General features: G+C 40.3%; 59 protein-coding genes (1 of these 59 running past the window's edge). 25 read left to right on the top strand and 34 right to left on the bottom strand.

Annotated elements, in window-relative coordinates; all coding sequences use genetic code 11:
* The 6 genes in view from nspC to speD are tightly spaced (at most 19 nt apart) and all read right to left on the bottom strand, a layout consistent with a single transcriptional unit that may run on beyond the window.
* Nucleotides 1–368, bottom strand: partial view of a carboxynorspermidine decarboxylase gene (nspC, locus tag CSV79_RS06215; protein ID WP_199171877.1) — the beginning only. The gene continues 769 nt to the left of window position 1, outside the view; 368 of the gene's 1,137 nt are visible here — the first part of the coding sequence; its start codon is at nt 366–368; the stop codon falls past the left edge of the window.
* Between the two features lie 10 nt (nt 369–378).
* Nucleotides 379–1,578, bottom strand: a complete 1,200-nt coding sequence (locus tag CSV79_RS06210) for a saccharopine dehydrogenase family protein (RefSeq protein WP_099688177.1) — start codon at nt 1,576–1,578, stop codon at nt 379–381.
* A gap of 19 nt (nt 1,579–1,597) precedes the next feature.
* Nucleotides 1,598–2,455 carry an agmatinase gene (gene speB, locus CSV79_RS06205; protein ID WP_199171876.1) on the bottom strand — a complete coding sequence of 286 codons (858 nt, stop codon included), beginning with the start codon at nt 2,453–2,455 and terminating at the stop codon, nt 1,598–1,600.
* Nucleotides 2,445–3,296: a polyamine aminopropyltransferase gene (gene speE / locus CSV79_RS06200; RefSeq protein ID WP_099688176.1), complete on the bottom strand. Its 852-nt coding sequence runs from the start codon at nt 3,294–3,296 to the stop codon at nt 2,445–2,447. Before speE ends, speB begins: the two co-directional genes overlap by 11 nt.
* Nucleotides 3,293–4,780 carry an aminotransferase class I/II-fold pyridoxal phosphate-dependent enzyme gene (locus CSV79_RS06195; protein WP_099688175.1) on the bottom strand — a complete coding sequence of 496 codons (1,488 nt, stop codon included), beginning with the start codon at nt 4,778–4,780 and terminating at the stop codon, nt 3,293–3,295. The genes speE and CSV79_RS06195 overlap by 4 nt, the downstream gene beginning before the upstream one ends.
* A complete protein-coding gene (speD, locus tag CSV79_RS06190) occupies nt 4,761–5,585 on the bottom strand; it encodes an adenosylmethionine decarboxylase (RefSeq protein ID WP_099688174.1) in 825 nt (274 codons plus the stop codon). The genes CSV79_RS06195 and speD overlap by 20 nt, the downstream gene beginning before the upstream one ends.
* Before the next feature lie 386 nt (nt 5,586–5,971).
* Here speD and CSV79_RS06185 point away from each other — a divergent pair, with 386 nt between their 5' ends.
* Nucleotides 5,972–6,379 (top strand): PaaI family thioesterase, encoded by a 408-nt coding sequence (locus tag CSV79_RS06185; protein ID WP_099688173.1) that lies wholly within the window; start codon nt 5,972–5,974, stop codon nt 6,377–6,379.
* Nucleotides 6,380–6,427: 48 nt separating this feature from the next.
* The gene (locus CSV79_RS06180) at nt 6,428–7,318 is read left to right on the top strand and encodes a DMT family transporter (protein ID WP_099688172.1); all 891 of its coding nucleotides are present in this window, start codon (nt 6,428–6,430) and stop codon (nt 7,316–7,318) included.
* A 40-nt stretch (nt 7,319–7,358) separates the two neighbouring features.
* Here CSV79_RS06180 and CSV79_RS06175 read toward each other — a convergent pair whose 3' ends face one another.
* The 4 genes from CSV79_RS06175 to CSV79_RS06160 all read right to left on the bottom strand — a co-directional run bounded on the left by CSV79_RS06175 (nt 7,359) and on the right by CSV79_RS06160 (nt 11,181).
* Nucleotides 7,359–7,523: a DUF1540 domain-containing protein gene (locus CSV79_RS06175; protein ID WP_369824927.1), complete on the bottom strand. Its 165-nt coding sequence runs from the start codon at nt 7,521–7,523 to the stop codon at nt 7,359–7,361.
* A 90-nt stretch (nt 7,524–7,613) separates the two neighbouring features.
* Nucleotides 7,614–9,347, bottom strand: a complete 1,734-nt coding sequence (locus tag CSV79_RS06170) for an AAA family ATPase (RefSeq protein WP_099688170.1) — start codon at nt 9,345–9,347, stop codon at nt 7,614–7,616.
* A 228-nt stretch (nt 9,348–9,575) separates the two neighbouring features.
* Nucleotides 9,576–10,118, bottom strand: a complete 543-nt coding sequence (locus CSV79_RS06165; RefSeq protein WP_099688169.1) for a GDYXXLXY domain-containing protein — start codon at nt 10,116–10,118, stop codon at nt 9,576–9,578.
* A complete protein-coding gene (locus CSV79_RS06160; protein WP_099688168.1) occupies nt 10,108–11,181 on the bottom strand; it encodes a DUF2157 domain-containing protein in 1,074 nt (357 codons plus the stop codon). Before CSV79_RS06160 ends, CSV79_RS06165 begins: the two co-directional genes overlap by 11 nt.
* A 683-nt stretch (nt 11,182–11,864) precedes the next feature.
* On the opposite strand from CSV79_RS06160, the gene CSV79_RS06155 reads away from it, so the two are divergent.
* Together CSV79_RS06155 and cysI are read left to right on the top strand one after the other, a co-directional pair.
* Nucleotides 11,865–13,685, top strand: coding sequence for an assimilatory sulfite reductase (NADPH) flavoprotein subunit (locus CSV79_RS06155; protein WP_099688167.1), 1,821 nt, complete (start codon nt 11,865–11,867; stop codon nt 13,683–13,685).
* A gap of 24 nt (nt 13,686–13,709) precedes the next feature.
* On the top strand, nt 13,710–15,437 hold the full coding sequence (cysI, locus tag CSV79_RS06150; RefSeq protein ID WP_099688166.1) for an assimilatory sulfite reductase (NADPH) hemoprotein subunit: 1,728 nt from the start codon (nt 13,710–13,712) through the stop codon (nt 15,435–15,437).
* A 189-nt stretch (nt 15,438–15,626) separates the two neighbouring features.
* Here the strand turns inward: cysI and CSV79_RS06145 are convergent, their stop codons facing one another.
* From CSV79_RS06145 to CSV79_RS06120, 6 genes are all read right to left on the bottom strand, one after another.
* Nucleotides 15,627–16,268, bottom strand: coding sequence for a precorrin-2 dehydrogenase/sirohydrochlorin ferrochelatase family protein (locus tag CSV79_RS06145; protein WP_099688165.1), 642 nt, complete (start codon nt 16,266–16,268; stop codon nt 15,627–15,629).
* Nucleotides 16,249–17,010, bottom strand: a complete 762-nt coding sequence (locus CSV79_RS06140) for a sirohydrochlorin chelatase (RefSeq protein ID WP_099688164.1) — start codon at nt 17,008–17,010, stop codon at nt 16,249–16,251. The genes CSV79_RS06145 and CSV79_RS06140 overlap by 20 nt, the downstream gene beginning before the upstream one ends.
* Nucleotides 17,007–17,783, bottom strand: a complete 777-nt coding sequence (gene cobA, locus CSV79_RS06135; protein ID WP_099688163.1) for a uroporphyrinogen-III C-methyltransferase — start codon at nt 17,781–17,783, stop codon at nt 17,007–17,009. The genes CSV79_RS06140 and cobA overlap by 4 nt, the downstream gene beginning before the upstream one ends.
* Nucleotides 17,784–17,807: 24 nt before the next feature.
* Entirely contained in the window at nt 17,808–18,404 is a 597-nt protein-coding gene (gene cysC, locus CSV79_RS06130; RefSeq protein WP_099688162.1) for an adenylyl-sulfate kinase, read from the bottom strand.
* 11 nt (nt 18,405–18,415) lie between these two features.
* Entirely contained in the window at nt 18,416–19,558 is a 1,143-nt protein-coding gene (sat, locus tag CSV79_RS06125; RefSeq protein ID WP_099688161.1) for a sulfate adenylyltransferase, read from the bottom strand.
* Nucleotides 19,559–19,625: 67 nt separating this feature from the next.
* Complete coding sequence (locus CSV79_RS06120; protein ID WP_099688160.1) at nt 19,626–20,333, bottom strand: phosphoadenylyl-sulfate reductase; 708 nt, start codon at nt 20,331–20,333, stop codon at nt 19,626–19,628.
* A 1,431-nt stretch (nt 20,334–21,764) separates the two neighbouring features.
* On the opposite strand from CSV79_RS06120, the gene CSV79_RS06115 reads away from it, so the two are divergent.
* Nucleotides 21,765–22,481, top strand: a complete 717-nt coding sequence (locus CSV79_RS06115; RefSeq protein ID WP_099688159.1) for a YebC/PmpR family DNA-binding transcriptional regulator — start codon at nt 21,765–21,767, stop codon at nt 22,479–22,481.
* 49 nt (nt 22,482–22,530) lie between these two features.
* Here the strand turns inward: CSV79_RS06115 and CSV79_RS06110 are convergent, their stop codons facing one another.
* Nucleotides 22,531–22,905, bottom strand: a complete 375-nt coding sequence (locus CSV79_RS06110) for an SLAP domain-containing protein (protein ID WP_099688158.1) — start codon at nt 22,903–22,905, stop codon at nt 22,531–22,533.
* A 233-nt stretch (nt 22,906–23,138) separates the two neighbouring features.
* Here CSV79_RS06110 and CSV79_RS06105 point away from each other — a divergent pair, with 233 nt between their 5' ends.
* From CSV79_RS06105 to CSV79_RS06085, 5 genes are all read left to right on the top strand, one after another.
* Nucleotides 23,139–23,606: a low molecular weight protein-tyrosine-phosphatase gene (locus CSV79_RS06105; RefSeq protein WP_099688157.1), complete on the top strand. Its 468-nt coding sequence runs from the start codon at nt 23,139–23,141 to the stop codon at nt 23,604–23,606.
* Nucleotides 23,603–24,304 (top strand): RluA family pseudouridine synthase, encoded by a 702-nt coding sequence (locus CSV79_RS06100; RefSeq protein WP_099688156.1) that lies wholly within the window; start codon nt 23,603–23,605, stop codon nt 24,302–24,304. The genes CSV79_RS06105 and CSV79_RS06100 overlap by 4 nt, the downstream gene beginning before the upstream one ends.
* Before the next feature lie 76 nt (nt 24,305–24,380).
* Nucleotides 24,381–25,598, top strand: coding sequence for a carboxylate--amine ligase (locus tag CSV79_RS06095; protein WP_099688155.1), 1,218 nt, complete (start codon nt 24,381–24,383; stop codon nt 25,596–25,598).
* 361 nt (nt 25,599–25,959) lie between these two features.
* Nucleotides 25,960–27,003: a lipid II:glycine glycyltransferase FemX gene (locus CSV79_RS06090; protein WP_099688154.1), complete on the top strand. Its 1,044-nt coding sequence runs from the start codon at nt 25,960–25,962 to the stop codon at nt 27,001–27,003.
* Between the two features lie 38 nt (nt 27,004–27,041).
* Nucleotides 27,042–28,226 (top strand): DEAD/DEAH box helicase, encoded by a 1,185-nt coding sequence (locus tag CSV79_RS06085; protein ID WP_099688153.1) that lies wholly within the window; start codon nt 27,042–27,044, stop codon nt 28,224–28,226.
* Between the two features lie 43 nt (nt 28,227–28,269).
* On the opposite strand, the gene map is transcribed toward CSV79_RS06085, so the two are convergent.
* From map to CSV79_RS06070, 3 genes are all read right to left on the bottom strand, one after another.
* The gene (map, locus tag CSV79_RS06080; protein WP_099688152.1) at nt 28,270–29,019 is read right to left on the bottom strand and encodes a type I methionyl aminopeptidase; all 750 of its coding nucleotides are present in this window, start codon (nt 29,017–29,019) and stop codon (nt 28,270–28,272) included.
* Nucleotides 29,020–29,113: 94 nt separating this feature from the next.
* Entirely contained in the window at nt 29,114–29,455 is a 342-nt protein-coding gene (locus tag CSV79_RS06075) for a magnetosome magnetite crystal formation protein family (RefSeq protein ID WP_099688151.1), read from the bottom strand.
* Nucleotides 29,456–29,563: 108 nt separating this feature from the next.
* Complete coding sequence (locus CSV79_RS06070) at nt 29,564–30,301, bottom strand: hypothetical protein (protein WP_099688150.1); 738 nt, start codon at nt 30,299–30,301, stop codon at nt 29,564–29,566.
* Between the two features lie 221 nt (nt 30,302–30,522).
* Between CSV79_RS06070 and CSV79_RS06065 the strand changes: the two genes are divergently transcribed.
* A complete protein-coding gene (locus CSV79_RS06065; protein ID WP_099688149.1) occupies nt 30,523–31,068 on the top strand; it encodes a GNAT family N-acetyltransferase in 546 nt (181 codons plus the stop codon).
* Nucleotides 31,069–31,162: 94 nt separating this feature from the next.
* On the opposite strand, the gene CSV79_RS06060 is transcribed toward CSV79_RS06065, so the two are convergent.
* The 3 genes from CSV79_RS06060 to CSV79_RS06055 all read right to left on the bottom strand — a co-directional run bounded on the left by CSV79_RS06060 (nt 31,163) and on the right by CSV79_RS06055 (nt 33,325).
* On the bottom strand, nt 31,163–31,738 hold the full coding sequence (locus CSV79_RS06060; protein WP_099688148.1) for a beta-class carbonic anhydrase: 576 nt from the start codon (nt 31,736–31,738) through the stop codon (nt 31,163–31,165).
* A 107-nt stretch (nt 31,739–31,845) separates the two neighbouring features.
* The gene (locus tag CSV79_RS16980; RefSeq protein WP_199171875.1) at nt 31,846–31,986 is read right to left on the bottom strand and encodes a hypothetical protein; all 141 of its coding nucleotides are present in this window, start codon (nt 31,984–31,986) and stop codon (nt 31,846–31,848) included.
* A gap of 106 nt (nt 31,987–32,092) precedes the next feature.
* Entirely contained in the window at nt 32,093–33,325 is a 1,233-nt protein-coding gene (locus CSV79_RS06055; RefSeq protein ID WP_099688147.1) for an aminopeptidase, read from the bottom strand.
* 184 nt (nt 33,326–33,509) lie between these two features.
* Between CSV79_RS06055 and motA the strand changes: the two genes are divergently transcribed.
* Nucleotides 33,510–34,319, top strand: a complete 810-nt coding sequence (gene motA / locus CSV79_RS06050) for a flagellar motor stator protein MotA (RefSeq protein ID WP_099688146.1) — start codon at nt 33,510–33,512, stop codon at nt 34,317–34,319.
* Nucleotides 34,303–35,073, top strand: coding sequence for a flagellar motor protein MotB (gene motB, locus CSV79_RS06045; protein ID WP_099688145.1), 771 nt, complete (start codon nt 34,303–34,305; stop codon nt 35,071–35,073). The genes motA and motB overlap by 17 nt, the downstream gene beginning before the upstream one ends.
* A gap of 36 nt (nt 35,074–35,109) precedes the next feature.
* Here the strand turns inward: motB and CSV79_RS06040 are convergent, their stop codons facing one another.
* Both CSV79_RS06040 and CSV79_RS06035 read right to left on the bottom strand, forming a co-directional pair.
* The gene (locus tag CSV79_RS06040) at nt 35,110–35,331 is read right to left on the bottom strand and encodes a DUF1128 domain-containing protein (RefSeq protein ID WP_099688144.1); all 222 of its coding nucleotides are present in this window, start codon (nt 35,329–35,331) and stop codon (nt 35,110–35,112) included.
* A 75-nt stretch (nt 35,332–35,406) separates the two neighbouring features.
* Nucleotides 35,407–36,762: an alanine/glycine:cation symporter family protein gene (locus CSV79_RS06035; RefSeq protein ID WP_099688143.1), complete on the bottom strand. Its 1,356-nt coding sequence runs from the start codon at nt 36,760–36,762 to the stop codon at nt 35,407–35,409.
* Nucleotides 36,763–36,986: 224 nt separating this feature from the next.
* Here CSV79_RS06035 and CSV79_RS06030 point away from each other — a divergent pair, with 224 nt between their 5' ends.
* Both CSV79_RS06030 and CSV79_RS06025 read left to right on the top strand, forming a co-directional pair.
* Nucleotides 36,987–37,427: a YtxH domain-containing protein gene (locus tag CSV79_RS06030; RefSeq protein WP_099688142.1), complete on the top strand. Its 441-nt coding sequence runs from the start codon at nt 36,987–36,989 to the stop codon at nt 37,425–37,427.
* Nucleotides 37,428–37,462: 35 nt separating this feature from the next.
* Nucleotides 37,463–38,410 carry a YihY/virulence factor BrkB family protein gene (locus tag CSV79_RS06025; RefSeq protein WP_099688141.1) on the top strand — a complete coding sequence of 316 codons (948 nt, stop codon included), beginning with the start codon at nt 37,463–37,465 and terminating at the stop codon, nt 38,408–38,410.
* A 44-nt stretch (nt 38,411–38,454) separates the two neighbouring features.
* On the opposite strand, the gene CSV79_RS06020 is transcribed toward CSV79_RS06025, so the two are convergent.
* The 5 genes from CSV79_RS06020 to CSV79_RS06000 all read right to left on the bottom strand — a co-directional run bounded on the left by CSV79_RS06020 (nt 38,455) and on the right by CSV79_RS06000 (nt 44,517).
* On the bottom strand, nt 38,455–40,359 hold the full coding sequence (locus tag CSV79_RS06020) for a heavy metal translocating P-type ATPase (protein ID WP_099688140.1): 1,905 nt from the start codon (nt 40,357–40,359) through the stop codon (nt 38,455–38,457).
* A gap of 275 nt (nt 40,360–40,634) precedes the next feature.
* The gene (locus CSV79_RS06015; protein WP_099688139.1) at nt 40,635–42,167 is read right to left on the bottom strand and encodes a fumarate hydratase; all 1,533 of its coding nucleotides are present in this window, start codon (nt 42,165–42,167) and stop codon (nt 40,635–40,637) included.
* Nucleotides 42,168–42,190: 23 nt separating this feature from the next.
* Nucleotides 42,191–42,361, bottom strand: coding sequence for an SE1561 family protein (locus CSV79_RS16975; RefSeq protein WP_099688138.1), 171 nt, complete (start codon nt 42,359–42,361; stop codon nt 42,191–42,193).
* A 365-nt stretch (nt 42,362–42,726) separates the two neighbouring features.
* Nucleotides 42,727–43,527 (bottom strand): delta-lactam-biosynthetic de-N-acetylase, encoded by an 801-nt coding sequence (gene pdaA, locus CSV79_RS06005; protein ID WP_099688137.1) that lies wholly within the window; start codon nt 43,525–43,527, stop codon nt 42,727–42,729.
* 93 nt (nt 43,528–43,620) lie between these two features.
* The gene (locus CSV79_RS06000) at nt 43,621–44,517 is read right to left on the bottom strand and encodes a TIGR01777 family oxidoreductase (protein ID WP_099688136.1); all 897 of its coding nucleotides are present in this window, start codon (nt 44,515–44,517) and stop codon (nt 43,621–43,623) included.
* Between the two features lie 92 nt (nt 44,518–44,609).
* Between CSV79_RS06000 and recX the strand changes: the two genes are divergently transcribed.
* Nucleotides 44,610–45,422 (top strand): recombination regulator RecX, encoded by an 813-nt coding sequence (gene recX, locus CSV79_RS05995; RefSeq protein WP_099688135.1) that lies wholly within the window; start codon nt 44,610–44,612, stop codon nt 45,420–45,422.
* The gene (locus CSV79_RS05990; RefSeq protein ID WP_099688134.1) at nt 45,412–45,744 is read left to right on the top strand and encodes a YfhH family protein; all 333 of its coding nucleotides are present in this window, start codon (nt 45,412–45,414) and stop codon (nt 45,742–45,744) included. Before recX ends, CSV79_RS05990 begins: the two co-directional genes overlap by 11 nt.
* Nucleotides 45,745–46,150: 406 nt before the next feature.
* On the opposite strand, the gene CSV79_RS05985 is transcribed toward CSV79_RS05990, so the two are convergent.
* Entirely contained in the window at nt 46,151–47,134 is a 984-nt protein-coding gene (locus CSV79_RS05985) for a metal-dependent hydrolase (RefSeq protein ID WP_099688133.1), read from the bottom strand.
* Between the two features lie 106 nt (nt 47,135–47,240).
* Between CSV79_RS05985 and mutY the strand changes: the two genes are divergently transcribed.
* The 4 genes from mutY to CSV79_RS05965 all read left to right on the top strand — a co-directional run bounded on the left by mutY (nt 47,241) and on the right by CSV79_RS05965 (nt 51,250).
* Entirely contained in the window at nt 47,241–48,287 is a 1,047-nt protein-coding gene (gene mutY / locus CSV79_RS05980; RefSeq protein ID WP_099688132.1) for an A/G-specific adenine glycosylase, read from the top strand.
* Nucleotides 48,288–48,359: 72 nt separating this feature from the next.
* Nucleotides 48,360–48,680, top strand: a complete 321-nt coding sequence (locus CSV79_RS05975; RefSeq protein ID WP_099688131.1) for a gamma-type small acid-soluble spore protein — start codon at nt 48,360–48,362, stop codon at nt 48,678–48,680.
* A 202-nt stretch (nt 48,681–48,882) separates the two neighbouring features.
* On the top strand, nt 48,883–49,431 hold the full coding sequence (ntdP, locus tag CSV79_RS05970; protein ID WP_099688130.1) for a nucleoside tri-diphosphate phosphatase: 549 nt from the start codon (nt 48,883–48,885) through the stop codon (nt 49,429–49,431).
* Between the two features lie 73 nt (nt 49,432–49,504).
* Entirely contained in the window at nt 49,505–51,250 is a 1,746-nt protein-coding gene (locus CSV79_RS05965) for an ABC transporter ATP-binding protein (RefSeq protein ID WP_099688129.1), read from the top strand.
* A gap of 42 nt (nt 51,251–51,292) precedes the next feature.
* Here the strand turns inward: CSV79_RS05965 and CSV79_RS05960 are convergent, their stop codons facing one another.
* Nucleotides 51,293–52,372, bottom strand: a complete 1,080-nt coding sequence (locus CSV79_RS05960; RefSeq protein ID WP_099688128.1) for an FUSC family protein — start codon at nt 52,370–52,372, stop codon at nt 51,293–51,295.
* 61 nt (nt 52,373–52,433) lie between these two features.
* Complete coding sequence (locus CSV79_RS05955) at nt 52,434–53,735, bottom strand: glutamate-1-semialdehyde 2,1-aminomutase (RefSeq protein WP_099688127.1); 1,302 nt, start codon at nt 53,733–53,735, stop codon at nt 52,434–52,436.
* A 171-nt stretch (nt 53,736–53,906) separates the two neighbouring features.
* On the opposite strand from CSV79_RS05955, the gene bcp reads away from it, so the two are divergent.
* From bcp to perR, 3 genes are all read left to right on the top strand, one after another.
* Complete coding sequence (bcp, locus tag CSV79_RS05950; RefSeq protein WP_099688126.1) at nt 53,907–54,380, top strand: thioredoxin-dependent thiol peroxidase; 474 nt, start codon at nt 53,907–53,909, stop codon at nt 54,378–54,380.
* 11 nt (nt 54,381–54,391) lie between these two features.
* Nucleotides 54,392–55,336: a D-2-hydroxyacid dehydrogenase gene (locus CSV79_RS05945; protein WP_099688125.1), complete on the top strand. Its 945-nt coding sequence runs from the start codon at nt 54,392–54,394 to the stop codon at nt 55,334–55,336.
* 121 nt (nt 55,337–55,457) lie between these two features.
* Nucleotides 55,458–55,913: a peroxide-responsive transcriptional repressor PerR gene (perR, locus tag CSV79_RS05940; protein WP_099688124.1), complete on the top strand. Its 456-nt coding sequence runs from the start codon at nt 55,458–55,460 to the stop codon at nt 55,911–55,913.
* A 21-nt stretch (nt 55,914–55,934) separates the two neighbouring features.
* On the opposite strand, the gene CSV79_RS05935 is transcribed toward perR, so the two are convergent.
* Nucleotides 55,935–56,303, bottom strand: coding sequence for a YgzB family protein (locus tag CSV79_RS05935; RefSeq protein WP_099688123.1), 369 nt, complete (start codon nt 56,301–56,303; stop codon nt 55,935–55,937).
* 158 nt (nt 56,304–56,461) lie between these two features.
* On the opposite strand from CSV79_RS05935, the gene CSV79_RS05930 reads away from it, so the two are divergent.
* Nucleotides 56,462–57,325, top strand: a complete 864-nt coding sequence (locus CSV79_RS05930; protein ID WP_369824929.1) for a nucleotidyltransferase-like protein — start codon at nt 56,462–56,464, stop codon at nt 57,323–57,325.
* Nucleotides 57,326–57,671: the final 346 nt, after the last annotated feature.

Raw genomic sequence — 57,671 nt, 5'->3', positions numbered from 1 at the left:
GATTTTTCATTCGACTGTACACGATCTTTAAATTTGTTCCATTGCGCGAATGAATTAAATACTAAATGGTCGGATAAGCGAAGGATTTCGTCAAACTCATCTTCATGAAAAGCGGGCGTATACGTATGAACTTCCTTGCCCATTTCTTCATAGCCGAGTCTTGCTTCAAGCAAGCCGCTAGATGTAACGCCATGAAGATATTGGCCGATTAACGGATACACTTCAAACATAGAAAAACCTTTTTGAGCCAGTAGGATCTTACATCCTGTTTGATCGATAACATATTTCATTTTTTCTAAATTATCGATGAGTAATTGCTCATCGACTACATAACTAGGTGAAGGAACTGCTTGTACATCAAAGTTCATAATAATCTCCTCAGTCAATCAAAGTAGGATTGAAATCTTCATGCCAAGGTAATCCATGTTTATTCAAAGCTTCCATGAATGGATCTGGATCAAATTCTTCAATATTGAAGACACCTGGTTTTTTCCACTTGCCTGTTAGTATCATCATCGCACCAATCATTGCTGGAACACCCGTTGTATAAGAAATCGCTTGTGAACCGACTTCACGATAACATTCTTGGTGATCACAAACATTATAAACATAATATGTTTTTGGTTCTCCGTCTTTTATTCCTTGATAGATACAGCCGATGTTCGTTTTTCCTTTTGTACGTGGTCCTAAAGAAGCTGGGTCAGGTAGTACGGCTTTAAGGAATTGTAGTGGAACGATTTGCTGACCTTCGAAATCGATCGGCTCGATAGATGTCATACCGACGTTTTCAAGGACGCGTAAGTGAGTCAAATACTTTTCAGAGAAAGTCATCCAGAAACGGATTTTCTTGATACCTGTAATGTTTTTAGCTAACGACTCTAATTCTTCATGGTATAACAAGTAGACATCTTTAGGGCCGATTTCAGGTAAATCATAGACACGTTTCATTTCAAGCGGCTGTGTTTCAACAAACTCGCCATTTTCCCAATAACGTCCGTTTGCTGTAATTTCACGGATATTGATTTCAGGATTAAAGTTTGTTGCGAACGGATAGCCGTGATCTCCTGCGTTTGCATCGACAATATCAATCGAATGAATTTCATCGAAGTAATGCTTCAGTGCATAAGCTGAAAATACACCAGTGACACCAGGATCAAATCCGCTACCAAGCAATGCAGTAATGCCTGCTTCTTCAAACTTTTCTTTATACGCCCACTGCCATTTATATTCAAATTTCGCGGTGTCAAGGGGTTCGTAGTTCGCTGTATCCATATAGTCTACTCTTGTCTCAAGACAAGCATCCATAATCGTTAAATCTTGGTAAGGTAGTGCGACATTGATGACGATATCTGGCTTGAATTCATTTATTAATGCAACTAACTCGGCTACGTTATCCGCGTCGACTTGTGCCGTTTGGATTTTTGTACGTCCGCCATCTAACTTTTCTTTCAAGGCATCACATTTTGATTTCGTCCGGCTTGCGATACATATTTCTTCGAACACATCCGGTACTTGACAACATTTATGCACAACAACACTAGCGACTCCGCCAGCTCCGATAATTAACGCTTTTCCCATTAAAGAACACCACCGATTATTATTTTTTATTAAGTGCAATTGTTAATTCGCGTAACACTTTACAAGCAACAGCGGTTGAGACACCGCTTTGATCATAGACAGGGGACAATTCATTAATGTCACAAGCAACTATATTCAAACCGCTGACGGTGAGAATGGCTTGCAGTAGTTCTAAAAAGCTAACACCGCCTGCTTCCGGGGTTCCAGTGCCAGGAAATACGGAAGGATCAAGGACATCCAGATCAATCGTCAAATAGACAGGTTTACCTTGTAACTTCGCCACTGTGTTTTCAAGTCCGTCAAAATTAAACTTATTCATGAAAACATGTTGTTTAGCAGCCCATTCGAATTCAGGTCGATCACCTGAACGAATACCGTATTGATAAATCTTACCATCCCCAAGCAAATCCCAAATTCTACGGATTACAGTTGCGTGGGACAGACGTTGGTCTAAATAATCATCTCGCAAATCAGTATGCGCATCAAACTGAATGACATGCAAATCAGGATACTTTTTCGCGGCCGCACGAACAGCTCCTAATGTAACAAGATGCTCTCCGCCGATCATACAAGGGATTTTCTCATCTCCTAAAATTTGAGTAGCAAACTGTTCAATTTGCTCTAGCGCACGCTCCGTATTACCGAAACTCAGTTCCAAATCGCCACCGTCAAATAAAACGTAATCCGTTAAATCTGCGTCTTGATAAGGACTATATGTCTCGAGTCCGAATGATTCGCTGCGCATCACTTTACTTGCGAAACGTGTACCCGGTCGAAACGATGTTGTGGAATCAAAAGGTGCGCCGAAAACGACAAGTGATGCATCGTCATAGTCTGCTTCAAAGCCGAGGAATGTTTCGATATTTTTATTCAGCATGAATTAATAGCTCCTTTACATAGTTCGGCAATGCGAACGAACCGACATGAAGTTTGGGATTATAGTATTTCGTCTTCAAGCCGAGCGCATTCCATTTGTCAGCATCTAGATCTTCAACGGGATCATATTTCTTCGATGCAAATCCAAATAGCCAGTGACCCGAAGGATAGGTCGGGATATGCGCTTGATAGACTTTAGAAACCGGGAAGAAGCCCATAATGCTTTTATGCGCACGCTGCATACCAAGTGCATCTTCTGCGTAGAATGGACTTTCATGTTGATTCACTAAAATACCGTCATCATGCAACGCTTTATAACAATTGCCGTAAAACTCTTTTGTGAATAAACCTTCTCCCGGACCGAATGGATCTGTCGAATCGACAATAATTAAGTCGTACGCGTTTTCTTGCTGGCGTACGAACTTCAAGCCATCTTCGAAATATAAATTTACTCGAGGATCTGTCAGCTGACAAGCAGTTTGTTGTAAGTACTTCTGACAAACTTCGACTACTTGCTGATCGATTTCTACCATATCGATTTGTTTGATTGATGGATATCGTGTTAGTTCGCGAACGGTTCCGCCGTCACCTGCACCAATCACAAGGACTTTTTCGATAGCAGGATTTGTCGCCATAGGAACGTGAACAATCATGTCATGGTAGATGAATTCGTCTTTTTCTGTCACCATGACATAGCCATCGAGTATTAGAATCTTGCCGAATTCCACCGTTTGTAAGACATCGATCTTTTGGAATTCACTAGTACCTGTGTAGAGATGTTCTTCTACTTGAATAGAAAAACGAACATGTGGTGAATGATCTTCGGTATACCAAAGATTCATCGGTCAGCCTCCCTTACAACGTTGATATATTCGACTTGCGGATCTTCTGTACCTGTTAAGAAACAACCCTTGTCCTTGCAGTAGTCAATGTAGTCGATGATTTCTTTTGTGATGCGTTCACCGGGTGCGACAATTGGAATGCCGGGTGGATAACACATGACAAATTCACTGGCTACACGGTCTGCAGATTCGGATAAGTGTAAGATTTCTTTCTCTGCATAAAATGCTTGCTGCGGTGTTTGGACAATTTCAGGATTAATATATTCATGATCAAATAACGAACCTGGATCTTTTTTATAGCGGCGTTTGATTTCCGCTAAAGCAGCGACAAGACGTTCTAAGTCGAGCGTTCGGTCTCCAACGGAAATATAGGCAAGTATATTGGCTACATCTCCAAATTCGATTTGGATATCATATTCATCACGCAGAATATCGTATACTTCAATGCCGGCAAGCCCCATTTGACGTGTATGAATCGATAGTTTTGATTCATCAAAATCAAAAACGGTATCTCCATTAATTAGTTCTTTGGAATACGCATAGTAGCCATCGATTTTATTGATTTCGTCACGTGTATATTGTGCCATCTTAATGACCTTATCGAAAATTTCTTGACCGTGCAACGCGAGGTTCTTACGGGAAATGTCTAGAGAAGACATAAGCAAGTAAGAGCCACTAGTTGTTTGTGTCAAGTTAATAATTTGGCGTGTATAGCCTTCACTTACTTCGTTGTTAATTAATAAAAAAGAGCTTTGCGTTAGCGACCCACCAGATTTGTGCATACTAATAGAAGCCATGTCTGCACCTACAGACATGGCAGAAGCAGGTAGCTGGTCATTGAAATAAAAATGGGTTCCATGTGCTTCGTCCACTAAAACGAGCATTCCATGGTTATGTGCTAGATCAGTAATCGCCTGCAAGTTGGAACAGATTCCGTAATACGTAGGATTATTAATCAGAATTGCTTTCGCGTCGGGATGATCTAGTATGGCTTTTTTGACCTCATCAACCGACATACCAAGCGGAATACCTAATTCTTCTTGGACACCGGGATTGACATAGACAGGTACAGCACCGCTGAGAATTAATGCGTTAATCGCACTGCGGTGCACATTGCGCGGCATGATGATTTTCTCGCCTGCTTTACAGGCTGTCATGACCATCGCCTGGACTGCTGAAGTGGTTCCATTGACCAAAAGAAATGCGTGCTTAGCGCCAAATGCGTCAGCGGCCAACTCTTCTGCTTCACGAATGACAGAAACCGGGTGACATAAGTTATCGAGCGGTTTCATGGAATTTACATCATGGTGCAGACAGGCTTCGCCAAGGAAATTGGCAAGATCCTTATTACCACGACCATGCTTATGTCCAGGCACATCAAACGGAACAACGCGGGCTTTTTGATAGTGTTGCAATGCTTCCATAATTGGAACGCGATGTTGGGATAGTGTCACGGTTATCTCCTCACTCATTTTCATAGACATTGGAACCGCTAAAGATTTCAATCATCTCTTTTCGTAAATTATGAGAGATTTGAAGCCGTTCCTTCGGTGGAAGTTCTGATACATCTTTATTGAATAAATAATCCTGTAAGTCAATTTCTTTAATAAGCATCTTCGTGTGGAAAATATTTGCTTGATAGACGTTGACGTCAATCGCATCATATTTCTCCAACGTTCTCTGATCAATGAAATCTTGAATCGACGTCATCGCATGATCCATAAATAACTTTCTTCCGTCAACCGCTCGTGTAAAGCCACGAACACGATAATCAGCTGTAATAATATCCGAGTCAAAACTTCCGATTAAATAATCGAGTGCATTCAATGGTGATATTTCCCCACAGGTCGAAACATCTATGTCCACTCGAAACGTCGCAATGGAGTTATCTGGATGGTATTCTGGGTACGTATGAACGGTCACATGACTTTTATCTAAATGACTAACGACAGAATCTTTCTCAGGTATAAAGGGTATCGCGCCTTGATTACAAGATGGGTCAATCTGGGAGGCAGGGAACTTTTCCTCTGAAATCATCAAAGTCACGCTTGCCCCTTGTGGATCATAATCTTGCTTACTGACGTTTAGTACATGTGCTCCAATCATCTCGGTGACATCATATAAAATCTTTGTTAATCGTTCTGAATTATATTGCTCATCTATATAGGCGATATACTCACTTTGCTCTCGTCGACTTTTCGCATAGCTCACATCATAAATGTTGAAGCTAAGAGTTTTTGTGAGGTTGTTAAAGCCGTAGAGCTTCAGCTTATTTTCCAACCTTAACATCCGTCCTTTCTTCTTATTATCTTAAAACTTTATTGGCATAAAAAAGTCTCACTCCAATCGACATGCAGATACACAAACATGACAGATTGGAGAGAGACCTTTACTCTGTTCGCTTGTATATAAACGTGTAGAGGAAATACCTCTAGTCCATTACATAACAGGTGATTGGGTTGACGAAATGCTCACAGTCTTACTCTTCCTAAATTAAAAAACTTATGAAATTGTCTTCATTATAAATGAAATGGACAAAAAAACAAACCTTTTTCCTTTAAAAATATTAAAAAGAATGGCGGTAGTGTAAACGAATCACGTCGCAATAAATTGTCCTGTGAACGTGATTACGATATGGTATAAAGTAAATATGATAATCTTTTGGAGGTAATTGAATGAGCGAGACAACAGTTGGCTATTTAGAGAACGTACGACAGGATTTTGAGACGAGTCCATTTTGGAAGTTTGCAGGCTTGCAAACGCAAAAGTTAGAAGAGGGCGATGTAGAATTATATTTACCGTACCGTCCAGAATATGATAATGTGCGTGGTACTATTCATGGTGGAATGTATATGTCAGTTTTAGATACGACAATGGGTATGTTATGTAGGTCACTTGGTACAAGTGACGTCATGACTATTCAGATGGCGACACAATTTCTAAAGCCCGTTGTTCAAGAAGCGGTCTATTCAAAAGCGTCTGTCATCAACCGAAGTCGTAGCACAGCGTTAGTAGAAGGAAAACTGTTTAATGAAAATAATGAAATGGTAGCACATTGTACGGCTACTTTTAAACTGAAGTAATTTTGCTTCTACAGATAGAAAGTATTTAGAGATAGAGGCAGGTTGTTTATGAATAGGAAAGCATTATATTTAGGATTATTTACAGTCGTTGCATGGGGTTCAAGTTTTGCGGCTATTCGTGTTAGTTTGCTTGGAGGATATTCTCCAGGACATTTAGTATTAACACGTTTTATGGTCGCGTCATTAGTATTTATTTTATATGCGCTTTGGCCGGGAACGAAAATTCGTTTTCCCGCTTGGCGCGATATTTGGAAGATTATATTGTTAGGTTGGACAGGTATTAGTATCTACCATTTTGGTTTGACGTATGGTGAACAGACTGTGTCTGCTGGCACGGCGGGCTTGTTTATCGCAACAGTACCGATTTTTACATCAATTATAGCAGTGATCTTTTTGAAGGAACGACTGAGTCCGCTTGGTTGGATTGGTATGGCTATCGGCTTGGCTGGCGTTGCATTGATCACGATTGGAAGTGCGGATGATGCTGTAGAAGTGTCTGTTGGTGCATGGTTTATCTTAGTGGCTGTTATAGCGACTTCATTCTTCTTTGTATTTCAAAAGCCTTTATTTACACACTATACACCGATTGAACTGACAGCCTATTTTACTTGGGCTGGTACATTACCATTCCTGTACTTCGCACCAGATTTAATTGGTGAAATTCAAGGGGCTACGCTTGAAGCAACGATAGCTACTGTATATATGGGTGTAATTCCTGCGACGATTGCCTATGTCACGTGGTCTACAGCATTATCGATTGCGGATGCAGGAGCAGTTTCGAGTCTACTTTACATAGAGCCTGTTGTGGCGATTTTAGTCGCTTGGGTGTGGCTGCAAGAGTTACCAAGTGGTTTATCCACGATTGGTGGTCTAGTCGCTATTTTGAGTGTCATCGCAGTTAACTGGGAAGTTATGAGGCGACGACCTGCACTTAAGTAAAAGACAGCCAAGCATCATTGCTTGGCTGTCTATCGGTGGATCAGACTTTAGGAACGAACGTTTCACAATCTGTTTCAGCAGAGTCTCTCGCTTTTTTACCTTTTCTTGTTACGACTCTAATTTCTTCTGCACTACATTTATTACCCGATTCCCAAAAGTTACAGTTCGTTACTTCGCATAATACGTCTTTTGCCAATTGACCCACCTCCTTTATTATACCATGCCCAGAATTTCTGAAATTATACCTGGCAAGAAGATGGGTTATTTATTAACAGTTTGTCTGTTTCATATTTCATCAGATAAATACTACTGCTTCTTTAGGAGTAGGTAACTCCACAATCCGTTGTACCTCTGTGCCTTCTAGTGTTTCTTCCTTATATAGCGCATTAACTAGTTCTTCAAATTGATATGCATTTTCTGTGATCAATGTCTCAGTCTTTTTAGCCGCTTGGTTAAAGAGCATTTGCATTTTCTCTTCTTTTTCGACTTTGTTGAAGATTAGTGAAAATCCGTCCTGGAAGAGACCAGTATTGACCATGCGTTCTAGAATGTCTTTTGCTTGCTCCACGTCGCCACCAACACCAATACTATGCTCACCTAAATAAAGACGCTCGGCAATTCCGCCTGCTAAGATCATGCTGACTTGATCGAGTAGTTCACTGGCAGTCGATAAGTGTAGCTCTTTTTGAATAGGGGCAACGTAGCCAAGCGCTTGACCTCTTGGGATGATTGTAGCTTTTCTCACGGAGCCTGGTTTAGTGATAGCTGCGATGAGTGCGTGACCTGATTCATGAATAGCGACACGACGCTTTGTCTCTTGATCATTCAATGTTCGTGCAGTATTTCCAAGGATTGTGCGATCAATAGCGAAATCTAAATCATGCTTCTCGATCAGTTTACGGCCTTCACGAATTGCACGACGGCTAGCTGTCTCAAATAATCCGCTGATTTCTGCACCTGAAAATCCGGAAGTGCTATCTGCTAACATATCTAACGAAGCGGCAACATTTGGTGCTAATGTTTTACCATTCGTATGGATATCGATAATTTCTCGACGACCTTTTGTATCTGGCAATTGAACATTGAACGTGAAATCAATACGCCCAGGACGCAAGAATGCATCATCCAGCATATCTTTTCTATTCGTTGCCGCAATAAATAACACCCCGTCATTGTCCTTGCCACCGTCTAACTGCACGAGTAATTCCGTTAACGTCTTTTCAGCTTCGTCTCCGCCGTGTTCTTTCCGTTTACCCGCCAACGCATCAACTTCATCGATAAAGATAACTGCTGGTGTTTGTTTACGTGCATTTTGGAATAGTGTCCGTACTCGTGACGCTCCGACACCCACAAATAATTCGGTGAAAGCTGCGCCGCTTGAAGAGTAGAATGTGGCACCGATTTCTTTTGCCATGGCTTGCGCTAATAGCGTCTTACCTGTTCCGGGAGGTCCATACAACAAAATACCTTTAGGTAATTCAATGGACATTTCTTTAGCGGTTTTAGGATTTTTGAAGATCTCCAAAGTTTGTAGGATTTCATCTTTCATTTCCGGTGGTAATCCACCGATATCGTTCAATGTGACATCGGGTAGTGGTGTTGCTTTAGAAGCTTGATGTTTCATACCCGATGCCCCAATATTTAGTTTACCTTTCTTGTGAAGAATAAATAAGGCGACCATAGTAGCGAGCAAAAGACCGCTAATGATCCAACCACTTGCTGAACTAGCTGTTTTATATTGATAAGAAATATTATATTTTTGCACTAGATCATCCACTAATGTACTCTGTGGACGAACCATTGTGATAAACGTTTGATTATCTATTGCGACAGAAAGTGTTCCATCTGCTGTTTCGTTAAGTAACAAAGAGTCACCGGAATGTGAAGCAATCAATTTTTCCATCTCTGCAAAAGAGATTTCTTTTCCACCAGCTCCTTGTAAATAGTTCCAAGTGACTCCTGCAGCGATTGCCGTGACAAAAAGGACTACGAGTAGAATCTTAGATGCTAGCTTTGATATAGGCTTCAAGGTCGGCTACAGCTCCTTTTATATATTAGTTAAATTATAATCAAAAATAGGCGTTTTGAATAGTGCATATAATAAAAAGAAATTACAGTTTCATTACAACATGAGAAAATACCTACTAACAAGTTTTTGAACTAGTTGAATAATTAAGGATTTGAATACGAATAAAAAACACTCTAGAAGATGAGAGGCCGGCACAAGCTTCTAGAGTGTTTGGTATGGATCAGTATTTTATTTGGGACGGATATCCTGTAATACAGCAAAACCATCTTTGACTTTCATTTGTGCAAGTAACTGACCTTTTTGTGATAGTTTTTCTAACTCCATGCCTGTATTCTCCGACACGTAAAAGCGGTCGGGGAGGAAGTCTGCGTAATAGATAGTCTGGTCACCATCATAGGGTTCTCCGTAATAATACATTGTTCCCTTCAAGAATAGATCTTCATTCGGCTTATTCGCTGTTACAGTTTTTAAGGTGAAAAGATCTCCACTACCTTGACGTTCCAAAACAGCATAGACCGTTAGATTACCGGAGTTTTTAGATGTTAACTCTTCTAATAGTGAAGGGTCGATTGCTTCTTTATCAAACTCTTCTATTGCAAACCGTAAACTGACATAATCCCCGTATAATATATCGCGGGGATCGACAGGAATAGTTTCCAATAAAATTGTCTCCCCTTTATTCAACGTCCACAAAGGTTTCCATGTCATCGATACGAGAAGTATGATGGGGACAATCAGCGCGATAAGAAAAAGATTTCGTTTATTCTTCATGACGCTTCACCGTCTCTCGCCGAGATTTTTCAAACCAGAAACCAAATCCGATAAATAACAATCCGCCGATGATGAAGAATAGAGATTTTGGCATAAAGTCATATGTTATATCTGCATAGTATCGGTAGATTAACGCACATGTGATAAGAATGGCAGGTAAACTATCTTTCTTCAAGAAGTAAATCAACAGGATCACGAATAGGGCGGTGAAAATATAAGGTGCGGTATTTTCAATCGGCAATTCTCTCCATGAAAATGGGAATGTTAGCATGATACCTGTGATGCCGAAAAGGATGGAACCGATCCAAGTAGATTCATGTTTGTATTGTTTGAATGGGAATAACGCAAGCAGTACACCGCCTACAAACACAAGCAACATGGAAATCCATTCGTCTACTCCAAATGATTCTAATAAGTTGACGATAAAAGCTGTAGCTAGTAAAACTCCCATGATGAATAAAGAACCTTTTTTTCCAAGTCTCTTTTCATTCATCCAAAACAATGCAGGAATCAATAGAAGTAACCAATAGGGAGTGACGCCGTCAGCACTGAATGCGGAGAAGCTGTAGATAATCAAAAATGCACTAGCGAATACAGCTACCAACTGATCTCTTAAATAATAAGCAAGTGGTAAGATTCCGATACCCCATAGTAGAAAATCTGTATAAACTGTATATTGGAGGTGGAAACTTTGGCCAATTAGAAAAATCCCTGCACCGTATATGGCGGCACCGATATAGTACATACTCCGGGCGGTTTTTTCGTAATTCACCTCCAACTTATAGCCAGCTAAGTAAAATAGAATAAGCCCTATGACAATTAATCCGAATTTAAAGAATGGTGTTAATCCAGCCCAGTTGCCTGCGATGAAACTTAATATACCGATTCCTACAAGTATAGCTCCGAAGACTAGTAGTACTCTGACAAAGTTGGCTGCTTCTTTTGTTTCGTAAATAGCCAGTATATCTTTAGCATCCTCATGTTCCATTTTCCCTTGCTGCTGCAGAAATTTGAACTCGTTTTCTAGAAATGTATACTGCGGCTTGCTAATCTTTCTTTTCACTTAAAGCCCTCCTTTCATATCTTTACTTAGTAGTCGAGATATATCGCGTAATGTTACAACTATAATACCATTTTTCTAGTCGGAAATTAGTTGGAATAAAGATTCCGGTAAATTTTTTTACTATCCTTTAAATTCTACTTGACTTTACTCTTGCTACCGATCCATCCAGTGATTGCTAAAACGAACGATAGTGACCCTTATATTTCTATTAGTGATGCTGTCTTGGAAACGATACGGTAGCGATTGATTCTTTAAAAGAATTTGAATCTGTTTGGAAACAACAGGAATTAGAAGTATTGCTTATTATTATGGCGTTCCTCTCGTTTTTAACACTGCTAATCATCAATAAAAACGTAAATGAGGATTTATAGGTGCGGTAACAGTTCTTCTGTTAAGTGTCGTTGCGGCCTTTATGATATCCACTGTTCTCCAATCGGTAACCATCGGTAATGACCGTGAAATGATGGAAGGTAACGTCCGCTATCTGCCGTTTTTATCTAATTATTGAACTGTCAAAAGAGTATGTGAATAATCCTATACAATTAAAAACCTACTTGACTAATAGGATTAATCATAATACAATGAAATCATCTTTAACATAGTTGTCGTCAAAGCTCGCCAGGCGGCTGTTGATGAAACGATAATAAAAGAGAATACTAAAATAGTTTGCGAGGGTGATGAATATGGCGTTACAAGTGACGAACAGTCCGTTTAGTGAAGAACAAGTGGAATTGCTCAATCGTCTGCTACCTGGTATTACAAAATCACAGCAAAGTTGGCTAAGTGGATATTTGACAGCCGTCAGTGCGGGGGCTTCGTCGTCACCGAGTGCAGATGTCGCTGTGCTAGAACGTCCAGTGATAGAAGTACCAACTTCGGTAAAAGAAATTACAATTTTGTATGGTTCACAAACAGGAAATGGGCAAGGAGTAGCTGAACGTGCAGCTGCGAAGTTGAAGGAGCAGTCCTTTGAGGTAACTATTCAATCTATGAGTGATTTCAAACCGAATACATTGAAGAAAATTGAGCATTTATTATTAGTTGTTAGTACGCATGGAGAAGGAGATCCACCTGACACAGCGCTTCCATTATATGAATTCCTACATGGCCGTCGTGCACCAAAGCTGGATCATCTGCATTATTCCGTACTTGCACTTGGAGATAGTTCATATGAGTTTTTCTGTAAGACAGGTGCTGATTTCGATCAGAAACTATCAGAACTTGGCGCAACGTCACTAGCTCCACGCGTTGATTGTGATTTAGATTACGATGAGCCGGCAGCGCAATGGCTAGCAGCAGTAGAAGTATCACTACAAATTCAAACAGGCGGTCAATCCGCAGCGGCAACTGTAGCTGTTGAGAGTACATCTTCTTCACAATACTCACGAACGAATCCGTTTAAAGCGGAAGTTTTGGAGAATATTAACTTAAATGGTCGTGGATCCAATAAAGAGACTCGTCACTTGGAACTTTCATTGGAAGGCTCAGGGTTAACGTATCAACCAGGAGACAGTGTGGGGATTTTTCCTGAAAATAATTCCGAGTTAGTTGATGCGATTATAGGAGAGGGGAGATGGAACCCTGAAGAAACTGTAGAAATTAATACGCAAGGTGAGCGTCGGGCGTTACGTATCGCATTATTGAATCATTTTGAAATAACAGTATTGACAAAACCATTGCTTGAAAAATTATCAAATTACTCAAAATCGGAACAACTGAAACAATTAGTGGATCCAGCAAATATCGAGGAGTTACGCGCGTATATTGATGGTCGTGATGTACTAGATGCACTGACTGATTTCGGCCCTTTGTCCGCTTCTGAGCAGCAGTTTGTAGGGATTTTACGCAAGCTACCTGCAAGATTGTATTCTATCGCAAGCAGTTTAGAAGCAAATCCCGAAGAAGTGCATCTAACTATAGGTGTCGTGCGTTATGAAGCGCATGGGCGTGACCGTCAAGGCGTTTGCTCTATCCAATGTGCAGAAAACCTTAAGCCGGGTGATACATTACCGATTTATATTCATAAAAATGATAACTTCCGTCTACCGGAAAATGCCGAAACGCCGATCATCATGATTGGTCCAGGAACAGGTATTGCACCATTCCGATCATTCATTGAAGAGCGTAGTGAAACAGGGGCAGAAGGTAAGTCCTGGCTATTCTTTGGTGAACAGCACTATGTAACAGATTTCTACTATCAAACGGAGTGGCAGAACTATGTGAAGGACGGTGCGTTGACACGTCTTGATGTAGCATTCTCTCGTGATACTGATGAAAAGGTCTATGTGCAACACCGGATGAAGCAAGCGAGTTCAGAACTTTATCAATGGATTGTAGATGGTGCAACGATCTACGTTTGTGGAGACGAGCAAAACATGGCGAAAGACGTTCATGCGACATTGCTAGAAATTCTACAACAAGAAGGCGGCAAGTCACTTGAAGAAGCGGAGCAGTTCATAACACAATTAATTCAAGACAAGCGATATCAACGAGACGTATATTGAACCACTGGAAAGGGGATTGCTGAAATGAGTTCAACGACTAAGCCGGTCCACATACAGGATGGACCACCAAGTGATGTAGAAGAAATTAAAATTGAAAGTGATTACCTGCGTGGGAATTTGATTGAGACGATGGCCGATTCATTAAGTTCGGGAATTCCTGATGACGATAACCGTCTGATGAAATTCCACGGTAGTTACTTGCAAGATGATCGTGATTTACGGACAGAGCGACAGCGTCAAAAACTAGAGCCAGCGTATCAGTTCATGATACGCGTGCGGACACCAGCTGGTATCGCAACACCGAAACAATGGCTTGTTATGGATGAATTAGCACATAAATATGGTAATGGCACACTAAAGTTAACGACACGTCAAGCATTCCAGATGCATGGGATTTTGAAGTGGAATATGAAAAAGAATATCCAGGAAATGAACGATGCTTTATTGGATTCAATTGCGGCTTGTGGTGACGTCAACCGAAATATAATGTGTAGCCCGAATCCAAATGAAACAACCATTCATGCGGAAGTCTACGAGTGGTCAAAGCGACTAAGTGAAGATTTATTGCCGCAGACGAATGCTTACCATGAAATATGGCTGGATGAAGAAAAAGTAATTGATAGTACGGAAGGCGTAGAAGTAGAGCCGGTCTACGGTGCAACGTATTTGCCAAGAAAGTTCAAAATCGGTATCGCAGTCCCTCCAATGAATGATATAGATGTCTTCTCGCAAGATATTGGTTTAATTGCTATTGCTGAAGAGAAAAAACTAGTTGGCTTTAACGTAGTAGTAGGTGGTGGAATGGGGATGGCACATGGGGATGAGCAAACGTATCCTCAACTTGCACGTTCAATTGGATATATTCCAGCCAATCAAGTCGTTGAAGTGGCAAAACATTTAATGATGATTCAGCGTGATAATGGTAACCGATCTGTACGAAAATATGCACGTTTTAAGTACACAATCGATTCACGTGGGTTGGATTGGTTAGTGGAAGAACTTCACAGCCGTCTAGGATGGGAACTAGAAGAAGCTCGTCCGTATCACTTTGATCATAACGGGGACCGCTATGGTTGGGTAGAAGCAATAAATAATCGCTGGAATTATACGTTCTTTATAGAGAATGGACGCGTTCGGGATACGGAAAACTATAAGTTGATGACAGCGTTGCGTGAAATTGCAGAAATTCATACGGGTGATTTCCGCTTAAGTCCGAATCAAAACTTAGTACTTGGTGATGTGACGGCCGCTAATAAGAAGAAAGTCGAAGAGATTATCGCTCGTTACGATTTAGAGAATGCTTCGGAACAATCAGCACTACGCCGTAATTCAATGGCTTGTGTAGCGTTACCGACGTGCGGCTTGGCGATGGCTGAAGCAGAGCGTTATTTACCTTCATTGATCACAAAGATCGAAGGCTTACTCGACGATGCAGGTCTGCGTGAACAAGAAATCATCACGCGCATGACAGGCTGCCCGAATGGCTGTGCACGTCCTGCAATAGCGGAACTTGGCTTTATCGGAAAAGGTCCAGGTAAGTATAACATGTACTTGGGTGGCGGTTTTACCGGACAACGTCTAAGTAAAATCTATCGTGAGAATATTGGTGAGGCAGAGATTTTAGCTGAGCTAGGACCGATATTGAAGCGTTATGCGAAAGAACGTAATGATGGTGAGCGCTTCGGTGACTTTGTCATCCGTGCTGGCATCGTTGCAGAAACAACAGACGGAACTAATTTTCACACTGTATAAACGACAACGAGCCATTTGGGGAAACTCAGGTGGCTCGTTTTTGAATAGAAAAGATAAATGGCTAAATATTTGTTCGGTGACCCGAAATTTACGCTGCAAACCGGAATAATCCACCCTGAATGCGGCGTAACGGTACCTTTCCGCTTCACTCTTAGAAGTTATAAAAATCCGGTAAAAGCGAATTGGCTTCTACCGGATTTGTTGTTCTTGCTGTACAGGGAAAGCTAGTTGTAGCTCATTGAGGAATGTCTGGCGTTCTTCGTGATTATTCAAGTAAATAGGTTCAATTGCTTCTTTTAACCAACTTCTGCGCTTTGTACGGTCTGTCACTTGCTGCTTCACATAGAGTCGCACGTCCGCTAGAAAATCCAAATAGTCTTCATAACGTTCGTCATATGTTTCAGCAATTTCTGTCCGGATCTTCATCGCGAGAGAAGGGCTAGCCCCGCTGGTTGAGACACTGATGATTAGTTTTCCCCGGGTGGCAACGGCAGGGATTTGAGCAGTACCTAGGGAAGGATTGGAAGCATGAACCACTAGCTTCCCGTGGGCTTTTAATAACCCTGCTAGATGATCGTTGACACGTTCATTATCTGTCACAAGCAATGTTAGAAAAGCGTCTATTACGTCATTCCAATCCGCTTCCTTTTGAATAAGTTGTACGGACCCTTCATCCGCAAGTAGTAAAAGACAGGGATGGAATACTGGACTGATGACAATTGGATGAATGCCGAACCGATGTAAGTTAAGTACTTTATGATAGGCTACATTGCCGCCGCCGATGACAACTACTTTTGAATCCTTCAAATTTTCAAGCATAATTGGGAACATGCAATCCACTCTTCCTTTCTACTGCTTCATCTGCCCTTTCATTTAAAATCGAATGGATCGCTGGATCATAGCCAAGTGCAGGACAGAGATGAATCGCCGTTGTTGTCTTTAGTTTCTTAACAGTACGTTCAATCGTTTTCATTAAAATACCGGTAAACAGTAAATAGGGTAGGATGTATAGATTGGTAGGCTTTGCCTCGAGTAATCTCGTGAGTTCATCTTCATAACGTGGTCTGCATGCTGCTAAATAACCGACACTGACATGTTGTAATCCTGTTTTCTCTTGGAAAATCCGTTGTATTTCCGTAAAGTCCTCTCTCGTTGCAGGATCACTACTACCACGTCCGATAAGTAAAACAGTAGCGTCTGCAGGAATTACTTCCGTCGTTTCATGTAGTCGATCAATCATTACATCGACCATGCGTGCATCTACACCAATTGGATCTCCATAGTACACGGGAATTTCGGGATAATTGTTCACCACTATCTGCAACTCCGTAGGAATATCTACATTTGCATGGCCTGCACGTAATAGCAAGAACGGAATTGCGACAATTTCTGTTGCTCCACGTTCAATACAACGAGCTACACCTTCAGCTATTGACGGTTTAGCTAACTCTAGGAAACAAGCTTCCTGGATAGGTACGGCATTCGTTTTCATAGTCTTTTCGATGAACGCCAAAGCAGCCTGCTGTCCTTTCTTTACGCGGCTGCCATGGCAAATATATAAAATCGCTCTCATACTATTGCCTCATGTAGGCGACGTTCTGCACTAGACTCTTCAAACCATTGCAACTCATCATGTAAGCGGACGACTTCACCGATGACAATCATACTTGGATTAATAACATTTTCTTTCTGCGCTGTTTCAGACATTGTACTAAGCGTCGCTGTAACAGTACGCTGAGCATCTGTCGTACCCCAATGGATGAAGGCGACTGGTGTATTTGGATCTTTTCCATGGTCAATCAATTGCTTCTCGATATACGGAAGATTGCTGACTCCCATGTAAATAGCAAGCGTATCTATACCTTTCGCAAGCGCCTGCCATTTTTCAGCTTCCTCTACACCTTCTTTTCGATGACCTGTTACAATAGCAAATGAAGCACTGTAATCCCTGTGCGTAACAGGAATACCTGCATAAGCAGGAGCTGCGATTCCAGACGTTATGCCTGGAATCACTTCGAATGGGATGTGGTGCTCTACCACAAACGCTGCTTCTTCACCGCCACGACCGAATATAAATGGATCGCCACCTTTTAGACGGACGACATGTTTACCTAGCTTCGCGTGTTTGACCAATAAGAAATTGATCATATCTTGCTGTACAAAATGATGCTTCGGTAGCTTACCAACAAAAATCAACTCTGCGTCTGATTTTGCATATTGCAGAATTTCTTGATTGATCAGTCTGTCATAAAGAATTACATCCGCTTGCTGTATCGCTTTTACTGCTTTGACGGTCAATAAATCAGGATCACCTGGACCTGCACCGACTAACCATACTTTTCCCATTCCAATCACTCCTCAGTTATTCCATTAGTTAATCCATTTTTTATCGCGTAAGTAGCCGATTAATTGTTCTACACATTCATCTACCGTATACTTGTCAGTTTCCAAAGTTAGTTCTGGTGTTACAGGTGCTTCGTAAGGAGAGGAGATACCCGTGAATTCCGGAATCACACCCGCACGTGCTTTCTCATATAAACCTTTAGGGTCACGCTGTTCACAAGCGTCGAGTGGACAGCTAATATAGACTTCCACAAACTCATCCTCTTCTACTAAACTCCGTACGCTATCGCGATCCTCCTGAAAAGGGGAGATGAATGCCGTGAAAACAAGTTGACCGCTATCAATAAATAGTTTCGAAACTTCACCGATTCTACGGATATTTTCTTTTCGTGCTTCATCCGAAAACCCAAGATCTTTATTCAAACCGTGGCGTACATTGTCACCATCGAGTACATACGTATTAGCGCCCAAATCATGTAACCGGCGAGCGGCTGCGTTTGCGATTGTGGACTTACCCGATCCGGAGAGACCAGTGAAGTAGAGAACCGCGCTATGGTGGCGGTTTTTATCCCGTTGTTGTTGTTTCGAGATTAATTGGTCATGCCATACAATATTCTTTGTCATATCGTTTCTCCTCACTTCACCAGTTCTTTTTCTTTTAAGCCATTGATCAAGACGTTTACCACTTCTTTACGGCTGAATTCTGCTGGAGGTAAAATGCCGTTCTTCAGCATTTCACGTACTTTTGTCCCAGATAAAATAACGTGGTTTTCACTCGTGTGAGGGCATGTTTTCGGTGTTGCCATGTTGCCACATGATTTACAGAAGAAGCTATGTTCAAAGAATAATAGCGTAATACCGATTTCTTCTGCCGTGAAATTGGAGAAGATTTCTTGTGCTTCATATGTTCCGTAGTAGTCGCCAACCCCAGCGTGATCACGTCCAACGATAAAGTGTGTACAACCATAATTCTTTCGTACAAGCGCGTGGAAAATAGCTTCGCGAGGACCGGCATAGCGCATTGCAGCTGGGAACACGGCCAATTTCACACGATCTGCAGGGTAATAATCACGCAATAATACTTGGTAACTTTCCATCCGAACATCAGCTGGAATATCATCGGATTTCGTTTCACCTACTAAAGGGTTCAACAGCAATGCATCTACAATTTCAAGCGCTGTTTTCTGGATGTATTCATGGGCACGGTGAACTGGATTGCGCGTTTGGAATCCGACAATTTTCTTCCAACTGTTCTCCTTAAACGCTTGACGTGTTTCTGCTGGATCAAAATAAAATTCTGCAAAGTTTTTCCGTTCAATTCGTTTGATTAATTTTATTGGTCCTCCAATGTATACATGGCCACGGTCTAGTAATTTTGCAACGCCTGGATGTTTGCGATCTGCTGTTTTATATACTTTCACTGCTTCTTCTAATTGATTGGGAGAAAAAATATCTTTGATTTCTAGCGTTCCATAGACGGCTCCTTCGAATTCTAGTAGCACCGTTTCTCCCACTGAATAAAGTGAGTGGTCTTTTACAGGTAACGTAATTGGTAAACTCCAAACCGTTCCATCGGCTAGTCGAATATTATTTACTACGGAGTGATAATCTTCAGCAGTCAAAAATCCTGTGAGGGGACTGTATGCACCTGTTGCAATTAGTTCCAAATCGCTTACTGCTGTTGCATCAATCGAAATCGTTTTGTTTAACCCTTCGATTGAAAGTGAAGGATTATATAGATTTACTAAAGTACCGCCATGAGGTTGTATTGTTGTCATTGTTTAAACACCTATCCTTTTTATATAATAAGTCATATAGAAATACTCGGTTTTGAAGATAAAAAATTTACGTATGCAAACCGCATTCTGTCTTGCCGCTTCCGCTCCAGCGTCCGGAGCGCATATCTTCTTCTGTGAAAGCTGGTTTCGTACACGTTGCACATCCAATGCTTGGGAACCCTTGATCGTGAAGTATGTTGTATTCAAGTTGGTGTTTATGAACAAAACGCCAAACATCTTTCCATGTCCAATGAATGAGTGGACATACTTTGATTTTTTCAAAGCGTTGATCTTGATTGAGATATTCAGTAGACTTTCTATTCTCGGATTGCTCTCTGCGTAAACCAGATATCCAAGCTGTAGAAGATGAGATAGCTACTTCTAAAGGTTTGATCTTACGCAAATCACAACATTGGTTCGGATTAGTCTTCCATAAATCCAAGCCGTATTGTTCTGTTTGCTCCTCGATAGTCAATGTTGGTTGTTGCAGATGAATTTGAAGTTGCGGATAACGTTTCTTAACTTTTTCAATCGTTTCATACGTTTCCTTGAAGTGATAGTTGGTATCTAAAAAAATAATTTTCGCATCTGGCTTCACGCGTGAAATCAGTTCAAGCAAAACAATTCCTTCAATTCCAAAGCTACATGCGTAGACAAGTTCTTCCTCATAATGATCATAAGCCCACTGCAAAACTTCAGAAGCTCCTTTTGTCTCAGAACCTTTCGGAAACTCAGGCAACACTGAAGACTCTTTCCACGATTCAAATGTGACCATTCCATCCCCCCGCTAACTTGTAATATTTCCTATAGTTTAGCAGATAATTTAAAATAGTCAATACTAATTAGAATAGTAGGATTTAAACATTGATAGCTTGTATTATTAATAATAAAAGGCTCAAGTGTTGATCATTGTACTCAATTTAGCGCTGGCGGATGGCTTCCGCGTGAGCCGGAAAGGGAGAGCACCTCTCTGTCTCATCGCTCCGCCTACCGCTTGTAAGGCGCCTTCGTTTGGTAAGGGGAAGTAAGTGGCATAGTCCGTTGAAGTTAGTAAGGAATTCAGTAATTTCTAGACACTTTGATCCGCTTCTGAATTTTGTTAAGTAATTCATCACTGTACCCACTTCGGCGCTGGCGGATGGCTCCCGCAATAAGCCAGATAGGAAGAACACCTATCCGTCTTATTGCTCCGCCTACCGCTTGTAAGGCGCCTTCGTTTAGTGGAGGGAAGTAAGTTGCATAGTTTATTGAAGTTAGTAAGCGATTCAGTAAGTTCTGGACACATCAATTCGCTTCTGTATGTGGGAAGTAATTCATCACTGTACCCACTTCGGCGCTGGCGGATGGCTCCCGCAATAAGCCAGATAGGAAGGGCGCCTATCCGTCTTATTGCTTCGCCTACCGCTTGTAAGGCGCCTTCGTTTTGTGAGTGGAAGTAAGTGATAGTACGTTGAAGTTAGTAAGGGTTTCAGTAAGTTCTAGCCACTTCAATCCGCTTCTGTATGTAGAGAAGTGATCGTCACTGTACTCACTTCGGCGCTGGCGGATGGCTCCCGCAATAAGCCAGAAAGGAAGAGCGCCTCTCTGTCTTATTGCTTCGCCTACCGCTTGTAAGGCGCCTACGTTTTGTGAGTGGAAGTAAGTGGCATAGTACTTTAAAGTCTAAAAGTGATTTTACTATGTACCAAAGCCCATCCAATCTACCTTGTACTCAAAAAGCGAAGGCACAACTGCGGGGTCGGCCGAAGCCAGGAGACAACTAGCGCGACCTTCGCTTGTTGGCTCCTGGCGGGAGGCAATCCCCCACGTGCCGAAGCGGTGGTAGAAAGTTGACCTATACTAACTTGAGGATCGGAAATAAGTCGAGCAACGATCCTACACAAAATAGTTTTCCTACGTACAGAAGCCTATCCAATCTACCTTGTACTCAAAAAGCGAAGGCACAACTGCGGGGTCGGCCGAAACAAAGAGACGGCTAGCGTCCTTTGCTAGTTGGCTCTTTGTGGGAGGCAATCCCCCACGTGCCGAAGCGGTGATTGAAAGCTGACCTAGACTTTATTAAAGTACGTTTCCAAATCGCGTTGCGACATGCTATGAATACCAACACAAAATAAAAAAAGTTTTTTACTTTTCATGTCAAAACGCAATTGGTATACTAAAAAGAGAGTAGGAAACCATTATAACTATAGGAAAGAGTGTGCACCGAATGGGCCGTAAATGGAATAACATAAAAGAGAAGAAAGCGTCTAAAGATGCGAACACAAGTAGAATCTATGCAAAGTTTGGCCGCGAAATATATGTAGCAGCAAAATCAGGAGATCCTAGCCCTGAATCCAACCAAGCACTAAAGATCGTACTAGAACGCGCAAAAACATACAGTGTACCAAAAGCTATCATCGACCGTGCGATTGAAAAAGCAAAAGGTGGCGGAGAAGAAAACTTCGACGAACTTCGTTACGAAGGCTTTGGCGTCAATGGTTCGATGGTAATCGTCGATGCATTGACAAACAACGTTAACCGTACAGCTTCCGAAGTGCGAGCGGCTTTCGGTAAAAATGGCGGGAACATGGGAGTTAGCGGTTCCGTTGCATATATGTTCGATCCAGCTGCAATCATTGGTATCGAGGGCAAAACCGCGGACGACGTGCTTGAGCTCATGCTTGAAGCGGATGTTGATGTGCGCGATATTGAAGAACATGATGAGCAAGTTCTAGTGTATGCCGAACCATCCCAATTCCACGAAGTACAAGAAGCATTCCGACAAGTGGGTATTACAGACTTTACTGTGGCAGAATTGACGATGTTAGCTCAAAACGAAATTTCATTGGATGAAGAAGCACAAGAACAGTTCGAAAAAATGATTGATGCACTAGAGGACTTGGAAGATGTTCAACAAGTCCATCATAATGTAGATTTAGCATAATAAAAAACAGCTGTCACTGTGGGAAGAAACCTACAGTAACAGCTGCTTTTTATTTCACTTCAACTCTCCACTCATCAGTCGGTTCCTCGTCAGATACGACTTGCCCGGGTAAGAACACAAATGACCACGGTGTTGCGGCATACGGTGGGATATCCAATGAAAGGGAGAACGTTTCTTGAGCTATTATATCTCCGAATTCATTGACCACATAAACGTCTGTGTCGCGAATAGCGAGCTCGGTCGAACGGTTATTTTGCAGAAAAACAGTAGCGACAACACCGCCATTGCGCTTACGCTTTATAAGAATAGGACTCACAGTAAATTCATCGTTGAGTGGTTCCTTCGTTGCGTATTGTTGAATAAAGGCTAATTTTTGTTGCTTAGACAATGTGGCTTCCCATGTTTTCTCGAATACAAGTTGCATACAGCAGCCCTCCCATGTTTTATTCCAACTAGTATTCCCGCTTTCTGATATTTTAGTCCTAGTCTTTATTATACCATAAGTAAATATGGAGTGAGACTAAACTCACTGGTAATTTCCTTCTTGGGAAGGTGACTTTCTTCTACCGCACAGGCACTATACCGGCTGAAGGGTTACTGGAAATCATGTATACTACTCTATGAGTTGATTATTTTAGAGAGTGAGGAGAGAAAATTATGACACGCGTATTATTTGTCTGTCTAGGAAACATCTGTCGTTCACCAATGGCAGAAGGTGTTTTTCGAAAATTAGTTAATGATGAACAATTAACAGGTCAAATCGAAGTAGATTCTGCTGGTACAAGTGACTGGCATATAGGCAAGCCCCCCCATACAGGTACATTGTCAAAGCTTGCAGAATATGAAGTGTCCTCGGAAGGTATGGCCGCACGTCAACTAACTGTAAATGATGCAAAGGATTTTGATTATATTATTGGTATGGATACTGAGAATATCAGCAATATCCGAAGTCTATTTGGTGATAATAACCATCAGCGGGTGATTCGATTTTTAGATCTAACAAGCCATCAGAAGGATGTACCAGACCCTTATTTCACAGGTGATTTTCAAGAAACATACGACTTGGTGTTTGAAGGTTGTCAGGCATTATTGGATCTTATTAAGAAAGAGAGATTAATGAAATGAATATCTCCATTCTATATGAAGACAATCATTTGTTAGTAGTGGAGAAACCAGTGAATATTCCGGTGCAAGAAGATGAGAGTGGAGATATGGATTTATTGTCTGCACTTAAAGAAGACATAAAAAGGCGTTATAATAAACCTGGAAATGTCTACTTGGGCCTTGTGCACCGACTGGATCGTCCTGTTGGTGGTGTTATGGTATTTGCGAAGACGTCCAAAGCAGCCTCACGGTTATCTGATCAGTTACGTAGAGGAAAGATTGATCGTAAATACTTAGCGATTTTGCGCGGTGTACCGAAGAAAAGACAGGACACCCTTCGACATTATCTATATAAAGATCGAAAAAAGAATTATGTGTTCAGCGTAAAGAAAAATCATCCGGAAGCAAAAGCAGCTAGCCTTGAGTATTTGTTGCTTGGTACGGCAACGGATACTAGTTTACTGAGTGTCCGTTTGCATACTGGACGATCACATCAAATTCGTGTGCAATTAGCGTCAGAAGGATTTCCGCTATATGGAGATCAGAAGTATGGTAGACAAGTGAATAGACCCGGCGAACAAATCGCTTTATGGGCTCATACGCTAGAGTTCGAACATCCAACAACGAAAGAAATCGTTCGTTTTGTATCGGAACCACCTAGACTGTATCCATGGGAACTTTGGAATGATCACGACCAAGTCTTTAAAACATATGGCTAGTAAAAGACAGCAGAATCTTGACTTACGAATTTGAGACATCTACACTTAAATGGAAAAACGTCTGCTGGAGGAATCTATGAGCAAGCATCCTTTTATCCCGATTATTGTCGGAACGAATATTAATGCCTATAATATGGCTATCTCTTTTCATGAAGAATATGATATGAAGCCAGTGATTGTAGGAAGGGAACCATTACCTTTTACAAGCTATAGTTCAATCACTGATATCCAAGAATTTCATCCTGGATTACACGATCCTGAAGTGTTCGTCCAGTTTTTACGTGAAGTAGCAAAGAAGCATCGTACAGCTGATCAAAAGCTTATTTTAATTGGTACTGATGATTTGTATGTTCGCTTGATTATTGAACAGCGTGAAGCATTGCAAGAGGATTTCTTATTCAATTATATTGATGAGGAACTGATGAATGCGGTCTATATTAAGAAAAACTTCTATGAACTTTGTGCGGAACATGGAATTGATACACCGTCTACGTATTTCCATTCGTGTCTTTCGGATGAACCATTTACTGATGATGTGTTATTTCCGGTCATTATAAAACCTAGTGATGGTGTACAATATTATCGCCATCCATTCGAAGGTTTACAGAAGATTTACAAAGTGGATACATATGAAGAGATTAACCGCATTATCCAAATGGTGAAAGCGAGTGGCTATACGGAAGATTTGATTATTCAGGATTTTATTCCTGGAGATGATTCGTATATGTGGGACGCAGTGTACTACGCTAATCAACACGGAAAGCCGCAACTGATTACGTTTGCGCAAGTCGCGTTGCAAGAACGTGCGATGACTGCTATAGGGAATTACACGGCATTGATTACGCGTTATCATGAAGAAATGATGACGAAACTTGCTAAATTCTCAGAAGCCATTGGCTATGTAGGGTATGGTAACTTCGATTTAAAGTATGATGAACGTGATGGTAAGTTCAAAGTATTTGAAGTGAATATCCGCCAGGGACGTTCAAGCTACTACATTACGCAGTGCGGAGAAAACATGGCGAAGTATTTAGTAGATGATTTGGTCTATGGCGTCGAAAAACCGTTGACGTATTTAGATAAGCATTTCTTATTTACAGTCGTGCCAAAAGCTGTGCTGAAGAAATTTGTTTATAATCCTGAGATGCAAAAAGAAATCCGTTCGCTTATTAAATCAGGTAACTATGGCAATCCATTGTTTTATAAAAAGGATGGTCATCTGAAACGGAAGTTCTATATGTTGATGAGGCAGATTAATTATTTTAAAAAATATAAAAACGCAACTGAAGAATAAAAACATCCCTACGCATTTGCGTAGGGATGTTTTCTAATATAATCACTTCTTATCTGAATCTCTCAATAGATATTTCCGCTTTAAATACTACTACGATGAAACCTTTCTCCACTGTTTATAGTATAGGACGTTTTGGTTAATAGTGGAATAGTATTAAGTATTTAATATATATGACTTTATTAAATGTAGTGGGAATGGTTAAAAACCTATGATATTTCTTCCGTTTCTTGACTTGAAAAATGCAGTAGGCTACACTTAATAGAGCTATGGCTGTACTTTTCTGTTGAATTTTCCGCTTATTTTGATAGCGGAAGAAAATTTAACCGTACGGAGCTAGAGTAACCTAAGGAGTGTACCAGCAGTGCCGATTTTAAATAAAAAAAATGTAGAAGATGTTAAAAGATATGAAACGTTTGTGAGAAATTCTCCTTTTCGATCGATCACTCAAGACCCTAACTGGGCTAATGTAAAAGATGATTGGGGAAATGAGCAGGTTTATGTAGAGCGTGATGGTGAAATCGTTGCAGCGATGTCTTTGCTTATTAGAAAAGTGCCAGGTGGGTACTCATTACTGTATGCTCCACGCGGACCGATTTGTGATTTGCACGATCAACAGTTAGTAGAAGAATTGTTGAAGGAATCGGAAGTGCTAGTAAAGAAATATAAAGCATTCGCGTTGAAAATGGATCCTGAACAGCTCTTCACGGAAGAGTTAGATCAGATGTATCGTAATGCCGGTTATATAGTACGCAATGAGGGTGCGGGAAAAGAAGACTTGATTCAGCCGCGATACAATATGATTGTGAAATTAACTGACGAGGATGAAGAATCTCTAATGCTAAAGTTTCGCGGTAGAACGAGAAGTAAGATTCGTAGTTCAGCGCGTAAAGGTGTAGAAGTTACCTATTCTCGAAGTGATGACTATTTAAAGAAGTTTTTCGAGATTCATGAAGAGATGTCCGAGCGGAATCAGATTTCCATTCGTTCGTATGAGTACTTCGTAAAAATGCGTGAAGCTTTTGATGATCTACGAATATATTTGGCCAAGCATGAAGATGACTATTTAGCAGGAGCTGTCACGATTAATTACAATGGTAAGCTCTATTATCTGTATGCAGGTAGTTCAAACGTAAAACGAAATCTGAATCCAAGCTATCTCATGAATTTTGAAATGATGAAGTGGGGATTGGAAATAGGTGCCGAGCAATATGATCTAGGCGGCGTTTTCGTTCTGGATAGTGAACAAGATGGCCTATATAATTTTAAAAATAGTTTTTGTCAGAAAGACGGTGTAACGGAATTTATCGGAGAAATTGATAAAGTGTATAATCCGTTGATCTATAATATGTTCGTTAAAGTTGTACCTAAAATTCAAAAGTTGAAAAAGAAGCTTCAAAAAAAATAACCGGTGGAACATTTTAACTACAGAAAAGAGTGAACCGAATGACTTTTTTAGATGAGCTGAATGAATCTCTACGTACAAAATGGAAGTTTAAACAGCCTATGCCGATTCAATTAAAGATGATTCCTGAAATGCTAGAAGGCAAAGATGTTGTAGCCGAATCGCCTACGGGTACGGGGAAAACATTAGCTTATGCATTGCCAGTCATTCAAATGGTGGACGGTGACTTGCCGAAAACACAGGCTTTGATCATCACACCCTCACAGGAATTATCGATGCAGATTGTCAATGTGATCCGCGATTTGGTCGAAGGTACATCTGTAACGGTGACGCAGCTAATTGGTGGGGCGAATATGCAACGCCAGATTGAAAAGCTAAAGAAGAAGCCGACGATTGTAGTAGGAACGCCAGGACGATTGAATGAACTTGTAAAAGAAAGAAAGTTGAAGATGTATGATATTCAACACATAGTCATCGATGAAGGCGATCAATTATTGTCTCGTGAATATCGCGTACTCGTAAAGAATTTGATTGAATCAACGAACCCTAATCGTCAAGTAGCGGTTGTTTCCGCTACGATTACAGATGAAATTGAGTTAGTTGCTAAACATATGATGAAAGAACCTATTCGTTTGCAGGTAAATGCTGAAGATATTCCCGATATTGGGCAGATTATTCATTCATATGTTAAAGTCGATGATCGCAAAAAGACTGAAGTGTTGCGCGGTATTTCTGCATTATCGGGTGTGCGTGCGTTGACGTTCATGAACAATGTAGACCAACTGCGGATGAAAGAATTGAAGTTGTTGTATAACGATGCACCAATTGCTGTGCTCTATTCCGATATGAAGAAGCTCGATCGTCAAAAGACTTTAGAGGATTTCAGATCAGGAAATATTCGTATATTAATCGCAACTGACTTAGCTGCCCGCGGTTTGGACATCGAAGGTTTGACGCACGTCATTCACGTTGATGTGCCACACACTGTAGAGCAATATGTACACCGTTCCGGACGAACAGGCCGTGCAGGTGCAGACGGTGAAGTTCTAACGCTATTATCTTATGCTGAAGAACGTGATTACCGTAAATTGACAAAAGGTATCAAAACTGTACAAAAGGTTTGGTATAATGGTCAATTAATCGAAGGTAATTCAAAGACAGTAGATGAAATGAGAAAATCAGCACCAAAGAAGTCAAAACCAAAACAAAAACAAAAAAAGAAATAAAAAAAGAGCATATGCAGTCGCGTATGCTCTTTTCCTATAGCTATCAATCAAGAGATGTTAAAATGATTGGCTCGCTTTTTGTTACAACAATCGTATGCTCGATTTGGGCCACTAGTGACTTGTCTGGTGTCACAAACGTCCAACCATCATCCAGTTCAATCACATGCTCTGCCTTTTGTGAAATAAACGGCTCCACTGCCAAGACCATACCGTCTTTTAACAGCTCCTTATCCCAAGGGTCGAAATAGTTCAAGATATGCTGAGGCTCTTCGTGTAAAGATTTACCAACGCCATGTCCTGTTAAGTTCTTGATCACATGTAAGCCGTTGTCTTTTGCTTCACGCTCCACGGCCTTTCCAATCTGATTCAGACTAGAACCCGCTTTTATTTTCAATAGCGCCCGGTCCAACGCAGACTTTGCTACATCACATAGCTTCTGTTTAGCTTCATCAGGAGTACCCGCAACAAATGAAATACCTGTATCCGCAAAATAGCCATCTTTTGATCCCGAAACATCTATATTTACTAAGTCGCCGTCTTGAATGACATAACTTCCAGGAATTCCGTGAGCTACTTGGTGATTGACACTTATACAAGTATAACCGGGGAAGTCGTATTGATCGATGGGTGCAGAGACAGCACCTTTTTCTGTAAATAAACGTCCCGCCATTTCATCGAGTTCTTTTGTTGTGACACCCGGTACAGTAGCGTCCTTTAAAGTTTCTCGGATTTCAGCGACAATACGTCCGATTACACGTAAACCTTCTAATTGTTCATCATTTTTTACAATCATGTTCACAAGTCCTTTCTTCCGTACGAATTTTACATTCCATACTATATCATACTCTATCCATATACTTTTAATAATTTACATAAAGTTCATTGGTCTATTTTAACACTTTAACACCTTGATAGATATTCCATATTAGTACTATAAGAAATAGTATACTGTATAAAGTGATGAAAAGTAACGGTAATACGCTCCAAACCATCATATTGCTATCTATTATTGAAGTAGACTGTGAATTTAAAGAGAATATAGAAAATGATAGGATGATAAACCCTGCTATCAATAAAGCCATTGGAATGATGTGAGAAACTAAGGACTTTTTAGCATGTTTTTTCACTTCATATTCATCCGTTACAAAAAAGATGATTGCCGGAAGTAACAAAGGAGCAAAAAAGATACTAAAATAACAGAGTGAAGAGAGCAATTTTGAATTTGACATAGCGTAACCTCCTATACGATATAGCATGCTAGTTCATACTGTAACATATACCCTAGTTTTATGAATCATCACATGAAAAAAACACAGCCGCAACAAAATGCAACTGTGTTAGAGATTTTGTGTTTTAGAAAAGCGATTACCCATGAGTAGAATGAATACAATTACAGCCGAAAGAAATAAAGCAGCAGTGGAGACGAATAATTCATCTGTTCCATTTTTTATAGCGATCCCGATAAAAGACCAAATAATAATAAGATTAAACACAGCATCTCGGTAATGATACATAAAATGAAGTGCGATAGCCGCTGCCAGACTTAAAAAAATAACGGTCCATAAAGGGTCACTTAAACCCCAACCTGTCCAATCATGAAATTTGAAAGCATAGTAACTGTTAGCAATTACCGCAATGAAAATCCAAGCCATATAAGCGGAAATCGCCATTCGTTCGCGATTTGAACTCTCTAACTTTGGATAGCTGAAATAAAAGAGTAACAAACAAACCAATAAACCGATGACACTAACGATCGCCCAGTAATAATAACCATAATGCCATAGTAATAACCATGCGATATTTAAAAAGCAACTGATATTAAAACAGATTGTCCGTAGCGTGGCAATCGAAGAAGAAAGTCCAGCTGTTGTTTTAGAAAATGAATATAACCAACTAACCATTAGTAAATCCAGAACGACCCATATAGAGAAAACATACTCTGCAGGCATGAAAAGAACGGGTACACGATTAGCAATTTCCCAAGTAGTCAGCCCATTAAGCGGAATTAGGTTTGCAGCGATATGCGTTCCAATCATGATGAATAACGAAAGTACCATCAAAATTATTCTTAGCATGATAAAATCCTCCTGAAGAATAGTATACAGACAATAAAGGGTGATGGATGATGAAAGTATGAATTTTCCTTTACAAATGAGAGGAAATGACATTCTGTTGTCTTGTAGTAGTAAAAAATACTATAATGAAGTTAGACAAGTGGAATTGATTCTCCATTTCCTTCATAACTATGAAGGAAATAGTCGTTAATAATACAATGCGTCGAAAAGGATGAGGCGAAATGATTTTACTCGAAGGGGAGCAGTGTTATTTACGGATACTAACAGAAGACGACGCTTATCAGTTTACCCAGCTGCTACTAGCAAACAGGGACTACTGGACAGAGTTTGAACCGCGACACGATAATACCTATTATACGGTTTCTATGCAGCGTGATAAAATCCGTGAATCCCTTTATCAGATGCGAGATCGTCGAGAGTATAACTTTGGAATTTTTGATTCGCAAACTAGTATGATCATCGGACAAATATCGTTGTACAGTATTAAACGTCTGCCATTTTCAAGTGGATTTGTAGGGTACTCAATTGACCAAAGGCAAACGGGTAGGGGGATCGGCACAGAAGCAGTAGAGCTGATTAATCAATTTGCTTTTGAAAAAGTGAATTTGCACAGGGTAGAGGCTTACGTGTCTCCACGTAATATAGGCTCCGTAAAAGTTTTGGAAAAGGCAGGATTTGAACGAGAAGGATTGCTACGAGAGCTACTGTTCATTAATGGGGTGTGGGAAGATCACTTTATGTATGCAATGGTCGAGAGCGATTATTGAAAGGGTAAGACCGCATGGCGGAAGTGGACTGCAAAAATAAAGAACCGACTCTTGGAATGAAAAAGAGTCGGTTCTTTATTTTGTAGAAAGGATATTAAACAGTTTCCATTGATTTGTAACCGTTTTCAATCACGTCAAGCTTACCGTTGTCAGGGTTAATAACGAGACCATGAACGTTGACGTCTTTAGGAATTAAAGGATGGTTTTTAATCGCATCCACACTCTTTTTCACGCTTTCTGTCACATCACTAAAGCCGTGAAGCCAAGCATTCATATCGATTCCTGAGTATTTAAGTGTTTTAAACATCGACTGATCGATCCCACGCTTAACCATGCTGTCTACTATACGTGAAGTATCGATTGAGCTCATACCACAGTCATGATGACCTACTACATAAACTTCATCTGCTTGCAGTTCATAAACCGCGACCAAAATGCTTCGCATGAGACCGCCGAATGGGTGTGTGATGATAGCACCGGCACTTTTGATGATTTTTGCATCACCATTTTTTAAGTTCATAGCTTTCGGAAGTAATTCAATCAGTCTTGTGTCCATGCAAGTTAGGATAACGATCCGCTTATTTGGAAACTTTGTTGTGACGAATTCTTCATATTTTTTTTCTTTAACAAACGATTCGTTGTAATTCATAATTTCCGATAATGATGTCATGTAATAATCCTCCAGGACCTAGTTTTTGTTAAAAGAAAAGAGTCGCCTACAGGGCAACTCCAGTTTAATTAGAAAACCTAATTCCGATTGCTCGGAACATAAGCAGATTAGTTTATGTCTTCAGGTTTTGGATCGATAATCACAGAGTCAGATGAATCCATTGCGCCAGCTAAAAAGTGCATTGTAAACCAAGATGCTAGTCCAAGAACGACCATGTAACCGATAACTGTAGTATACATTAAGCCCATTTATAAGCCCCTCTTTCCATTAGTGTTATGTTCTCGTATTTATTATACACGATTTTTAGATGAATTTTAAGAGCAACTAAAAACTTTAAATGAAAAGTGACGGATTTTAGAATGCCCAGTTACCTTTTCGGAAGATAGGTTCGGATGTGCCGTCTGATAAGACTCCATCAATATCCATGTTGTTGGAACCAATCATAAAGTCTACATGTGTTAAGCTTTGATTTAAACCATTTTCCAGTAATTGTTCGGAGTCCATTTCTTTACCGCCTTCTAGACAGAATGCATAAGCGCTACCAATAGCTAAATGGTTTGAGGCATTTTCGTCAAATAATGTATTGTAGAACAAAATATTTGAATTAGAAATGGGTGAATCATGGGGAACTAACGCCACTTCACCTAAAAACTTCGAACCTTCATCTGTATCAATTAATTGCTTTAAAATCGCTTCTCCTTGTTCAGCGGAAGCATCGATAATCGCTCCATCGTTAAACGTAATTTTGAAGTTGTCGATAATTGTACCCGCATAGCTTAACGGTTTTGTACTGGATACATAGCCGTTGACACCCGTTTTTAAAGGGGCAGTGAATACTTCTTCCGTTGGCATATTAGCCATAAATTCATGACCTGATTGGTTGATGCTACCTGCTCCACACCATAAGTGCTTTTCTGGTAACTCTATTGTTAAATCTGTACCTGGAGCTGTATAATGGAGTTTCAGATAACGTTTTCCATTTAGATAATCAACTTTCTCATGTAAGTTTTCATCGTGTTGCAACCAAGCTTCGACAGGATTCGGTAGGTCTGCTCGCACAGCTTTTAAGATTGCATCCCACAGCGCTGGTACTTGTTGATCTTCAGAAAAATCTGGAAAGACTTTTGCTGCCCAAGCACTAGATGCAGCAGCTATTACAGTCCAGCTAATTTTATCGGACTGCATAGCTTGACGGAATTTGCTGAGAGCTGTACTAGAAGCTTTTTGATTATCACGAATACGGTTTGGATCAATGCCGTTCAGTAAATCAGGATCTTGGGAAACGATTGACATGAAGGCGGCACCTTTCTCAGCTAGTTCTTCACGTTCTATTTTCTTCCATGTAGGGAACTCAGTAAATGAATTATTTGGTGCTTTTTCGTAACGTAGGCGAGTCACTACATCGTCTATCCAATCCACAAATACTTGGCGTGCGCCGGCTTCATAAGCTTTTTCGACAATCAGACGTACGAATGATGTAATCTCGGTAGATGCGCTAATAAACAAATATTGGTCGGGCTGAATATTTACACCTACCTTAACTGCTAATTCAGCATAATTGGAAAGTTGATCTTGAAAATGATCCATTATGACATCTCCTTTTTACATAGTATGTCAATAGTAACAAGTGAGGATAATAGTTCGCAACGATAAAGCGTACGTAATACAAAGATTGACATCAAATATCTATGAATAGTTGCCTGTTGCATCTAAAGAATGATAACCAATGACCGAAATAATAAGAAGAATGCAAGGCTTGGAGGCTTTTAATATGGATTTATCCACAGTAGTAGGGTTGGTACTAGGTCTTGTGACATTAATAGTTGGGATGACGCTTAAAGGTGTAACTCCTGATGCGTTATTGAACCCCGCAGCCATCCTCATTATCATCGCTGGAACGATTGCAGCCGTTGTTATCGCATTCCCGATGAATGAGTTAAAAAAGGTACCTAAGTTATTAAAAATTATTTTCACTCAGCAGAAATTCACTTCCGATGCAGATCTAATTCGTCTTTTTTCTTCTTGGGCGGACGTAGCGAGACGCGAAGGCTTATTGGCGTTAGAAGCGAAAATTGTCGATATTAATGATCCGTTTTTAAAAAATGGACTAGGTTTGGCTATTGACGGACAAAACGCTGACTATATCCGTGATGTACTAAGTGAAGAAGTAGAAGCAATGCAAGATCGGCATTCTGTCGGTGCGCTGATATTCACCCAAGCAGGAACATACGCGCCAACACTTGGTGTTTTGGGAGCCGTTATCGGATTGATTGCAGCTCTAAAAGACATGAACAATATCGATGCACTCGGTCAAGCAATTTCGGCAGCATTTATCGCTACGTTATTGGGGATTTTCACAGGGTACGTCTTATGGCACCCATTTGCCAATAAACTAGTGCGTAAATCAAGAGAAGAAGTTCGACAGAGAACAATGGTTATTGAAGGAATTCTTTCCGTGTTGGAAGGAGAAGCGCCGCGTGTAATTGAACAGAAACTAGCATCTTATCTATCTGTTGAAGACCGTAAGAAGTTAGCTATGGACAGCAGCGAAGGAGCTGGTAAGGTTGGCCAAGAAACGTAAGAAAAAGAAACATGAAATGGAACATATTAACGAATCCTGGCTTCTTCCATATGCCGATTTATTGACACTATTACTTGCATTGTTCATCGTAATCTTTGCCTCGAGTGCAGTGGATGAAGCACGTTTTTCACAAATTTCACAAGTATTTAATGAAATATTTGAAGGTGGCGGGAATGGAATTATAAATGAATCTGCTCCGACGACTAAAATTGTTCCAGATGATTCAGAAGGGAAGTTGGAGGATAATTCATCTTATTTTGAAGATCAGAAGTCGCTTAGGGAAATGCAGGATGATTTAGATGAATATATTGCAGTGCATGAATTAGAGAATCAATTTGAAACTGAATTGACAGTTGAGGGATTACTGTTGACGATACGTGACAGCGTGCTGTTCGCATCTGGTGAGGCAACCATTACGCCTCAATACAAAGGCTTAGCAAACGACATTTCACGGTTGCTGGCTTTAGAAAAGCCCCGACAAGTTGTCATTGCAGGGCATACAGACAATATACCAATTAGAAATGCCCAGTTTTCTTCAAACTGGGAGTTGAGTGTTATGCGTGCGGTAGAGTTTTTAAAAATTATCGTAGAAAACAATGAAGTAGATCCCAATTTATTTAGTGCGAAAGGTTATGGAGAGTACAAGCCGATTGTACCGAATGACACGGTGGAGAATCGTAGTAAGAACCGAAGAGTAGAAGTGCTTATTCAACCACTAGTAATGGAAGATGGAACAGCTATCATTCCACAATAAACTGCATAAAAAAGACCCCCTTAGTGGGAGTCTTTTTTATTTGCGCATAGAACCAAGTTCTGCCGCAATGGCTTGCATTTCATTCGGCGTAATATTGTCACGCTTCATGACCATTTCATACATATAGTGCAAGTCTTCGTACTGTTCTGTACTGAAGTTTTCAGAACGCATTGCGTCGACATTCACCATACGGAGTTTTTCTTTGATTTTTTCAATCATATATGCAATATTCTCAGGTGATTGTACTGATAAATCCATGCGAGTACCGCCTTTCTATCCTATCAAATCTATCATTTCATGAAAGTGATAAGCTGTCAACTGAACTGTAACCAATTACTTGTGTTGTTCTTGTCGTTCTTCGTCTATTTTCTTTTTAAAACGTTTTGTTTCTAGTAAGACGATCCCCGATAGACCAAGAAGTCCTATCAAGTTCGGTATTGCCATTAGACCATTTAATACATCCGCCAAAATCCAAACTAAATCTAGTGAAGCTGTAGCACCAACATAAATGAAAGCTACAAAAATCACTCGATAGACTAATACAGCGGCTCGATTCGGTATTAAATACTGGAAGCATTTCTCACCGTAATAACTCCAACCTAAAATGGTCGATGTTGCGAAGAATACGAGACCGATCGAAACTAGAATCGGCCCAATTCCTCCTAAGAATGAACCAAATGCCTCTGCTGTTAAAGCACCTGCATCGATTGATTTATCTTGCCATTTATCACTCATAACAATCGTTACACCTGTGATTGAACAGATGATTAATGTGTCGAACAATACTTGTGTCATGGATACAAGAGCCTGACGTCCAGGGTAGTCTGTTTTTGCGGCTGCTGCTGCAATCGGTGCAGAACCTAGACCGGCTTCATTGGAGAATAATCCCCTTGCTACACCGAATCGAATGACGGCCCCAATTGCACCACCTGCAACTGCTTGCCCCGTGAAAGCATCAGAGAAGATAAGAGCGAATGCTGCGGGTACTTGTTCGAAATTCAAGAACATGACAATCGCGCCCGCAATGAAATAGAATAAAGCCATAATAGGAACGAAAAATGCAGTCACGCGACCGATTGATTTAATTCCGCCAAGAATAACTAGTGCACCAAATATTAACAGTGCAATACCTGTAATATAATGAGGTACTTCGAATGTATTGCTCATTACGTCAGCTACCGCTTTGGCCTGTGTTCCGTTACCAATACCGAAAGCTGCTAGCGCTCCGAAAATCGCGAACAATACACCGAGCCATTTTTGTTTCAGACCATGTTCCAAGTAGTACATCGGACCACCAGCCATTAAGCCGTTAGAGTCCTTCACACGATATTTTACTGCCAGAATAGCTTCACTATATTTTGTTGCCATTCCGAAAAAACCAGCCAGCCACATCCAGAAAATAGCACCAGGACCACCGGCAACTACTGCTGAAGCAACCCCTACGATATTTCCAACACCCACTGTTGCGGCCATTGCCGTCATAAGTGCCTGGAACTGGGTGATGTCTCCATCGACTTTTTTATCATGCTTTCTTGAAAATACTTGTTTTAATGAATAAGGTAATAATCGCAATTGAATAAATGTCAAACGAAACGTTAGAAATATTCCGGTACCAATTAATAAGATTAGCAGTGGTGGACCCCAAATGATATTAGAGGCACTGTTTAAAAAGTTTGTGATCTTTTCCATTTCATCCCCTCCAATTTTTTTCTGTGATGTCCTGAGTCGATTCTAAAATCGTTGAAATCATCTCCCTTTGGAACCATAGATTAATTATATGTTATGGTTAATAATCTAAAATATAGAACGCTGCGTCAAGCTTTTTTTAAAATAAAGTATCACATTCATTGTTTGGTAACATGTAGTGTGGGTATAATGAAGTGAAAGGTTTACGTGAAAAGGAGGCGAATTTCATGGGTTCTAATAAGTTGGGAACATTTATTGTAGGTGGCGCGTTACTTGGTGCGGCGGTAAGTATGTTGGACCGCACGACAAGACAACAAACGGTCACTTTGGCACGGACTTCATTTGAAAAAGCGATGTATTACAAAGAAAATCCTGATGTAATGAAAAAACAATTGCAAGAAAAGAAAGATCAAATGCAAACGTTATTCGAGCAAGTAAAAGATGATGTAGAATACGTTAAATCCCAAGTGGATGAAATTAAGACATTGACTCCACAAGTAAAAGAGATGTTTGCTGATACAAAAGAAGCGTTTACTGATTCCAAATCGGAATATGAACAAATCATAGAGGACGATTCCACAGCAGCATCTACTGCTACTGTAACTAAGGATAATTCATTACCCCCAATGGTTCAAAAAAAAAACGTAGTCCCGCTAGAGAATCAATAAATATTCAATCGATAAACGAAAGGGGGACACATGAGTTGAAAGATCATGAACGTACCCCTTCTTCCAAATCAGATAATGCATCCGCAGCAGATAAGGTGAAAACGTTTATCGAAGATGTTAAGGATGGGGAAGGGGAAGATTTCAATCCCGCTACAACGAGTGGTTTCATTAAGCAGTTAATCATCCGTGTGAAAGAATTGGATGTTTCTGCTTCAGCATCACAGTTAGCTTTCTTTTTCTTATTGTCATTATTCCCTCTATTAATCTTCCTGTTTACGTTGTTGCCATACTTAAATCTTGATCAAAACCAGATTTTTATGTTCATTCGTGAGTACGCGCCAGAAAGCACTGCTGCATTAATAGAGTCTACTTTGTCTGAAGTTCTAGATAATAGAAGTGGTGGCTTATTATCTGTTGGTATCCTTGCTACTATTTGGTCCGCATCTAAAGGAATGGGTGCGATATCAAAAGGTCTGAATCAAGCATATGAGGTAGAAGAAGATCGAAACTTTTTTATTTCAAAAGGGTTGTCGATAGGGTTTACGATTATGCTGATTGCTACAGTTATAAGTGCTTTAGTTTTACCGATATTCGGAGAACCAATCGGTAAGTTCTTATTCTCCTTTATGGGATTAGAAGATTCTTTCTTAACGATTTGGACTTCGATTCGATTTGCAATACCACCCGTGTTGATTTTCGTTGTGTTTTCTTTATTATATTGGATCGTACCGGATGTTGACTTGCGTTTTAAAAGTGTAATTCCGGGGTCCGTATTTGCGACAATTGGATGGATCATTACATCATCGTCTTTCTCTTTCTACATTAGTAATTTCAGTAGCTACGCCAATACGTATGGTAGTATCGCTGGTATCATAGTGCTGATTATGTGGCTTTATCTGTCAGCTATTATTCTGATACTTGGTGGTACCATCAATGCAGTAATGAAGGAACGATATGAGAAAAAGCAGCAAGTGACATCATGAAAACAGGCACGAAAGGAAATATTTCCTTTCGTGCCTGTTTTTTATTATTCTATTTTATTGAGCATCCGTAAACCATTGAGAATGACAAGGATCGTACTGCCTTCATGTCCAATAACGCCTAGGGGTAGATCAACTACTTGCATGAAGTTAGAAATGATTAAAATCGCAATGACTGCTATAGAGAAGAATACATTCTGCTTCACTATCCGTTGCATTTTTCTTGAAAGCTTTATCGCATATGACAATCGATTCAAATCGTTCTGCATAAGTACGACGTCAGCGGTCTCTAGAGCGACGTCCGTTCCTTCGCCCATTGCAATCCCTGAAGTAGCTGTTGCAAGTGCAGGTGCGTCATTGATGCCGTCTCCTACCATGCCTACTGTACGGTATTCATTTAATAATTTCTTCAACTCGTTAACTTTCTCCTCAGGTAGGCATTCGGCGACATAAGAATCTACCCCAACTTCATCTGCAATCGCATGAGCAGTCTTTTCATTATCCCCAGTGAGCATAACTGTCCGAATACCAAGAGCTTGCAATGCTTGAATTGAAGATACTGCCTCTTTTCGTAAGGTATCTTTCAATGCGGCTAATGCTACAATGCCTTTGTCATCTTTCATAAAAATAACAGTTTTACCTTCATTAGCAAGTGTAGTAGCAATATTATGTTCAAAACTTTCTACTAAATCAACTCCGACGAATTTAGGATTACCAATTCGGATATCGCCCATTGCTGTTTCTGCTTTAATACCGTAGCCTGGTACATCTTCGATATGAAGATTACGTTCAGGTGTTACTTGTTGCTCCTCAGCATATTTAGTGATAGCTCTGGCTAATGGGTGATTGGACATTGCCTCAACCCCTGCAAACAAAGCAAGTGCTTCTTTAGGATTGGTTCCTTCACGAACGATGAAGTCCATTACAATCGGCTTACCAGTCGTTAATGTTCCCGTTTTATCAAAAGCAAAAGCATTCAATGTACTCAAATGTTCCAAGTGAACGCCACCTTTGAATAAAACTCCTCTTTTCGCACCGTTAGACACGGCCGCTAACGTCGCTGGCATAATAGCAGCCATTAATGCACAAGGAGAAGCAACGACTAACAATACAATCGCCCGGTAGAATGTTGTTGTCCAATCCCAGTTGAATAGGAAGTGGGGGAGGAACATCATGATGACAACAGCAACTAAGACAATTTTTACATAAGAGCCTTCGAAACGTTCGATGAATTGTTGTGAAGGAGATTTTTCACTTTGCGCATTTTGAACCATCGCAATAATTTTTTGGAATAGAGTCTCAGAGCTTGGTTTCGTCATTGTCATTCGAATAGTACCGCTAAGGTTTACTGTACCTGCAAATAACTCATCGTTTTCCTGTTTTGTAACCGGTATGGACTCTCCATTGATTGCGGACATATCAATGGACGTGATGCCACTTAACACTTGCCCATCCACTGGAACACGTTCGCCCGGTTTTACAAGTAGAACATCACCGATAGATAAAGAAGTGATAGATACTTCTTCTTCGCTACCGTCATCTTTTATCAACCAAGCGACTTCAGGTTGCAATTCCATCAATGAAGAAATTTCTTTATGGCTTTTATTTAGTGTATATGTTTCAAGTGCGCCGCTAATTGCGAAAATAAATATTAAAATAGCACCTTCCGCCCAGTAGCCAATAATGCCAGAGCCGATCGCTGCGAAAACCATTAACATTTCCACATTCAGTTCTTTGTTTTTAATCGTCTCTTCAATACCTTCTTTCGCCTTAGCGTATCCACCGATTAAAAAGGCTATGATATACAAGGTGATTGAGAATGTCTCTGTACCGCTTTTACTTAACAGCCAAGCTGTTAAAATTAAAACTCCAGATATTATAGCTGCTAGTAACTCTAAACGAGCAGACCAATCAATCTCTTGTTGAGGATGTTCTTTGATATGGGTTGTCATTTGCTCTCCTCCTAATTGATAATGAATTTCAATTTCAAATGTCTGATTAAAGCATCAAAGTCGACTCTACAGTAGTAGAATCGACTTTTGGTCTTTTAAAAAGAATTATTATGAAGTTGTAATTGTTATTATCTATAGTATAGCAGTTGCTGTGGATTAGTGTTACAAAAATGATTAGGTTTTAGCAAATATATCGATAACAATAAAAGAGACTGCAAGGAAACTCTATAGGTTAGAGTTTCTTTGCAGTCAGAACTAGCGAAAGGTTTAAGGGATTAGTTAAATACTTTTTCTTTGTATTGAGATAGTTTTTCGAGTGAAGATTTATCGATATCGGCATGTAGACTATTACCATGTGAGTCCATTGTGACGACAGCTGTAAAGTCTTCAACGCGTAAATGCCACAGAGCTTCTGGGATACCGAACTCCAGTAAATCGACACCTTCTACTTCTTTAATACAGTCGGCATAGTATTGTGCCGCTCCACCGATTGCGTTTAAGTACACGCCGCCATGCTCTTGAAGTGCAGCTAATGTTTTTGGTCCCATGCCGCCTTTACCGACAACTGCACGAATACCGAACTTCTTCATGATATCGCCTTGATACGGCTCTTCACGAATAGACGTCGTTGGACCAGCTGCTTTAATTTCATACTTGCCTTCTTCGTTTTTCAATACAACAGGTCCGCAGTGGTAGATCACTTGGCCGTTTAAATCTACAGGTGCGTCATTCTCTGATAAATGCTTATGGATTGCATCGCGTCCTGTGTACATACGACCAGAGATTTTCACAACATCCCCTACGCGTAAGTCGCGAATTTCTTCCTCTGAAATAGGTGCTTGCAATTCTACAACACGTGCAGTTGATTTTGTTTCTTCTGCTGGTTGTTCAAATGCAATTTTTTCACCTTCATTATAATGCCAATCTGTTATTTCTCCAGACTCAACATTAATGTTCACTGCCATACGACGGTATGCCCAGCAATTATACGCTACAGATACATAGAAACTTGCAGGAATTCGGTGCATCACGCCAATTTTACATCCAAGCAATGTTGCTTCGCCGCCGAAGCCCATCGTTCCAATTCCAAGCGTGTTTGCTTTTTCGAGTATGTAGTCTTCTAATTGAGCAAGTTCTGCGTTCGGGTTAACGTCTGTAACATCACGGAAGAGTTGATCTTTCGCCAAGTCATATCCAGAAGAACGGTCCCCACCGATTCCTACACCGATAAATCCTGCAGAACAACCTTGTCCTTGTGCTTGATAAACGGAATGTAAGATACACTTACGGATTCCATCTAAATCACGTCCCGCACGTCCAAGACCTTCAAGTTCAGTAGGTAGGCTATACTGGATGTTTTTGTTTTCACATCCGCCACCTTTAAGGATTAACTTCGCTTCGATATAATCTTCTTCCCATTGTTCGAACTTCACGACAGGTAGGCCGAGACCTAAGTTATTTCCACTATTATCACCAGTCAACGAATCAACTGCGTTTGGACGAAGTTTCCCGTGTTTAGTAGCAAGTTCTATTGCTTTTAGGATAGCCGCTTTGATCTCCAATTGGTTAACTCCAATGGGTGTTTTAATCTTGAATGTAGGTAGTCCAGTATCTTGGCAAATAGGAGATAGTTTATCGTCCGCCATATTGATATTTTGTGCAATTGTATCAAGGCTCATTGCTGAACTTGTACCTTTGTTTTCTTTTTCTTTGGCTGCAAGGATTGCACGGCGAACATCCTTAGGTAAGTTTGTGGATGTTTCGCAAATTAGGTCATATATACTTTTTTCAATCGACTCTATGTACATCTCAAATCCCCCGTTACACTCTATTATTTTTTATAACTTTCCATCTGTTCTTCTAACTCATCTAATAATGTAATTAGTCGATCGATATCTTGGATGTCCGTGTTTTCCGGTTCCACTGCTTCTAAAGTTTCAATGAATTGATTGAAGCGATTTTTTAGTTCGACGACTTGGTCTTTATTATGTGATGTGTCCATACGTCCACCTCTTTCCATCATTGATATCGTATATGAAAATGCTGCCTTTTTCAATCTGATTTTTCATGAACGACAACGGGGGAGCTACTTATCGTTTAGAAAGGATGAAAAAAATTATTAATTTTAACTAAAACGCTTTACAATTAACTGAATAGTTGTTATAGTTGGATTAATCAAAAGAAAAGGAGGTCGTAGTTATAAAGGCGAATCGAATCCTAGACACATAACAACGAAGGAGGGGATCCGTACAGTCCGATAGCAGTAGATATATTGGATAACTACGAATGTATAATGCAAATTGAAGATGAATCAAATAATTAGGGACCTTATCTGTTGGCAAGATACATACAGATAAGGTCTCTTATTTATTGGATACTCGATTGTTTATTTTCGTATTCATCTACTAATTGATCAAGCGTATGAAATTTATAACCTTGTTTTTTTGCATCACGAATAAAGTCTGGTAAAGCTTCGGCATTATCAGAAGATACGGTATGCATGAGAATAACCGCACCAGGATGCAGTTGATTCATCAATTCGTTATAGGCATAGGCCTTTCCTTTTGGTTGATCACGATGCCAGTCGATGAAAGCAACGGACCAGAAAATATGACGATACCCAAGATCATTTCCTACTTGCAATAGCTTCGCATTAAAAACTCCTTCCGGTGGTCGCGCATAAATTGTCCGTTTTTGACCTGTCGTTTTGCGGAGTGCTTCATCAAGTCTTTCCCATTCTTCCTTCATTTCTTGTTCAGATAAATTGGCCATATTTGGGTGATCATACGAGTGATTTCCAATACCATGACCATCTTTCACCATACGTTTTACTAAATCACTGGCGCTTTTTACATAATGGCCGGTTAAGAAAAACGTAGCGGGGGCTTTCTCTTTTTTTAGCGTATCTAAAATGCTTTCTGTATAGCCATTTTCATACCCGTTATCAAATGTTAAATACACTACTTTTTTATCGCCCGATCCTTTATAGATCGCACCATAATCATCAAGTAGCTGATCTAGCTGCGCACCTGCAGAAGGAGGTACGCCGTCAGTCGCTTTTTTAAAACCCCAATGAAACGCCTCTGCTTGTACAGCAAATGGATTGACAATAACTCCCACTATGACTAGGCAAATCGCCATAAAAATTCCTACAATATGTTTAGCCATACAACTTCACTCCTTTTTAAAGAGTATGTGTAGTTGAATTTTTTCTATGTAAATAAGCTTACAGATGAGTGAATATCCCTGTAAGCTTAAGTTTCACAATAAATTTTTTAATGCGGGTTCAAGCGAAGGATAGCGGAATGTAAAGCCTTTTTCAAGTAGCTTCTTAGGCAATACATGTTGTCCTTTTAGTACAATAATACTCTTTTCACCTAAAGCTAATTCCATTGCGAAACTAGGGACGGGGAACCAGTGCGGTCTATACAATACTTTTGCAATCGTCTTCCCGAAGGCATTCATATGCATCGGACTAGGTGCTACTACATTGACAGGACCTTCAATCGCATCACTTTCCAATGTAAACAGAATAGCATTGGCGACATCTTCAACGTGAACCCACGAAAACCATTGATTGCCGGATCCAATCTTTCCCCCAGCAAATAATTTATAGGGTAATTGGATGAGAGGAAGTGCGCCGCCATCTTTACCAAGAACAATCCCGAATCGAGTGAATACAGTACGTACATCAAAGTCGTACGCTGTTTGTGCCAGATGCTCCCAATCATAAACGGTTTTAGCGAGGAAATCATCACCAACTGCATTAGACTCTTCTGTGTATTCCTCAGTTAGTGATTGAGGATAAATACCAATTGCGCTTGCATTTACTAATACACTAGGTTTCTTAGGTAGAGACTTAATAATCCGTAATACCTCAGCTGTAGCTGTTATACGGCTGTCATAAATTTGCCTTTTACGTTCTTCCGTCCAGCGACCATTATCGATTGATACCCCTGCTAAATTTACAATCGCATCAATTTCATCGATTTCATCTTCTGGTGACGCGTGATCAGTTAACCATTGAACATACTGAACGCCATTATGTTTTGATGATGGTTTACGTGTGAAGATGATGACGTCATGTCCATGCTTCTGCAATTTCTCTGTTAATATACTACCGATGAAACCAGTTCCTCCCGTAATCACCACTCTCATAGTGATTCCCCTCCAATCTATAAAAATTAATACACTATTGCTGACCACCACCAAAAGAAACGGTATACTAGAACAAAGTAGGTGATGAAGAAGTGCCGCTTATTACTAAAATATCACAGCAAAAAAGAGATAAAGAACGTTATAACATCTTTGTTGATGAACAATATGCTTTTAGTGTCCATGAAACTGTCCTTGTGAAATTTGAGCTCACAAAAGGAATGACCTTAGACGATTGGGCGTCTGATGAAATTGTCTACGCAGATCAAATCGAAAAAGCGTTTAATCGTGCATTACACTTTTTATCTTTCCGGATGCGTAGTGAGATGGAAGTCAAAAAGAAGCTTCTTGAAAAAGACTATGGTGAAGCAGTTGTCTTAGAAGCAATCGTTAAACTAAAACGACTAGGTTTCCTCAATGATGAAGCCTTTTCTGAAGCACTCGTGCGTACGGAAAAGAACAGCTCGTTAAAAGGACCGCGAGCTATTGCGCAATCTCTCTATAAGAAGGGTATACCCAAAGAACTTCAAACTCAAGCATTGGAGGAATATACGATGGAAGATCAGATGCAAAACGCATTAAAGCTTGCTGAGAAAACAATTCGCTCAAACAGCTCACAACCTCCAGCGCAAGTAAAACAGAAAATCCAAAACACATTAGTTAGAAAAGGTTTCTCATACCAACAAATATCAGAAGTACTCGGTAAAGTTACGATTGAACGCGATGAGGATGAATGGTCAGACATTACGGAGAAATTTGGTGAAAAGGCATGGAGGCGCTATCAAAGCAAATACTCCGGCTCTGACCTTAGGCAGCGTGTAAAACAATCAATGTATCAAAAAGGAATCCCACTTGCTCAAATTGATCAATTTATTGAAAAGAAAAGGAATGAAGAAGATGGCTACTGATAAACATTATAGTGAAATGAATGAAAATGAATTACGTACCGAAATTGGTTTGCTTATGGAAAAGGCGCGTAAAGCAGAACAGATGGGTATGATAAGCGAATATGCTGTTCATCAGCGTAAAGCGGTTCTCGTGCAATCATATTTAGTCGATCCAGCAACGATTGTGCCGGGTGAGATTTATCGTATCGAAGGCGACACGGGAGTGTTCTTCCAAGTTGATTACTTAAAAGGTTTATTCGCATGGGGTCATCGCCTAGGGGGAGAAAAAGCCATCGAAGCCTTGCCGTTAGCAATGTTGAAAGATGTTAAAAGCGGGAAGTAAGAAAAAGAATTAGGAAGTGGAAAGGCTCCCGTTACACTGCGCACCAGGCGGACGCGTTCGGGAGGATCTGCCTTACGCTACGCTTCACTAGTGTTTTCTTCTGAAGGTAGCGAGTGAGATATTCAGCTTCGCACTTTATCATTCATTTGAATTTTAAAAGGTGAAAAAGCTACGATTAGTCACTTGAAAACTACAATGAAGTCTCAAAGTACTTATAGTCTAAAGTTACACCCGCAAGACAAACGTTCCCCTCTGTAGCGAGAGCCGTTGTGAAGTACGGCTTTGGCGAGTAAAAGCGGAGCGTTAGGAGCAGATCTTTGCCGGAAATGCCGAACGACATATGAAGGTTATTTTCTCGTACCAACAAACTAAAAAAGAACGCTCGTGCCATTCGCACGAACGTTCTTTAATTATTTGGAATGAATTTAAGTTTTTTACGGAGCTTGTCTTCTGAGAAGATCCAGCCTGTATAAGAATTGACTATTTCCAACTCTTCATTGACATGCGCAACCGCAACGAACGGATAATATCCCTTACTTCTGTAACGTAAATCGATCAGTCGAACTTCGTATAGATCTTCCACATGAGTGATCGACCAGCGATACAAAGGGGAGAACGATACGAAAGCCTTTAAGTTGGGATCTTTCAATGCCGCTTCCACTTGTGGTGACATCGGCATAACCTCACGTTCAAAGCGATCATAAATAGTAATCGAACGCCCATAGGCTCGTCCTACGTAATGATCCGTTTCAGTCGTTGCTGCTATACGCCATTGGAAGAAATTCATAGTCGGTGCGATGAAAATATCCGTAGCGCCAGGCAACGTCTTTTTCACTGCGTTTTTCACCGCTGCTTTGACAGCGAAACGCAGTAAGTAATAGAAGAACAGAACGATGTATAGTGTAGACATTGTCGCGACGGGTTCTGTTCCGAAAAACCATGCCAAAATAGCGATGACGTGGAGTGCGAAAATAATAGGGTCAAACGTGTTGATGACTCCTATAGCAACCCACTTTTGCGAAAACGGACGGAGTGCTTGCGTGCCGTATGAATTAAATATATCTACAAAAACGTGTATAAACACTGCTAGAAATGTCCATGCCCAAACATGAAGAAATACAGATTCGGGAACGATGAAAGACAGTATCATTGATAATACTAACGGCCATAACAATACAGCCGGAACGGAATGTGTAATGCCTCTGTGATTCCGTAAATAGACAGCGTTATTCCGTAATTTAAGCACAGTATCAATATCGGGGATTAATGAACCAAACATAATACCCGCAAAGACTGCACCCATTGTGGATGGATCAGATGCTACAATTGGATCTGCAAATGCTAATCCGCTGATCGCAATGCCCATAGCAATATGTGTGCCTGTATCCAAAGAATCACTCCTTTATCGAAAGAGTCGGTTATTGTCAAACACTATACTAATTATATACCCATTTGTATGAGAACTAAAAGTATTTGAACGGAGAATCGAAGTTACTATGCATATAATTGAACAGAAAAAGGCTTTCCAACAGGCTTTATTGTCTTGGTATGAAGCTGAAAAAAGAGATTTACCTTGGAGAAGAACAAATAATCCGTATTATATTTGGATCTCCGAAGTGATGTTACAGCAGACGCGTGTTGATACGGTCATTCCTTACTATGAGCGATTTATCGAAAAGTTTCCGACGATGCAAGATTTGTCGAATGCCGAGGAAGAAGAAATTTTAAAAATGTGGGAAGGTCTTGGCTATTATTCACGGGTCCGTAATTTACAATCAGGTGTCCGGGAAGTTGTCGAAAGTTATGGTGGAACTGTCCCTAATAATAGAAAAGAGATTTCAACGTTAAAAGGTGTAGGGCCTTATACAGCAGGTGCCATTTTAAGTATTGCCTATGGCGTGCCAGAACATGCGGTAGATGGAAATGTCATGCGAGTGCTATCAAGAATATTGTTAATTGAAGAAGATATAGCATTGTTACGCAATAAGAAGATATTTGAACAAGCAGTAATGGAACTTATTTCAGAAGAGGATCCATCATCCTTTAATCAAGCGTTGATGGAACTAGGCGCTACCATTTGTACACCTAACCCTCGATGTTTATTATGTCCCGTTCGCGATTTTTGTATCGCGTATGAAGAAGGTAAACAACAGCAACTGCCGATAAAAATTAAAAAGCAGAAGATGAAACACATCTCGCTCGCATCATTTGCGATTCAAAATGAAGAAGGAAAATGGTTAATGCAAAAAAGACCTAGCACGGGATTACTTGCCGGACTATGGGAATTTCCGATGGTCGAATTACAACAGTTACCTGCAATAGAAGCATTTGAAAAGGAAAGCGACCTGCAATTGAAAAACGTGACGGAGTTGGCAAGATTCCCCCACGTGTTTTCGCATATTACGTGGGATATTCATGCATATCGTGCGCAATTTATCGATATAGATACAGATGGAACATTGCAATTCTTTACGAAAGAACAAATAGAAGCATTGCCGAAATCTAAACCCGTATTGAAAATGATTGACTGTATTGATTGGTAAAAAATTCATAATAACTATCTGAATAAAAATATGTCAGATGGACATCATTAGGGGTACGGAGGTGAATAATCCATGCCAAAGCAACCAAAACAAAATGCTCAATACGATGCATCACAAACAGATGCTAAAAAGGTACGTCAGCAGAATGCGCAATCTGCCATGCAGCAATCAATGAATGAGGAGTTCGCTTCCGAGACGGATGTTAATCAAGTTCGTCAGCAAAACGCACAGTCTGCAATGAATATGCAGTCTGCCTCTGCGCAGTCTTCTATGAATGAAGAATATGCATCTGAAACAGATGTAAACGAAGTGAAAAGGCAAATTCAACAAGCAGAAGCGAATAAGAAAAATGCTTCAAGCGCAAGTGCGAACCAAAATAAAGGTTCATACTAAGTGTGAATACCCTTGAAACCGGTAGAAATGGCTAACGTAAGCCATTTCTACCGGTTTTATTATGGATAAAAACATGCAGTAGACCTACGAAATTCATGTAAATACGAAATAGATGGTTGAAACGTTTTAAATTTGGGAACGCAGTTGGTATAATGAACAGATAGTAAGAGTAGTGGCATAAGGCTTAAAGGTGGTAGAGAAAATGGCAATTCCTAAAGAAGGAGAATCGATTCAGATCCACAGCTACAAACATAACGGCAAGATTCACCGCGTCTGGCAAGAGACGCTCGTACTGAAAGGAACCCGCAATATTATCATCGGAGGCAACGAACGCACACTCGTGACAGAATCGGACGGACGTACATGGCTAACGCGTGAGCCATCCATTTGTTATTTCCATGCGGAGAACTGGTTCAATATCATCTGTATGCTACGTGAAGATGGTGTCTATTATTATGTCAATATGAGTTCGCCATTTGTATACGATGAAAAGTCATTAAAGTATATCGACTACGATTTAGATGTAAAAGTGTTCCCGGATATGAGTTATTTGATATTAGACGAAGATGAATATGCGGATCATAAACGTCAAATGAATTATCCCGAAGTGATCGATCAAATTTTACAAGATAATTTAAAGAAGTTGTTGGGCTGGATCAAACAAAGAAAAGGACCATTTGCACCTGATTTCATAGAGGTATGGACATCAAGGTATGAGTTCTATAAGCAAATTCAGGACGAACAACGCTAGGCCTGCTTGCATTCGTGCGAGTCAGGTTTTTTTATTGAATGTATCGTTCTTGGGAATTCGTAGGAGGCACGGTATGGGCGAAAGTATTAAGCGCTATCTTCAATTTGTAAAACCGTATAACTGGCTAATTATCGTTACTGTTCTGATTGGGGTAGTGAAATTTGCTATCCCGCTATTTTTACCTTTATTAATTAAGATTGTAATTGACGACATTATCGGTTCACCGACTATGTCCGATCCAGATAAAACGAAGTACTTATTTTATTGGTTAGGCGGAACGATTATTGTATTCTTTTTGATACGTCCACCGGTTGAATATTATCGGCAGTATTACGCACAATATGTCAGCAATAAAATCTTGTTTGATATACGGCAGTCGCTTTATGGCCATTTGCAGAAACTGGGCTTGCGTTTTTATTCCAATACACGTGCAGGTGAAGTAATTTCTCGGGTTATCAATGACGTAGAGCAAACGAAAAACTTTGTGATGATCGGTCTTATGAACGTATGGCTTGATTTGGCAACAATTGTTATTGCGATCGCCATAATGCTAACGCTTGATGTAGAGCTAACACTCGTAACATTAATTGCTTTTCCGTTTTACGCATTTAGTGTTAAACATTTCTTCGGGAAGTTACGTAAATTGACTAGAAAACGATCACAAGCGCTTGCCGATGTGCAAAGTTATTTGCATGAACGAGTGGCGGGAGTCAGTATTATTAAAAGCTTTGCAATCGAAGACAAAGAACAAGAGCGCTTTGATGAAGTGAATAATAATTTCTTGGATCGTGCACTTGATCATACACGTTGGAACGCTAAAGCTTTCGCTGTTGTGAATACGATTACCGATGTAGCACCATTACTTGTAATCGGCTACGCAGGCTATCAAGTAATCAATGGTTCATTATCTGTTGGAACTATGGTTGCGTTTATCGCATTCATAGAGCGTTTGTATTCACCGTTACGTCGATTGGTTAATTCCTCCACATCTTTGACGCAGTCGTTCGCTTCTATGGATCGGGTGTTAGATTTGATGAATGAAAAATATGATGTAGTAGATAAGGAAAACGCTAAACAACTGCCACCAATCGATGGTGAAATCCAATTCGATCATGTGAGCTTCGCTTATGAGGAAGAAATGGTGCTGAATAATATTAGTTTGAAAATACGCCCTGGCGAAACCGTAGCGCTTGTCGGTATGAGTGGGGGTGGGAAGTCAACAATTATTAGTTTGATTCCACGTTTCTATGATGTGACTGCAGGAGCGATTCGGGTAGATGGACATGATATCCGCGATGTACAAGTGAAGTCGTTGCGTGATCAGATTGGTATGGTACTGCAAGACTCCATTTTATTTAGCGACTCAGTAAAGAGTAATATTTTAATGGGTAAGCCAGACGCGACCGATGAAGAAGTTATTGTAGCGGCTAAAGCGGCAAATGCGCATGATTTTATTACGACATTGACTGAAGGGTATGATACGCGAGTAGGGGAGCGAGGTGTGAAGTTATCAGGTGGACAAAAGCAGCGAATTGCGATTGCGCGTGTGTTTTTGAAAAATCCAGCCCTGTTAATTTTGGATGAAGCGACTTCCGCACTTGATTTAGAAAGCGAAGCACTTATTCAAGAGTCGCTTGATCGTTTAGCGCATGAACGTACGACGTTGATTGTTGCGCATCGACTATCCACGATTACTCACGCAGATTGCATTTATGTAATCGATCATGGGGAATTGAAAGAATCAGGTACGCACCAGGAACTGATGAGTAAAGACGGTGTATACGCCGGACTATTCAATCGTCAAGAACTAGGTGGATGATAAAAAGGTGGCCCACTGGACAAAAGTCCGGGGCCACCTTTTTTAATAGAATTCATCTTCTAAAGCATTGTCTTCATCTTCAAATCGGGATTGATAAGAAGTAATGAGCGTATCTAAATGTTCCAGTTGTTCTTCGTAGTTTAGCATAGAAGAAAGGACGTGAAGTAAATGGTAGGCGGAAAATTCCTCTTCCTCTTTTGTTAGCGCGATTTCCTTTGCAAAAATCTCCATCACTTCTTGTCGTTGAATAAATTCACTATGCAGTTCATTTTCATCTCGATCAGCTTTTAACTTTCCGACGAATTTTAAATGTAACTGCTCATGATAAACGAGTAACGCTTCTAGACGCTCTTGAATCATCATCCGGAAGTGTTCCGGTAGATTAATGAGTTCATTTTCAAATTGATGCAGTCTTTTCAATACATCATAACTACTACGAGTAGTTGTAATCATTTGTCGATATACAACGAGCCGTCTTGCTTTAGAAGTAGATGTTTTTTTAATGTAACTGCGTTCTTCTTTAAATAATAAGTATAGTTGATCAATTTGTATAAGACGTTCTTTTACTTTGCTTAAGGATTTCTTTGTTGCAGAGTGCTCAGAAGCTTGACGACCAGCTAGACGCGTCCAACGAATAATTTCGTCCTGTGCTTGGTGGATCGCCTGAAATAGTTTCGTTTCATATTTCGGTGGCATAAACACCAAGTTAACCAAGAAAGCTGCTAGTACACCGACGAGAATGGTAGCTACTCGCAGTAAAGCAAAGGTAAAGAAGTCATCGCCTTTTACTTCCATTACTGCAATCATAGTAACAAGTGCGAGTGAAATAGACTTCTCTAGACCGAGCTTTAACATAATAATCATAACGATGACTGCGGCCAATCCAACAACTACTAATTGCGGACCGAAAATTAGCGTAAAGACAACTGCTACAGTAGCACCGATTAAGTTACCTTGAAGCTGTTCGATTATCGTTAAATAGGATCTGTAAATAGATGGCTGGATTGCAAAAATGGCTGCGATTCCTGCAAAAACTGCGGTAGGTAACTCGAGTAATTGTGCAAGAAACAGTGCAATTACAATCGCAATACCCGTCTTAAAGACGCGGGCACCAAGTTTCATTGGGTAATTCCTTTCCTTTAAAATCTCTTTTTTGCTACTTTACAATATTGCTGTGAAGTGGTCAATTGATCTTTACTGTTAATGCTTTAAATGAACGATCTACAGCATCTAAAGTTTCCTCTATATCTTTTTCTGTATGTGCAGTCGTTAAAAACCAAGCTTCATACTTAGAAGGTGCAAGATTGATACCATTTTTCAACATTTCTTTGAAGAAACGTGCGAACAACTCTCCGTCTGTAGCTTCCGCTTGTAAATAATTCTCTACAGTAACATCAGTGAAGAATAGTGTCAGCGCACCACCTAAACGATTGATAGTCATGACAATGCCGTATTTCTTCGCTAGCTGCAAAATACCTTCTTCTAGTAAACCGCCTAGACGATTCATTTCATCATAGACACCAGGCTCTTGTAATACTTCTAAACAAGCAATCCCAGCGATCATAGATGCGGGATTTCCTGCCATCGTACCCGCTTGATATGCAGGGCCGAGTGGAGCGACTTGTGCCATAATTTCTTTTTTACCGCCGTACGCACCGATTGGCAAACCACCACCAATGATTTTACCGAAAGCCGTTAGATCAGGTTGAAGTCCAAGTAATGACTGTGCTGCTCCGTAATGGAAGCGGAATGCGGTAATCACTTCATCATATACAGTGAGTACACCTTTTGCGACAGCTAACTCATGAACTAATTCCAAGAAGCCTTCGTTTGGTTCTACGATTCCGAAGTTCCCGACGATGGGTTCGATTAGAATACAAGCTAGTTCGTCCCCCCATTTATCCATTGCTACTTTATAACTCTCCGGATCATTAAAAGGAATCGTAATGACTTCATTTGCGATGGAAGGAGGAACACCTGCAGAGTCTGGAGTTCCGAGTTGTGCAGGACCTGAACCAGCAGCAACTAATACAAGGTCGGAGTGTCCATGATAGCAACCAGCAAATTTCATAATCTTTGTACGGCCGGTATATGCTCTGGCTACACGGATTGTCGTCATAACAGCTTCTGTTCCTGAGTTCACAAAACGAACTTTATCCATTCCAGGAATAGCTTCCTTCAGCATTTTTGCAAACTGAACTTCATGACGTGTAGGTGTTCCGTATAATACGCCATTTTCTGCCGCGGTCGTGATAGCTTTTGTAATATGTGGGTGTGCGTGTCCTGTAATGATTGGACCATACGCCCCTAAATAGTCAATATAGCGATTACCATCAACATCATAAAAATAAGCGCCTTGTGCACGTTCCATCACTGTAGGTGCTCCGCCGCCAACTGCTTTATAGCTGCGTGCGGGACTATTAACCCCACCTACGATATGCTCGCATGCTTCTGCGTAGATTGCTTCTGAATTTTTTCGGTTCATTTGTAATTCCTCCAAATTATTTCTACGCCTTTCATTTTAGCACTAATCCGTAACAAGTCTCCACCTTCAGCGCCTCAATGCGGTAAATTGAAAAATTCAATAATTTCAGCTACGATAAGAAAGGAGTTGTTTTAGGATATAATATTTGAAAATTATCGAGGGGGTTATGTAATGGAAAAGTTAGAAGGTTTACAAGCGCCATTGTTCTCTTTATCGAATGAGAAGGGGGAAGTGGTTTCATTAGAACAATTTATAGATAAGAAGTATATAGTATTGTACTTTTATCCGAAAGACTCAACGCCAGGTTGTACAACAGAGGCTTGTGATTTCCGTGATGCGGTGAAAGATTTTGAAGAACTAGACGCGGTAATTTTGGGGGTCAGTCCCGATCATGAAGCATCGCATCAGAAATTCATAGAAAAACACGGGTTGCCATTTTCACTACTAGTCGATGAAGACCATGCGGTAGCTAAGCAATATGGTGTGTGGAAGCTGAAGAAAAACTTTGGTAAAGAGTATATGGGTATTGAGCGATCGACGTTTTTGATTGATCCGTCGGGTACAGTTGTGAAAGAGTGGCGGAAAGTTCGCGTAAAAGGCCATGTAGAAAACGCTCTAACAGTACTTCAGGAATTGAAAAAATAGGGGGAGCGGCTATGAAGATATTATTTACGTTTAGAGTGAAAACCGCGTTTAAAGAAAAAATAAGCGAAAAGTATCCTAACGTTGAGTTTATCTATACGACTTCTATTGATGAAGTTTCATTGGAAGACGTAGAGGTGATTGCGACGGAAGGGGAAGATCTGACATCTGAAAATATAGCGCGTGCGAATGCGTTGAAATGGGTTATGGTGGCGGCAGTAGGTGTGGATACACTTCCATTAGAAGCTCTACAAAAAAAAGGTGTTATCGTTACAAATTCTCGTGGAGTTCATAAAATGCCGTTGGCAGAATCAGTACTTGCTCATTTATTATCGCTTGAACGTGGGTTGCCAGGTATTTATCAAAGGCAGGTAGAAAAACGCTGGAAGTTAGATACCATACCTGGTGAAGTGAATGGATCCACTGCATTAATCGTCGGAACAGGTGAGATAGGTGGAGAAATTGGCCGGCTTTTACAAGTTTTTCATGTACATACAATCGGCTGCAATCGGTCGGGGCATGAAAGTGCGTCTATGAATGAAACGATTTCATTCCCGGAAATTATGGGAAAGCTACCTGAAGTGGATTACTTGATTTCAATTTTACCAAGCACACCTGATACGAGATGGATTTATCAGCCAGAGCACTTTGAGGCGATGAAGAGTTCAGCTATCTTTATTAACGTAGGTAGGGGAGACGTAGTTAAAGAAAAAATCGTTATTGATGCACTGCAGAATAATGAAATCCGCCATGCGGTGTTAGACGTTTTTGAAACAGAACCCTTAGCTGAATCTAGTCCGCTTTGGGAACTTCCGAACTGTACGGTATCTCCGCATATGTCCAGTTTATCCGACCAATATATCAAACGTTCACTCGGCATTATGGAAACCAACTTAGCTAAATGGTTAACGGGAGACGAAGCGTTAGTCAATAAAGTGGATTTATCTAAAGGATACTAATTACGGTGCGATAACGAAACACGCTAATAACTAGCAAAATGTTGACAGTTCCCCTCTTTATTGAGTACACTAATTATAATGATTATAAAGAAGTGATCTTTATGAAGAGAGGTGCATTACGATGCCTGGAGTGTATTTAAAAGACGCGCTTGTAACGTTGAAAGAAAGTGGTGTGCGGATTACTCCACAGCGACATGCAATTCTGGAGTATTTAATCACTTCTCAATCTCACCCGACAGCTGATGAAATTTATAAAGCGCTTGAAGCGGATTTTCCGAACATGAGTGTAGCAACAGTCTATAATAATTTACGAGTGTTTCAAAATGCGGGACTTGTAAAAGAGTTGACGTACGGCGATGCATCGAGTCGTTTTGATTTCGTGACTCATGATCACTACCATATTATTTGTGATGATTGTGGAAAGATTGTAGATTTTCATCATCCCGGTTTAGAAGAAGTGGAACGTCTAGCAGCGCATGTAACTGGTTTTAAAGTGAATTCACATCGTTTAGAAGTGTATGGCACGTGCCCGGCTTGTGCGGCAGGTCAAAAAACGGAAGTGCAAAAAAGAGTGTAACCCCCTAGGGTTACACTCTTTTTATTTGAAGGATTCTTCTTGCGGTTTTTTAGTTTTATTGTAGGCAACATCGAACTCTTTACCTTCCAATTCTAGATCTAATGTCAATGGTTCACGGCAGTGCCCGCACATATCTACCCGTCCAAGCATTTTCGTGTGCTTACCGCAGTTCGGACATTTAACTCGCGCTGCTCTAGTAGACAATGTACCAATCCAAGCGTATACAACTGTACTTCCGATTATAGCAATTACGCCTAGCAACATGAATATCAACATAATGATTTCATTTGAACGGAAGAAGATTCCGATGTACATAATGACGACCCCGATGAAAATAAGAGACAGGGCAAATGATCGAATACGATTTATTTTATTTTTATAAGGTTTCATCTATAATATCCTCCTATGCACTATCCTCAACTAATATAACATATTATGAAAAAATTGCAGTACAATCTCCCTTTAAATTAAAGGATATTATGTGAAATTCGTCGAAATAGAGTATTTGAGGCATTAAGAATAGACTGGGAGGCGAGAAAGTGGAACAAATGCTACGGCCGGTATACCAGGAAAGAGCGAGTTTATCAGACACGCTTAGTGTTCTTCTAATCGGAAATCAGAGAGAAGATGATCCGATTACCGATACATTCGATGAAATTCTATTAATTATTACTTCGAATAGCGATATACGTATCCAAACGAAACACTATTCAGATGGCCAGCGTAAAGCAGCCATGCATATCATTAGTGAGCAACAGTTACTACATTGGTTGTTAGTCGGGACAAATAAGAAGATTATTGATTGGCTGATTTTAGGAAAAATCTATTTTGACCGTGATGAGTATGCAGAACGGTTGAAGCAAAGGTTATCTAAAGAACCATTATTCGGTAGGGGTATTAAAATGGGTATGGAATTAGCTAAAATGATTCGCGCTTATAATGAAGGGAAAATTCATTTTGAAAGAAAACAGTATATGGATTCTTATCTATATGCAATTACTTCACTTCACCATCTGGCAAGGATGGTCGCGATTAAGCATAATACGTTACCTGAAAATACAGTGTGGTCCCAAATGAAAAAGATAGATCCTGCCGTTTATAAATTATATGAAGAATTGATTGGCAGTGAAGAAGAGCTCGAGAAGCGATTAAACTTGGTTTTCCTTGCTAGTGAATTTTTCATCCATAATCACACGAATGAAGCTTCTGAACATTTGCTTAATATTCTAAGTCGAAAAGTTACTTGGAATATTCAAGAGTTGCATGAACACGACGAGTTGTCACTGTATTCATCTGACTTAGAGTTTTTTATTGAGTATTTAATAGATAAAAGACTTATTGAGACTACTAACGTAGAGTCTAAGAATGATTTTCTGTTTCATAGAGAATACCGCATAGCAAGGGAGTACTAGAAGGTGTAGAGCGGTTCTTTTGATCGCTCTATAATTTTATTAAGAAAGTTGTTGACATATTAAATAGGTGCATGCTATTATAGTAAATGTCGCTTGGGAGAAACGTTCTCGACGCAAAGCGTACATCACTCCGAAAAAAGAATTTTAAAAAATGCTTGACGAGTGAAAAGAAGATGTGCTATATTAGAGAAGTCGCTTTTACAAGAAGTGCAAAACACGAACCTTGAAAACTGAACAGCAAAACGTTAACGAAATAAACGTTTGTGCATCGACTCTGTCGGTGACATAAACAAAATGAGTATCTTAATTGATGCCAGCAAATGAAACTCGAGCTAATCGAATTTCT

It is taken from the genome of Sporosarcina sp. P13, assembly GCF_002743055.1.
In the GTDB taxonomy this organism is placed as follows: domain Bacteria; phylum Bacillota; class Bacilli; order Bacillales_A; family Planococcaceae; genus Sporosarcina.
Note: the sequence above shows the minus strand (reverse complement) of the source record. Positions and strands in the feature narration are given on the sequence as shown.

Bases quoted from the DNA above. Each gene is read 5' to 3' on its own strand.
- motA (WP_099688146.1), top strand. From the start codon at position 33,510: ATGGATTTATCCACAGTAGTAGGGTTGGTACTAGGTCTTGTGACATTA.
- speE (WP_099688176.1), bottom strand. From the start codon at position 3,296: ATGAATCTTTGGTATACCGAAGATCATTCACCACATGTTCGTTTTTCT.
- CSV79_RS06145 (WP_099688165.1), bottom strand. From the start codon at position 16,268: ATGTTCCCAATTATGCTTGAAAATTTGAAGGATTCAAAAGTAGTTGTC.
- CSV79_RS05945 (WP_099688125.1), top strand. From the start codon at position 54,392: ATGAAGATATTATTTACGTTTAGAGTGAAAACCGCGTTTAAAGAAAAA.
- CSV79_RS06120 (WP_099688160.1), bottom strand. From the start codon at position 20,333: ATGGTCACATTTGAATCGTGGAAAGAGTCTTCAGTGTTGCCTGAGTTT.
- CSV79_RS05930 (WP_369824929.1), top strand. From the start codon at position 56,462: ATGCTACGGCCGGTATACCAGGAAAGAGCGAGTTTATCAGACACGCTT.
- CSV79_RS06185 (WP_099688173.1), top strand. From the start codon at position 5,972: ATGAGCGAGACAACAGTTGGCTATTTAGAGAACGTACGACAGGATTTT.
- CSV79_RS06075 (WP_099688151.1), bottom strand. From the start codon at position 29,455: ATGTCAAATTCAAAATTGCTCTCTTCACTCTGTTATTTTAGTATCTTT.
- CSV79_RS06040 (WP_099688144.1), bottom strand. From the start codon at position 35,331: ATGGATTTATCAGTACAATCACCTGAGAATATTGCATATATGATTGAA.
- CSV79_RS06060 (WP_099688148.1), bottom strand. From the start codon at position 31,738: ATGACATCATTATCGGAAATTATGAATTACAACGAATCGTTTGTTAAA.
- bcp (WP_099688126.1), top strand. From the start codon at position 53,907: ATGGAAAAGTTAGAAGGTTTACAAGCGCCATTGTTCTCTTTATCGAAT.
- CSV79_RS06110 (WP_099688158.1), bottom strand. From the start codon at position 22,905: ATGCAACTTGTATTCGAGAAAACATGGGAAGCCACATTGTCTAAGCAA.
- CSV79_RS06000 (WP_099688136.1), bottom strand. From the start codon at position 44,517: ATGAGAGTGGTGATTACGGGAGGAACTGGTTTCATCGGTAGTATATTA.
- CSV79_RS05955 (WP_099688127.1), bottom strand. From the start codon at position 53,735: ATGAACCGAAAAAATTCAGAAGCAATCTACGCAGAAGCATGCGAGCAT.
- pdaA (WP_099688137.1), bottom strand. From the start codon at position 43,527: ATGGCTAAACATATTGTAGGAATTTTTATGGCGATTTGCCTAGTCATA.
- speB (WP_199171876.1), bottom strand. From the start codon at position 2,455: ATGCTGAATAAAAATATCGAAACATTCCTCGGCTTTGAAGCAGACTAT.
- map (WP_099688152.1), bottom strand. From the start codon at position 29,019: ATGATTGTAAAAAATGATGAACAATTAGAAGGTTTACGTGTAATCGGA.
- CSV79_RS06195 (WP_099688175.1), bottom strand. From the start codon at position 4,780: ATGTCTATGAAAATGAGTGAGGAGATAACCGTGACACTATCCCAACAT.
- CSV79_RS06105 (WP_099688157.1), top strand. From the start codon at position 23,139: ATGACACGCGTATTATTTGTCTGTCTAGGAAACATCTGTCGTTCACCA.
- CSV79_RS06030 (WP_099688142.1), top strand. From the start codon at position 36,987: ATGGGTTCTAATAAGTTGGGAACATTTATTGTAGGTGGCGCGTTACTT.
- CSV79_RS06165 (WP_099688169.1), bottom strand. From the start codon at position 10,118: ATGAAGAATAAACGAAATCTTTTTCTTATCGCGCTGATTGTCCCCATC.
- CSV79_RS06180 (WP_099688172.1), top strand. From the start codon at position 6,428: ATGAATAGGAAAGCATTATATTTAGGATTATTTACAGTCGTTGCATGG.
- CSV79_RS06085 (WP_099688153.1), top strand. From the start codon at position 27,042: ATGACTTTTTTAGATGAGCTGAATGAATCTCTACGTACAAAATGGAAG.
- mutY (WP_099688132.1), top strand. From the start codon at position 47,241: ATGCATATAATTGAACAGAAAAAGGCTTTCCAACAGGCTTTATTGTCT.
- ntdP (WP_099688130.1), top strand. From the start codon at position 48,883: ATGGCAATTCCTAAAGAAGGAGAATCGATTCAGATCCACAGCTACAAA.
- CSV79_RS05990 (WP_099688134.1), top strand. From the start codon at position 45,412: ATGGCTACTGATAAACATTATAGTGAAATGAATGAAAATGAATTACGT.
- CSV79_RS06055 (WP_099688147.1), bottom strand. From the start codon at position 33,325: ATGGATCATTTTCAAGATCAACTTTCCAATTATGCTGAATTAGCAGTT.
- CSV79_RS06155 (WP_099688167.1), top strand. From the start codon at position 11,865: ATGGCGTTACAAGTGACGAACAGTCCGTTTAGTGAAGAACAAGTGGAA.
- CSV79_RS06100 (WP_099688156.1), top strand. From the start codon at position 23,603: ATGAATATCTCCATTCTATATGAAGACAATCATTTGTTAGTAGTGGAG.
- CSV79_RS06115 (WP_099688159.1), top strand. From the start codon at position 21,765: ATGGGCCGTAAATGGAATAACATAAAAGAGAAGAAAGCGTCTAAAGAT.
- speD (WP_099688174.1), bottom strand. From the start codon at position 5,585: ATGTTAAGGTTGGAAAATAAGCTGAAGCTCTACGGCTTTAACAACCTC.
- CSV79_RS06140 (WP_099688164.1), bottom strand. From the start codon at position 17,010: ATGAGAGCGATTTTATATATTTGCCATGGCAGCCGCGTAAAGAAAGGA.
- CSV79_RS05960 (WP_099688128.1), bottom strand. From the start codon at position 52,372: ATGAAACTTGGTGCCCGCGTCTTTAAGACGGGTATTGCGATTGTAATT.
- CSV79_RS06095 (WP_099688155.1), top strand. From the start codon at position 24,381: ATGAGCAAGCATCCTTTTATCCCGATTATTGTCGGAACGAATATTAAT.
- CSV79_RS05965 (WP_099688129.1), top strand. From the start codon at position 49,505: ATGGGCGAAAGTATTAAGCGCTATCTTCAATTTGTAAAACCGTATAAC.
- CSV79_RS06015 (WP_099688139.1), bottom strand. From the start codon at position 42,167: ATGTACATAGAGTCGATTGAAAAAAGTATATATGACCTAATTTGCGAA.
- CSV79_RS05935 (WP_099688123.1), bottom strand. From the start codon at position 56,303: ATGAAACCTTATAAAAATAAAATAAATCGTATTCGATCATTTGCCCTG.
- CSV79_RS06020 (WP_099688140.1), bottom strand. From the start codon at position 40,359: ATGACAACCCATATCAAAGAACATCCTCAACAAGAGATTGATTGGTCT.
- CSV79_RS06210 (WP_099688177.1), bottom strand. From the start codon at position 1,578: ATGGGAAAAGCGTTAATTATCGGAGCTGGCGGAGTCGCTAGTGTTGTT.
- CSV79_RS16980 (WP_199171875.1), bottom strand. From the start codon at position 31,986: ATGGGCTTAATGTATACTACAGTTATCGGTTACATGGTCGTTCTTGGA.
- cysI (WP_099688166.1), top strand. From the start codon at position 13,710: ATGAGTTCAACGACTAAGCCGGTCCACATACAGGATGGACCACCAAGT.
- cobA (WP_099688163.1), bottom strand. From the start codon at position 17,783: ATGGGAAAAGTATGGTTAGTCGGTGCAGGTCCAGGTGATCCTGATTTA.
- CSV79_RS06065 (WP_099688149.1), top strand. From the start codon at position 30,523: ATGATTTTACTCGAAGGGGAGCAGTGTTATTTACGGATACTAACAGAA.
- sat (WP_099688161.1), bottom strand. From the start codon at position 19,558: ATGACAACAATACAACCTCATGGCGGTACTTTAGTAAATCTATATAAT.
- CSV79_RS06035 (WP_099688143.1), bottom strand. From the start codon at position 36,762: ATGGAAAAGATCACAAACTTTTTAAACAGTGCCTCTAATATCATTTGG.
- perR (WP_099688124.1), top strand. From the start codon at position 55,458: ATGCCTGGAGTGTATTTAAAAGACGCGCTTGTAACGTTGAAAGAAAGT.
- CSV79_RS05975 (WP_099688131.1), top strand. From the start codon at position 48,360: ATGCCAAAGCAACCAAAACAAAATGCTCAATACGATGCATCACAAACA.
- CSV79_RS16975 (WP_099688138.1), bottom strand. From the start codon at position 42,361: ATGGACACATCACATAATAAAGACCAAGTCGTCGAACTAAAAAATCGC.
- cysC (WP_099688162.1), bottom strand. From the start codon at position 18,404: ATGACAAAGAATATTGTATGGCATGACCAATTAATCTCGAAACAACAA.
- CSV79_RS06070 (WP_099688150.1), bottom strand. From the start codon at position 30,301: ATGCTAAGAATAATTTTGATGGTACTTTCGTTATTCATCATGATTGGA.